This window comes from Paenibacillus sp. cl6col (assembly GCF_900102125.1).
Lineage (GTDB): Bacteria > Bacillota > Bacilli > Paenibacillales > Paenibacillaceae > Paenibacillus_B > Paenibacillus_B suaedae.
Genome location: NZ_FNAZ01000003.1, coordinates 233,773 through 291,443, shown reverse-complemented (window position 1 = coordinate 291,443; position 57,671 = coordinate 233,773). Strand labels below are relative to the sequence as shown.

59 protein-coding genes (2 of these 59 only partly in view) are annotated in these 57,671 nt (G+C 47.5%); all 59 read left to right on the top strand.

The window, feature by feature from the left end:
- A protein-coding gene (gene dprA, locus BLS15_RS09300) for a DNA-processing protein DprA (protein WP_090511574.1) crosses the window boundary here: on the top strand, positions 1-107 show its 3' end. The gene continues 1,009 nt to the left of window position 1, outside the view; only the last 107 of its 1,116 coding nucleotides appear in the window; the start codon falls outside the window, past its left edge; its stop codon occupies positions 105-107.
- A 32-nt stretch (positions 108-139) separates the two neighbouring features.
- Positions 140-2,233: a type I DNA topoisomerase gene (gene topA, locus BLS15_RS09295; protein ID WP_090511272.1), complete on the top strand. Its 2,094-nt coding sequence runs from the start codon at positions 140-142 to the stop codon at positions 2,231-2,233.
- 192 nt (positions 2,234-2,425) lie between these two features.
- Positions 2,426-3,751 (top strand): FADH(2)-oxidizing methylenetetrahydrofolate--tRNA-(uracil(54)-C(5))-methyltransferase TrmFO, encoded by a 1,326-nt coding sequence (gene trmFO / locus BLS15_RS09290; RefSeq protein WP_021256562.1) that lies wholly within the window; start codon positions 2,426-2,428, stop codon positions 3,749-3,751.
- Between the two features lie 81 nt (positions 3,752-3,832).
- The gene (gene hslV, locus BLS15_RS09285; RefSeq protein WP_021256561.1) at positions 3,833-4,375 is read left to right on the top strand and encodes an ATP-dependent protease subunit HslV; all 543 of its coding nucleotides are present in this window, start codon (positions 3,833-3,835) and stop codon (positions 4,373-4,375) included.
- Positions 4,376-4,408: 33 nt separating this feature from the next.
- On the top strand, positions 4,409-5,812 hold the full coding sequence (gene hslU, locus BLS15_RS09280) for an ATP-dependent protease ATPase subunit HslU (protein ID WP_090511267.1): 1,404 nt from the start codon (positions 4,409-4,411) through the stop codon (positions 5,810-5,812).
- A gap of 332 nt (positions 5,813-6,144) precedes the next feature.
- A complete protein-coding gene (gene flgB / locus BLS15_RS09275) occupies positions 6,145-6,549 on the top strand; it encodes a flagellar basal body rod protein FlgB (protein WP_021256559.1) in 405 nt (134 codons plus the stop codon).
- Between the two features lie 9 nt (positions 6,550-6,558).
- Positions 6,559-7,011, top strand: coding sequence for a flagellar basal body rod protein FlgC (gene flgC, locus BLS15_RS09270; RefSeq protein ID WP_021256558.1), 453 nt, complete (start codon positions 6,559-6,561; stop codon positions 7,009-7,011).
- A gap of 55 nt (positions 7,012-7,066) precedes the next feature.
- Positions 7,067-7,381, top strand: coding sequence for a flagellar hook-basal body complex protein FliE (gene fliE / locus BLS15_RS09265; protein ID WP_021256557.1), 315 nt, complete (start codon positions 7,067-7,069; stop codon positions 7,379-7,381).
- 40 nt (positions 7,382-7,421) lie between these two features.
- On the top strand, positions 7,422-9,008 hold the full coding sequence (fliF, locus tag BLS15_RS09260) for a flagellar basal-body MS-ring/collar protein FliF (RefSeq protein WP_021256556.1): 1,587 nt from the start codon (positions 7,422-7,424) through the stop codon (positions 9,006-9,008).
- A 5-nt stretch (positions 9,009-9,013) separates the two neighbouring features.
- Entirely contained in the window at positions 9,014-10,021 is a 1,008-nt protein-coding gene (fliG, locus tag BLS15_RS09255) for a flagellar motor switch protein FliG (protein WP_005550597.1), read from the top strand.
- A complete protein-coding gene (locus tag BLS15_RS09250; protein WP_021256555.1) occupies positions 10,014-10,859 on the top strand; it encodes a FliH/SctL family protein in 846 nt (281 codons plus the stop codon). The genes fliG and BLS15_RS09250 overlap by 8 nt, the downstream gene beginning before the upstream one ends.
- The gene (gene fliI, locus BLS15_RS09245; RefSeq protein ID WP_021256554.1) at positions 10,849-12,177 is read left to right on the top strand and encodes a flagellar protein export ATPase FliI; all 1,329 of its coding nucleotides are present in this window, start codon (positions 10,849-10,851) and stop codon (positions 12,175-12,177) included. The genes BLS15_RS09250 and fliI overlap by 11 nt, the downstream gene beginning before the upstream one ends.
- A gap of 7 nt (positions 12,178-12,184) precedes the next feature.
- The gene (fliJ, locus tag BLS15_RS09240) at positions 12,185-12,631 is read left to right on the top strand and encodes a flagellar export protein FliJ (protein ID WP_021256553.1); all 447 of its coding nucleotides are present in this window, start codon (positions 12,185-12,187) and stop codon (positions 12,629-12,631) included.
- 54 nt (positions 12,632-12,685) lie between these two features.
- On the top strand, positions 12,686-13,594 hold the full coding sequence (locus BLS15_RS09235) for a MotE family protein (RefSeq protein ID WP_065291910.1): 909 nt from the start codon (positions 12,686-12,688) through the stop codon (positions 13,592-13,594).
- Positions 13,595-13,621: 27 nt separating this feature from the next.
- Complete coding sequence (locus BLS15_RS09230) at positions 13,622-14,941, top strand: flagellar hook-length control protein FliK (RefSeq protein ID WP_021256551.1); 1,320 nt, start codon at positions 13,622-13,624, stop codon at positions 14,939-14,941.
- A gap of 47 nt (positions 14,942-14,988) precedes the next feature.
- A complete protein-coding gene (locus tag BLS15_RS09225) occupies positions 14,989-15,528 on the top strand; it encodes a flagellar hook capping FlgD N-terminal domain-containing protein (protein ID WP_021256550.1) in 540 nt (179 codons plus the stop codon).
- Complete coding sequence (locus BLS15_RS09220; protein ID WP_021256549.1) at positions 15,525-15,923, top strand: TIGR02530 family flagellar biosynthesis protein; 399 nt, start codon at positions 15,525-15,527, stop codon at positions 15,921-15,923. The genes BLS15_RS09225 and BLS15_RS09220 overlap by 4 nt, the downstream gene beginning before the upstream one ends.
- Before the next feature lie 141 nt (positions 15,924-16,064).
- Complete coding sequence (flgG, locus tag BLS15_RS09215) at positions 16,065-16,886, top strand: flagellar basal body rod protein FlgG (protein ID WP_021256548.1); 822 nt, start codon at positions 16,065-16,067, stop codon at positions 16,884-16,886.
- A 94-nt stretch (positions 16,887-16,980) separates the two neighbouring features.
- The gene (locus BLS15_RS09210) at positions 16,981-17,205 is read left to right on the top strand and encodes a flagellar FlbD family protein (protein ID WP_021256547.1); all 225 of its coding nucleotides are present in this window, start codon (positions 16,981-16,983) and stop codon (positions 17,203-17,205) included.
- Positions 17,202-17,657 (top strand): flagellar basal body-associated FliL family protein, encoded by a 456-nt coding sequence (locus BLS15_RS09205; RefSeq protein WP_021256546.1) that lies wholly within the window; start codon positions 17,202-17,204, stop codon positions 17,655-17,657. Before BLS15_RS09210 ends, BLS15_RS09205 begins: the two co-directional genes overlap by 4 nt.
- Positions 17,658-17,707: 50 nt before the next feature.
- A complete protein-coding gene (gene fliM, locus BLS15_RS09200) occupies positions 17,708-18,706 on the top strand; it encodes a flagellar motor switch protein FliM (RefSeq protein ID WP_021256545.1) in 999 nt (332 codons plus the stop codon).
- Positions 18,696-19,961, top strand: coding sequence for a flagellar motor switch phosphatase FliY (gene fliY, locus BLS15_RS09195; RefSeq protein ID WP_021256544.1), 1,266 nt, complete (start codon positions 18,696-18,698; stop codon positions 19,959-19,961). The genes fliM and fliY overlap by 11 nt, the downstream gene beginning before the upstream one ends.
- A 22-nt stretch (positions 19,962-19,983) precedes the next feature.
- A complete protein-coding gene (locus tag BLS15_RS09190) occupies positions 19,984-20,346 on the top strand; it encodes a response regulator (RefSeq protein WP_005550576.1) in 363 nt (120 codons plus the stop codon).
- Between the two features lie 4 nt (positions 20,347-20,350).
- Positions 20,351-20,890, top strand: a complete 540-nt coding sequence (locus BLS15_RS09185) for a flagellar biosynthetic protein FliO (protein WP_021256543.1) — start codon at positions 20,351-20,353, stop codon at positions 20,888-20,890.
- Positions 20,891-20,898: 8 nt separating this feature from the next.
- The gene (gene fliP / locus BLS15_RS09180) at positions 20,899-21,651 is read left to right on the top strand and encodes a flagellar type III secretion system pore protein FliP (RefSeq protein ID WP_021256542.1); all 753 of its coding nucleotides are present in this window, start codon (positions 20,899-20,901) and stop codon (positions 21,649-21,651) included.
- 34 nt (positions 21,652-21,685) lie between these two features.
- A complete protein-coding gene (gene fliQ / locus BLS15_RS09175) occupies positions 21,686-21,955 on the top strand; it encodes a flagellar biosynthesis protein FliQ (RefSeq protein WP_021256541.1) in 270 nt (89 codons plus the stop codon).
- Between the two features lie 11 nt (positions 21,956-21,966).
- Positions 21,967-22,755 (top strand): flagellar biosynthetic protein FliR, encoded by a 789-nt coding sequence (gene fliR, locus BLS15_RS09170; RefSeq protein WP_021256540.1) that lies wholly within the window; start codon positions 21,967-21,969, stop codon positions 22,753-22,755.
- Entirely contained in the window at positions 22,755-23,891 is a 1,137-nt protein-coding gene (flhB, locus tag BLS15_RS09165; protein WP_021256539.1) for a flagellar biosynthesis protein FlhB, read from the top strand. Before fliR ends, flhB begins: the two co-directional genes overlap by 1 nt.
- 32 nt (positions 23,892-23,923) lie before the next feature.
- On the top strand, positions 23,924-25,957 hold the full coding sequence (flhA, locus tag BLS15_RS09160; RefSeq protein WP_021256538.1) for a flagellar biosynthesis protein FlhA: 2,034 nt from the start codon (positions 23,924-23,926) through the stop codon (positions 25,955-25,957).
- Positions 25,954-27,339 carry a flagellar biosynthesis GTPase FlhF gene (gene flhF / locus BLS15_RS09155; RefSeq protein WP_021256537.1) on the top strand — a complete coding sequence of 462 codons (1,386 nt, stop codon included), beginning with the start codon at positions 25,954-25,956 and terminating at the stop codon, positions 27,337-27,339. The genes flhA and flhF overlap by 4 nt, the downstream gene beginning before the upstream one ends.
- A 4-nt stretch (positions 27,340-27,343) precedes the next feature.
- Positions 27,344-28,258, top strand: a complete 915-nt coding sequence (locus BLS15_RS09150) for a MinD/ParA family protein (protein ID WP_021256536.1) — start codon at positions 27,344-27,346, stop codon at positions 28,256-28,258.
- Positions 28,259-28,325: 67 nt separating this feature from the next.
- Entirely contained in the window at positions 28,326-29,684 is a 1,359-nt protein-coding gene (locus BLS15_RS09145) for a protein-glutamate methylesterase/protein-glutamine glutaminase (protein WP_090511263.1), read from the top strand.
- A 41-nt stretch (positions 29,685-29,725) separates the two neighbouring features.
- Entirely contained in the window at positions 29,726-31,810 is a 2,085-nt protein-coding gene (locus tag BLS15_RS09140; RefSeq protein WP_028531194.1) for a chemotaxis protein CheA, read from the top strand.
- Between the two features lie 58 nt (positions 31,811-31,868).
- Positions 31,869-32,330, top strand: a complete 462-nt coding sequence (locus BLS15_RS09135; RefSeq protein WP_090511260.1) for a chemotaxis protein CheW — start codon at positions 31,869-31,871, stop codon at positions 32,328-32,330.
- A gap of 4 nt (positions 32,331-32,334) precedes the next feature.
- The gene (locus BLS15_RS09130) at positions 32,335-32,955 is read left to right on the top strand and encodes a chemotaxis protein CheC (RefSeq protein WP_021256533.1); all 621 of its coding nucleotides are present in this window, start codon (positions 32,335-32,337) and stop codon (positions 32,953-32,955) included.
- Complete coding sequence (locus BLS15_RS09125; protein WP_021256532.1) at positions 32,952-33,446, top strand: chemotaxis protein CheD; 495 nt, start codon at positions 32,952-32,954, stop codon at positions 33,444-33,446. The genes BLS15_RS09130 and BLS15_RS09125 overlap by 4 nt, the downstream gene beginning before the upstream one ends.
- A 1-nt stretch (position 33,447) precedes the next feature.
- Positions 33,448-33,879, top strand: coding sequence for a hypothetical protein (locus BLS15_RS09120; protein ID WP_021256531.1), 432 nt, complete (start codon positions 33,448-33,450; stop codon positions 33,877-33,879).
- Positions 33,880-33,894: 15 nt separating this feature from the next.
- On the top strand, positions 33,895-34,680 hold the full coding sequence (locus BLS15_RS09115; protein ID WP_021256530.1) for a FliA/WhiG family RNA polymerase sigma factor: 786 nt from the start codon (positions 33,895-33,897) through the stop codon (positions 34,678-34,680).
- Between the two features lie 64 nt (positions 34,681-34,744).
- A complete protein-coding gene (locus BLS15_RS09110) occupies positions 34,745-36,151 on the top strand; it encodes a DUF342 domain-containing protein (protein ID WP_028531193.1) in 1,407 nt (468 codons plus the stop codon).
- Positions 36,152-36,184: 33 nt separating this feature from the next.
- A complete protein-coding gene (locus BLS15_RS09105; RefSeq protein WP_036592417.1) occupies positions 36,185-36,517 on the top strand; it encodes a hypothetical protein in 333 nt (110 codons plus the stop codon).
- 81 nt (positions 36,518-36,598) lie between these two features.
- Positions 36,599-37,270 carry a DUF6115 domain-containing protein gene (locus BLS15_RS09100; protein ID WP_021256527.1) on the top strand — a complete coding sequence of 224 codons (672 nt, stop codon included), beginning with the start codon at positions 36,599-36,601 and terminating at the stop codon, positions 37,268-37,270.
- Positions 37,263-37,451 carry a hypothetical protein gene (locus BLS15_RS09095; RefSeq protein WP_021256526.1) on the top strand — a complete coding sequence of 63 codons (189 nt, stop codon included), beginning with the start codon at positions 37,263-37,265 and terminating at the stop codon, positions 37,449-37,451. Before BLS15_RS09100 ends, BLS15_RS09095 begins: the two co-directional genes overlap by 8 nt.
- A 191-nt stretch (positions 37,452-37,642) precedes the next feature.
- Entirely contained in the window at positions 37,643-38,341 is a 699-nt protein-coding gene (gene rpsB / locus BLS15_RS09090) for a 30S ribosomal protein S2 (RefSeq protein WP_021256525.1), read from the top strand.
- A 143-nt stretch (positions 38,342-38,484) separates the two neighbouring features.
- Positions 38,485-39,138 carry a translation elongation factor Ts gene (tsf, locus tag BLS15_RS09085; protein WP_021256524.1) on the top strand — a complete coding sequence of 218 codons (654 nt, stop codon included), beginning with the start codon at positions 38,485-38,487 and terminating at the stop codon, positions 39,136-39,138.
- Between the two features lie 126 nt (positions 39,139-39,264).
- Positions 39,265-39,993 (top strand): UMP kinase, encoded by a 729-nt coding sequence (gene pyrH / locus BLS15_RS09080; protein ID WP_021256523.1) that lies wholly within the window; start codon positions 39,265-39,267, stop codon positions 39,991-39,993.
- The gene (frr, locus tag BLS15_RS09075) at positions 39,993-40,547 is read left to right on the top strand and encodes a ribosome recycling factor (protein ID WP_021256522.1); all 555 of its coding nucleotides are present in this window, start codon (positions 39,993-39,995) and stop codon (positions 40,545-40,547) included. The genes pyrH and frr overlap by 1 nt, the downstream gene beginning before the upstream one ends.
- A gap of 98 nt (positions 40,548-40,645) precedes the next feature.
- Positions 40,646-41,413 carry an isoprenyl transferase gene (locus BLS15_RS09070; RefSeq protein ID WP_021256521.1) on the top strand — a complete coding sequence of 256 codons (768 nt, stop codon included), beginning with the start codon at positions 40,646-40,648 and terminating at the stop codon, positions 41,411-41,413.
- Between the two features lie 18 nt (positions 41,414-41,431).
- A complete protein-coding gene (locus BLS15_RS09065) occupies positions 41,432-42,232 on the top strand; it encodes a phosphatidate cytidylyltransferase (RefSeq protein ID WP_021256520.1) in 801 nt (266 codons plus the stop codon).
- Between the two features lie 78 nt (positions 42,233-42,310).
- On the top strand, positions 42,311-43,453 hold the full coding sequence (locus BLS15_RS09060) for a 1-deoxy-D-xylulose-5-phosphate reductoisomerase (RefSeq protein WP_021256519.1): 1,143 nt from the start codon (positions 42,311-42,313) through the stop codon (positions 43,451-43,453).
- Positions 43,454-43,607: 154 nt separating this feature from the next.
- Entirely contained in the window at positions 43,608-44,885 is a 1,278-nt protein-coding gene (gene rseP, locus BLS15_RS09055) for an RIP metalloprotease RseP (protein ID WP_021256518.1), read from the top strand.
- 74 nt (positions 44,886-44,959) lie between these two features.
- Positions 44,960-46,408, top strand: a complete 1,449-nt coding sequence (proS, locus tag BLS15_RS09050) for a proline--tRNA ligase (protein ID WP_028531191.1) — start codon at positions 44,960-44,962, stop codon at positions 46,406-46,408.
- Between the two features lie 174 nt (positions 46,409-46,582).
- Positions 46,583-50,887 (top strand): PolC-type DNA polymerase III, encoded by a 4,305-nt coding sequence (locus tag BLS15_RS09045; protein WP_021256516.1) that lies wholly within the window; start codon positions 46,583-46,585, stop codon positions 50,885-50,887.
- Between the two features lie 174 nt (positions 50,888-51,061).
- Positions 51,062-51,523, top strand: coding sequence for a ribosome maturation factor RimP (rimP, locus tag BLS15_RS09040; protein WP_021256515.1), 462 nt, complete (start codon positions 51,062-51,064; stop codon positions 51,521-51,523).
- A 90-nt stretch (positions 51,524-51,613) separates the two neighbouring features.
- On the top strand, positions 51,614-52,711 hold the full coding sequence (gene nusA, locus BLS15_RS09035) for a transcription termination factor NusA (RefSeq protein ID WP_021256514.1): 1,098 nt from the start codon (positions 51,614-51,616) through the stop codon (positions 52,709-52,711).
- Positions 52,712-52,799: 88 nt separating this feature from the next.
- The gene (locus BLS15_RS09030; protein WP_021256513.1) at positions 52,800-53,111 is read left to right on the top strand and encodes an RNase P modulator RnpM; all 312 of its coding nucleotides are present in this window, start codon (positions 52,800-52,802) and stop codon (positions 53,109-53,111) included.
- A complete protein-coding gene (locus BLS15_RS09025) occupies positions 53,104-53,442 on the top strand; it encodes a L7Ae/L30e/S12e/Gadd45 family ribosomal protein (RefSeq protein WP_021256512.1) in 339 nt (112 codons plus the stop codon). The genes BLS15_RS09030 and BLS15_RS09025 overlap by 8 nt, the downstream gene beginning before the upstream one ends.
- Entirely contained in the window at positions 53,420-56,290 is a 2,871-nt protein-coding gene (gene infB / locus BLS15_RS09020) for a translation initiation factor IF-2 (RefSeq protein ID WP_090511256.1), read from the top strand. Before BLS15_RS09025 ends, infB begins: the two co-directional genes overlap by 23 nt.
- A 54-nt stretch (positions 56,291-56,344) precedes the next feature.
- Entirely contained in the window at positions 56,345-56,698 is a 354-nt protein-coding gene (gene rbfA / locus BLS15_RS09015) for a 30S ribosome-binding factor RbfA (RefSeq protein WP_090511253.1), read from the top strand.
- 70 nt (positions 56,699-56,768) lie between these two features.
- Positions 56,769-57,671 carry the 5' portion of a DHH family phosphoesterase gene (locus tag BLS15_RS09010; protein ID WP_021256509.1) on the top strand. The gene runs 96 nt beyond the window's last position, so only the first 903 of its 999 coding nucleotides appear in the window; it begins with the start codon at positions 56,769-56,771; the stop codon falls past the right edge of the window.

Genomic DNA, 57,671 nt, shown 5'->3' with positions numbered 1-57,671 from the left:
TGCAGCGCAGCAGTTCGACATTTGCGCAACTCCATGAAGTTTTGTTATCCTTACAATTAAAAAAACGAATCCGAGAAGGCCCGGGGGCCGTATATAGCTCGGAATGATAGTGCAGTATGCTGGAGAGGAGGATGCGCCTGTGGCGGATTCACTAGTAATTGTCGAGTCACCTGCGAAGGCCAAGACAATTGGAAAGTATTTAGGAAGCAAGTATATAGTGAAAGCATCAATGGGGCATGTTCGCGATTTGCCGAAGAGTCAAATTGGCGTTGAGATCGAGGACAATTTTGCACCCAAGTATATAACGATTCGCGGTAAAGGCAGCGTCCTGAAAGAATTGAAGGATGCTCGGAAAAAAGTAAAAAAAGTGTATCTCGCAGCTGACCCCGATCGTGAAGGAGAAGCGATTGCTTGGCATTTAGCACACGCTCTCGAATTGGATCAGTCAGAAGCTTGCCGAGTCGTATTTAATGAAATTACGAAGCAAGCGGTGAAGGATGCGTTCAAAACCCCGCGTCAAATCAATATGGACCTCGTTCATGCACAGCAAGCGAGACGTATCCTTGACCGTTTGGTCGGTTATAAGATAAGTCCGCTTTTGTGGAAGAAGGTGAAGAAAGGATTGTCGGCCGGACGCGTACAGTCCGTGTCCGTCAAACTGATCATCGACCGGGAAAATGAAATCAGCGCGTTCATTCCGGAAGAGTACTGGACCATTACAGCACGTTTGAATATGGGCAAGTCTTCATTCGATGCGAAGTTCTACAGTATCAATGGAGAGAAGAGAGAGCTTACGAGCGAAGCTGATGTGAATGAAATTCTTCATGCGATTAAGGGCAATTCATTTGTCGTCAGCGAAGTGAAAGAGAGAGAGCGTCTACGTCATCCTTCGCCACCGTTTACGACAAGCTCCTTGCAGCAGGAGGCTGCCCGCAAATTGAATTTCCGCGCAGCGAAGACGATGTCTGTTGCACAGCAACTATATGAAGGGGTCGACCTTGGCAAAGAGGGAACGGTAGGTCTCATTACGTATATGCGTACGGACTCTACGCGTATTTCCCAGACAGCTCAGGAAGAAGCGGGAGAGTTCATTAAGGGTCATTACGGCGATGAGTATATGCCTGAGACTCCGCGTCAATATGTGAAGAAAAATGCGAATGCGCAGGATGCACATGAAGCGATCAGACCTACATCCATAATGCGAACTCCTGACGAGATGAAGTCCTTCTTGAGTCGGGATCAGTTCCGCTTATACAAGCTGGTATGGGAACGGTTCGTGGCAAGCCAGATGACATCTGCCATTATGGATACGATGACCGTAGATATTAAGGTTGGAGAAACGATGTTCCGTGCGAACGGATCTAAAATCCGCTTCCCTGGCTTTATGAAGGTGTATGTGGAGGGCAACGACGATGGCACGGTTGAGGATGACAAGTTTCTGCCTCCGCTCACTGTTGGAGACAGCATGCAGACCGAACAGATTGAGCCGAAGCAGCATTTTACACAGCCGCCACCGCGTTATACAGAAGCTCGACTGGTCAAGACGCTAGAGGAGCTTGGAATCGGACGGCCGAGTACATACGCGCCAACACTGGAGACAATTCAGAAGCGCGGATATGTAGCGATTGAAGAGAAGAAGTTCGTCCCAACAGAATTGGGAGAGCTGATCATTCAACTCATGGAAGAGTTCTTCCCAGAAATTTTGGATGTCGAATTTACCGCTCACATGGAAGAGGATTTAGACCATGTCGGTGAAGGACAGCAGGATTGGGTCAAGGTACTTGCGGATTTCTATGAATCCTTCGAGAAACGACTGCTTGTAGCGGAAGAGGAAATGAAGGAAATCGAAATCGAGGATGAAGTGTCCGATGAGATTTGTGAGAAATGCGGACGTCATTTTGTATACAAGATGGGTCGGTTCGGTAAATTCCTGGCATGCTCAGGCTTCCCGGATTGCCGCAATACACGCCCGATTGTAAAAGATACCGGTGTTACTTGTCCGAAGTGCCACGAAGGCAAGCTCGTTGAGCGCCGCAGTAAGAAGGGACGTGTCTTCTATGGATGCGACCGCTACCCAGAATGCGATAATGTGATGTGGGATCGCCCTTCTGCTAAGCCTTGTCCTTCGTGCGGAAGCTTGATGATTGAGAAACGGAGCAAGCAAGGAACGAAGCTAATCTGCACAAGCTGTGATCATAATGAGCAGGTGCAAGAAGATTCAGATGATGAATAAGGAGCTGCTGGCATACACATAAATGAACGTGACCATGCTGTGGGATGTCAGGCTTCGCTGCTGTAATTCTTGTGCTATCTTCACAAGTTTACAGTCTGAATTACGATAATAAAGGTTAGCTCTGCATCGCGGCTGCTTATTCAAGGAGCCGCGATCAGTGCTTTTGCATACAACTGAGGGGGATATCAACAAATGAATCAGCCTAGAGTAACCGTCATTGGTGCAGGATTGGCGGGGAGCGAGGCGGCATGGCAAATTGCACAGCAAGGCGTGCCTGTCACACTATATGAAATGAGACCTGTCAAACAGACTCCAGCTCACCATAGCGGACGGTTTGCTGAACTGGTGTGCAGCAACTCGCTGCGAGCAAATGGATTGAGCAATGCAGTAGGTGTATTGAAGGAAGAAATGCGCTACATGAACTCATTGATTATGAGCGCAGCTGATAAACATGCTGTACCAGCAGGTGGAGCATTGGCGGTTGACCGTGAAGGCTTCTCGGATGAGATTACGAACACGCTGAAGGAGCATCCACTAGTTGAGGTGCGCAACGAGGAAGTTGCGGATATTCCTGAAGATGGTATTACTGTCATTGCGACAGGTCCTTTGACATCCGAATCGTTATCCGCACGTATTAAAGAATTGATGGGTGAGGAGTACTTCTACTTCTACGATGCGGCAGCGCCTATCATTGATAAAGATACAATCGATATGAACAAGGTATATTTGGCTTCTCGTTATGATAAGGGTGAAGCTGCATATTTGAATTGCCCAATGAATGAAGAAGAGTTCAATGCGTTCTACGAGGCGATTATTACAGCAGAGAAAGCTGAACTGAAGACATTCGAGAAGGAAGTTTACTTTGAGGGCTGCATGCCGATTGAGGTCATGATGAGCCGCGGCAAACAGACAGCTCTGTTCGGGCCAATGAAGCCAGTAGGTTTAGTTGATCCGAATACAGGCAAGACGCCGTTTGCTGTTATTCAGCTTCGTCAGGATAATGCAGCAGGCACACTGTACAATATGGTTGGCTTCCAGACTCACTTGAAATGGGGAGAACAGAAGCGGGTGTTCCGCATGATTCCTGGTTTGGAACAAGCCGAATTTGTACGTTATGGCGTTATGCACCGCAATACGTTCGTTAACTCACCGAAGCTGCTCGAACCAACTTATCAATTCAAGGGCCGACCATCCTTGTTCTTTGCTGGTCAGATGACAGGGGTAGAAGGTTATGTGGAATCTGCAGCATCGGGATTGATTGCAGGATTGAATGCAGCACGGTATGCGGCGGGCAATTCATGTCTTGTATTGCCGCAGCAAACGACATTAGGAAGCATGGCGAATTACATTACCACTGCGGACTTTAAACATTTCCAACCTATGAATGCGAACTTTGGCTTGTTCCCGCCGCTGGAGACTCGTATTCGCAACAAAAAAGAAAAGAACGAAGCCATCGCACATCGTGCGCTTGATACGCTGCGTGCATTTCAGGAAGAGCATGGCATCCACATCAAATAATTGGTGAAGCGTAAGGAAGCAGCGGCCGTTTTGTGCATGTCTGGTTCCTTTGCGCGTTCATAAGGCAGGAGGCTTGGTAGAGTGGAATATTCATTTCATGCAACAACGATTTGTGCGGTAAGACATAATGGTGCAGCTGCGATTGCAGGCGACGGTCAGGTGACCTTTGGCAACAACATGGTGATGAAGCAGCACGCACGCAAGGTTCGCCGCTTATATCGCGGTCAGGTAGTCGCTGGATTTGCAGGCTCGGTAGCGGATGCGATTACATTGTTCGAGAAGTTCGAAGGCAAGCTGGAGGAGCATCACGGCAATCTGCAGCGCGCAGCAGTCGAGCTTGCGAAGGACTGGCGTCAAGATCGTGTGCTTCGCAAATTAGAAGCATTGATGATTGTAATGGATGCGACCCATATGCTGCTTATTTCGGGTGGAGGAGAGATTATTGAGCCTGATGACGATGTCATCGCAATCGGATCTGGTGGATCATTTGCACTTGCTGCTGGACGCGCTTTGAAACGACATTCTCCGAATATGACAGCCAAAGAAATGGCGGAAGCTTCACTTCAGATTGCAAGTGAAATCTGTGTATATACGAATGACAATATTGTGGTTGAACAAATTTAATAGCCGTATGGCAGCCGGAGCGGAGGGATAGTAATGAATCAGCAAGCGTGGACACCGCGACAAATCGTTACTGAATTGGATAAGTATATTGTTGGTCAGAAGAATGCGAAGCGTGCCGTTGCGATTGCACTGCGCAACCGATATCGCCGTGGACTGCTTGATGAGAGCATCCAAGATGAGATCGTTCCGAAAAATATCTTAATGATCGGGCCTACAGGTGTGGGGAAGACGGAAATTGCCCGTCGCCTGGCTAAGCTTGTTCATGCGCCATTTGTTAAAGTGGAGGCGACGAAATTCACCGAAGTGGGTTATGTCGGTCGAGATGTCGAATCCATGGTTCGAGATCTGGTAGAAACATCGATTCGAATGGTGAAGCTGGAGCGTACAGAGAAGGTGAAGGACAAAGCAGAGGAAATGGCAAACGAGCGTATTGTCGAATTGCTAGTCCCTACACCTCAATCGAATAAGAATGGCCGTAACCCGTTTGAGATGTTGTTCGGCCAGAGCAACAACCAGGAACAGGCATCTCCTGAGAAAGAGCCAGACCCAGGCATTCAAGAGAAACGCCGCAAAGTACGTTTCGAATTGTTGTCCGGACAGCTCGAGAACGATATGATTGAAATCGACGTGGAAGAGAATACACCGAGCATGCTTGATTTCCTGTCTGGCCAAGGTAATGAGCAGATGGGCATGAACATGCAGGAGATGTTCGGTAATCTGCTGCCTAAGCGCATGAAGAAGCGCAAGCTGACGATTAAGGAAGCACGCAAAGTTTTAACACAAGAAGAAGCGGGTAAGTTAATTGATATGGACGATGTTACTCAGGAGTCCATTCGACGTGCAGAGCAATCCGGCATCATCTTCATTGATGAGATCGACAAGATTGCTTCCAGCGGACGGGGAGGTTCTGGCCCGGATGTATCCAGAGAAGGGGTACAGCGAGACATTCTGCCGATCGTAGAAGGCTCAACCATTATGACCAAGTATGGGCCTGTAAAAACAGACTATGTGTTGTTTATTTCAGCAGGTGCCTTCCATATCGCCAAGCCGTCTGATCTTATTCCCGAATTGCAGGGACGATTCCCGATTCGTGTCGAATTGAACAATCTGTCGCTGGATGACTTCGTGTCCATCTTGACGGAGCCGAAAAACGCATTGACGAAGCAATATGTCGAATTATTGAAGACAGAGAATATTGAAATACAATTTTCGGATGAAGCAATCCGGGAGATTGCCAATATTGCTGCAACGGTGAATCAGAACATGGAGAATATCGGGGCAAGGCGCCTTCATACGATCATGGAGAAGCTGCTCGAAGACTTGTCTTTCGAGGCGCCAGAGCTGACATTGGAGACATTTCAGATTACACCGGAATATGTACGTGAAAAACTAGCAGATATTTCTCAGAACCGGGACTTGAGCCAATATATATTGTAGTATAATCCGACAAAGTGTGACAATTGTTATTGAGATATAGACCAGTCAAAATGTTCGACAAACTATTTAGAAAAAGCCCTGACTTTCGGACGAAAGATAGGGCTTTTTTCTTATTGTGTTATAACCCAAAGTTTAAGATGATAGGTATGGCGTTAATTATCTTCTTCTGTCATAAAATTAACAAATTGAATGAATAATCGCGAATCATGCACATGCGTCCTTCGACTTATGCACAAAAACAAATATTTTGTCGAAAAAAAGAAGGAGAAACGTCAAAGTAAATGGTATAGTAATATAGTCAAAATTTTAAACAACGAAAAGGAGGGGTTATTGTGGATTTATTGAATGGCGTTCATATGTCGCGCCTGGAAGGTGCCATTCAAACTTCTGTAGCGAGGCAGAATGCGATTTCAAATAATATTGCGAATGTCGATACGCCATATTTTAAGCGTTCGGAAGTGCAATTTGAATCTCTCCTGAGAGATCAGATGGAGGGCGGGTCTCTGGTAGGTCGCCGAACGAATGAAAAGCACTTTTATATTGGGCCTTCTCAATCAACGCCGTCCATGCAGGTGATTCGCGACCAAGCTACCGTGATGGGCAATAATCGCAACAACGTCGACATGGATCGGGAAATGACGATGCAGGCGGAAAACCAGTTGCGCTACAACACCTTTATACAGCAGCTTAACCATCATATTAATATGATGCGAACATCAATGGATGTTAGGAGGTAATCGATAGTTATGAAGATTAGCAACAGTTTTCAAATTAGCTCGTCCGGTTTAACCGCTCAAAGATTGCGCATGGATGTCATCTCCTCCAATATCGCGAATGCGGAGACGACGCGTGCACAGTATGTGAACGGGAAGTTCGTACCTTACACTCGCAAGGTTGTCGTCATGTCACCGACAGAGCCGACTTTTCAACAATCCTTTGAAGCTGCGATGAAGGGTGAGCCGACATCAAGAGGGGTTAAGGTATCCCAAATTAAAGCGGATAATTCGGCCTTCAAGATCGCATACAATCCGACACATCCGGATGCAGATGAGAATGGTTATGTAACGATGCCTAACGTCGACATAGCGAAGGAAATGGTCGATATGATCTCAGCAACTCGATCATATGAGGCGAATGTGACAGCACTCAATGCTTCCAAATCGATGGTTATGAAGGCGCTCGAGATCGGCAAGGGATAATTTCGCTATTTTTCGACAAAAATCTGCCGAACCATTCGGATAAGGAGGGAAAAGAGTGATTCAGAATACAATGCTCCCAATACATATGGCTCAGCCGGCCACGTCTTCTACGGCCGCAGCAGGGCTGAAGCAGAATTCACCAGCAGAAGTGACAAAGTCTTTCGGCACTTTCTTTGCAGATGCACTCCAGCAACTTGAAGGACAAGAGCAGCAAGTCCAGACGATGAATGACAAGTTTATACTGGGTGAAGTTGATGTCGATCAACTCATGATCGCCTCAGAGCGTGCGCTACTCGGCATGCAGCTGACTACTCAAGTGCGCAATAAGGTCGTTGAAGCGTATCAGGATATTATGCGCATGCAGTTATAACAGCGTGATGTCTTACATAGTTTGGGTGGGGTGACGTGAAGTGAATGAAAAAGTGACCCAATATCGTGATAAAGCGTCTCGATATTGGAATCAATTCAGCAAGAAACAAAAGGCATTGCTGTTGTCGACAATTGGCCTTGTACTCGTAGCTGCAGTTATCATGACGTATTTATTTTCGAAAACCGAGTATGAACTCGCATTTCGCGATTTGAACGCAAATGATGCGGCTGGCATCATTGAGTATCTAAATTCAAACAACATTCCGTATCAATTAAGTTCCAATGGAAGCCAAATATCTGTCCCAAGCACCTCAGCTGCAAAAGTTAAGGTGGATGTTGGTGCGCAAGGGATTGTGAAGAATGGCTCGATCGGCTTCGAATCATTCGGCGCTGACGGGCTAATGAGCGGAATGACCGACAATGTATTTGACGTGCGTTATAAGAACGCATTGAACGGAGAAGTCGAACGGTTACTGCGTCAAATGCAAGGCGTTCAGGATGCAAAAGTAATCGTCAATTTGCCTAAAGAGACGGTATTTGCTACACCGGATCAAGAACAAGCATCGGCATCCATCGTGCTTAGCTTTAAAGGCGGCTATCAGCCGAACCAGGCAGAAGTTGATGGATATTTCAATTTGGTGAAGACAGCTGTGCCGCATTTGCCGATTGAAAATATTACGATTTCTAGCAATGAAAGTATGTTCTTCGCTTCGGGTTCAGTCGGCGGTAATGGCAAAAACGCGCTCGGTGAAGTCGATGAGCAACTCAAAATTCAGCGTAAGTATGAAAACGATATTCGCATGACCGTTCAGCAGTTCCTTAATGGCCAATTTCCGGCTGACAAGGTTCATATCCTTGTCTCTGCCAAATTGAATTTCGACAAAATTCACAAGAAAGAAGATCTTGTCGAGCCTGTAAATAAGGAAGAGATGAAAGGAATTGAAATTAGCGTACAGGAAATGCAGGAATCCCATACAGGTAAAGGTTCACCTGAAAGTGGTGTTGCTGGCGTTGGCGATGGAGAAGTAACGAATTATCCTTCTGCATCTAACGGCGGAGAGACGAACTCCGAGAAATCCCAACGCACGACCAATTACGATGTGAATCGGATATCGAACACGATTGAAGCAAGTCCATATGCTGTTAAAGATTTAACCATTCATGCAGCAATCGACTCAGATCAAATGCAACAAGATCGAGTGCAGCAAGTCGAAAAGGTGCTGCGCAGTATTGTTGCCACTCAATTGAGAGATTCAGGTGTTACATATACAGACGTTGATCTGACGCAAAAAGTTTCTGTTATGACTCAAAATGGTTCTAAAGATGGAGTCGTGTCGGACAATCAGTCGATTCCGAACTGGGTATGGTATGGCGCGGGTGCGCTTGGATTACTAGCTGTGGCAGGAGGAATTACCTACGCGGTCGTCCGCAAACGCAGACAAGAAGAGGAAGAAGAATATTACGAGACCGAAATGTCTGGTCCGTCTCAACTCGAACTTCCTTCTATTGACTTAGAGAATTTGACTGGCGAGCATCAGGTACGCAAACAGCTGGAATCGCTAGCGAAGAAGAAACCGGATGAATTTGTTAAATTGCTGCGCACATGGCTAGTAGAGGAATCGAGGTGAGCGGAATGGTCAAAGGCGGATTAACAGGCAGACAGAAGGCGGCGATTTTGCTCATAACGCTCGGGCCGGAAGTGTCAGCTCAAATATTCAAGCATCTTAGGGATGAAGAAATTGAGCAGCTTACGCTCGAAATTGCAAATGTCCGCAAAGTAGATGCAGCGGAAAAAGAAGCGGTAATGAGCGAATTTCACCAAATTTGCCTAGCACAGGAATATATATCGCAAGGCGGTATTACATACGCAAAAGAAATTTTGGAGAAGGCACTCGGACAGCAGAAGGCGCTGGATATTATTAATCGCCTGACAGCAACGCTGCAGGTGAGACCGTTTGACTTCGCACGCAAGGCTGACGCACAGCAGATCTTCAACTTTATACAGAACGAGAATGTTCAAACGATTGCGCTGGTTCTCTCTTACTTGCAGACCGAACAAGCTTCGGTCATCCTATCCTCGCTTCCTCCTGAGAAGCAGGCAGAGGTGGCGAGAAGAGTTGCGTTGATGGACAGCACTTCGCCGGAAGTTATTAGTCAGGTGGAGCAGGTGCTTGAACAGAAGCTTTCGTCGACGGTTACCCAAGATTACACAAGCGCAGGCGGCATCGAATCGATCGTCAATATCTTGAATGGTGTCGATCGAGGAACAGAGCGGACGATTCTGGACTCTCTCGAAATTCAGGATCCGGAATTGGCCGAAGAAATCAAAAAGAGAATGTTCGTATTCGAGGATATCGTCAATATCGACAACCGTTCGATTCAACGCATTATCCGCGACATCGACAACAGCGATTTGCAGCTCGCACTCAAAGTTGCAAGCGAAGAGGTACGCGAGTCGATATTCCGGAATATGTCCAAGCGTATGGCGGATACATTCAAGGAAGAAATGGAATTTATGGGGCCTGTACGGCTTCGTGATGTGGAAGAAGCACAGACTCGAATCGTGTCGACTATCCGTCGCTTAGAAGAAGCGGGTGAAGTGATCATCGCTCGCGGCGGAGGAGATGATATCGTTGTCTAATGTCATCAAATCAACCGAGTATGTTCCTGTCGAGCAGCTGAGAATGCTGGAGGCGGTGCGCCGCCATCTCAGACAGGACGCAGCACCGGTAGAAGATCAAGCTGAGCCGTTGACTGCGGAACATGTCTTGAATAAGGATGAGCAGCTTGCAAGCTTGCGGCAGTCCATTCTCGATGATGCAGAATCGTTCGCTGAAGAGCATGTACGCAATGCAGCAGACGAGGCTGAGACGATGTTAAGCGAAACTCGTGAACAGATCGATGCCTGGTGGACAGAGCGAAGAGAACAAGATGAGCAGCTTGTCGAGTCATTGAAGCAGCAAGGATATGACGAAGGCTATCAGCAAGGGATGGCACAAGCGGAGCAGGAAATACAGCAGGCATATGAGCGCAAGATTGCTGAAGCTCAAGCCGTTTTGCAGCAAGCGTATCAGGCCAAAGAGCAAATCCTCCAGGAGGCGGAGCCTTTCGTCGTTACGCTTAGCTGTGCCGTTGCTGAGAAGGTCATTCAGCAGCAGCTCACGGTTGACCCAGACATTATACTCGAAATCGCTCGAAGAACACTTGCCCGCAAGCGTGAGAGCGGCACAATTACACTGTGTGTGTCGCCTGAGCAGTTCTCCTTCGTCCATGCAGCACGTGAGGAGCTTGGATTTGCAATAGACTCTCAAGCAGAACTGGAGATTATTCCAGATACAAGCGTGAACGATGGAGGTTGTGTTGTACGGTCATCCCTTGGAAGCATCGACGCCCGCATAGACACACAGTTGTCTGAAATCAAGAAGGCACTTCTGCAGGTGGCGATTCAGCAAGAGGAGCGTATAGACGATGGCGCTTAATTACAAATGGAATGCGAATAAATATATGGATCATTTACGGCAAATAGATCCAGTTCGTGTTAATGGTAAGGTAACGCAAGTAATCGGGCTGATGGTTGAATCTGAGGGGCCGGATGCAAGTGTTGGGGAAGTATGTTATATCTACCCGACGAAGGGCTGCGAGCCGTTGATGGCGGAAGTGGTAGGCTTCCGTGACAATAAGGTGCTTCTTATGCCGCTTGGCGAGCTGCAATCCATTGGCCCTGGCTGTGATGTTGTAGGCACAGGAAAGCCATTGAGTGTATCGGTTGGCTCAGAACTGCTTGGCAAGGTGTTAGACGGGCTAGGAAGACCGCTCGACGGATCTTTCTTGCCGACACGAATGTCGCAGTATTCGACAAATAATATTCCGTCCAACCCGCTTAAGCGTCAGCGTGTAAGCGAACCGATTGGAGTAGGAGTAAGGGCAATTGATGGTTTGCTAACGATTGGGAACGGGCAGCGGGTTGGTATTTTTGCCGGATCTGGTGTCGGGAAGAGTACACTTCTTGGCATGATTGCACGCAATACAGATGCCGATGTAAACGTCATCGCCCTGATTGGGGAACGCGGACGCGAGGTGCTTGAATTTATCGAACGGGATTTAGGACCTGAAGGGCTTGCTCGTTCGGTTGTTATTGTTGCAACCTCGGATCAGCCTGCGCTCGTTCGGATTAAGGGCGCGCTTATTGCGACAACGATAGCAGAGTATTTCCGAGATCGTGGGATGAATGTGATGCTGATGATGGATTCAGTAACTCGTTATGCAATGGCAATGCGTGAGGTTGGACTTGCCGTTGGGGAGCCTCCGGCGACACGCGGTTATACACCGTCCGTGTTTGCAAGCTTACCGAAGCTGCTAGAGCGTTCAGGAACGGGAACAAGCGGTTCAATTACTGCGTTCTATACGGTTTTAGTAGATGGTGACGATATGAACGAACCAATTGCCGATGCGGTTCGGGGGATACTGGATGGACACATTGTATTGAACCGGAACATCGCCAATAAGGGACATTTTCCTGCAATTGATATATTGGCCAGCGTCAGTCGGGTTATGAAGGATATTGTGCCGAAGGATCACCAATTGTCAGCAGAGCAGTTGAAGCGGCTGCTGGCAGTCTACCGTGAATCGGAAGATTTGATTAACATCGGCGCTTATCAGCAAGGCAGCAATCCTGCTATCGATGAAGCGATTGCCTATATCGAGCAGATCGAAACCTTTACGAAGCAGCGTATTGAAGAGGAAGCTTCCTATGAGGATACGGTGGAACAATTAATGATGCAATTTCCAGGGAGTTGAATGAGCAGTGCGAGCTTTTCATTATTCATTCCAGAAGGTTCTGGATCTGAGGACGAATGAGAAGAAACAAGCGGAATGGATGCTGTCAGAGGCTGTTGGACATCTGCATGCGGAAGAGAACAGCCTGCAAGAATGTCTTCGAGAATTCGAGACAGCAAGGCAGCAGTTGCAGAGTAGTGTGGACAGCTGTGCGCCAGCAGCTGAAGTTCAAGCTTGGCAGCAGTACATCTCCCATGTGGAACAGCAAATCCAACATGCGAGGACACGGGTACGGTCAGCAGAAATCCATGTTCAGGACAAGCAGGGTGAGCTTGCAGAACGAATGACGGATGAAAAGGTATGGACCAAAGCCCGTGAAAAAGCAGAAGAGGAGTTCAAGCGGCAGATGGCATTGTGGGAGCAAAGTGAGATGGACGAGCTCGCAACGGTCCGCTATCACATGGCCGCCCGCTAACATGGATACCGGTTCGAACCCGCCGCACAAGCAGGAGGGATAGCAGTGTCAGAGATGATGACAGAAGAAAAAGAAAGCAATTATTCAGGTTTTGAGCGTTTTTTGTTCTTTGTGACACCAATCATTTTTGCGATTATTTTAATCGGTGTGTTGTTGACACTCTTTAATGCGAATTGGCGCAGCCAGCTCGTGTCGATTGCCAGTGAGATTCCTATCGTGAACAAGTGGGTGACTCCAGAGGAAGCTCCGAAGGATAAAGCGAAGGAAGAAAAGAAGGCACAGAAGGAAGAAACCAAGGCGCAATCTGAACAAATTACAGAATTAAAGGCGCTGCTTGCTTCTAAAGATCAGGATTTGCGAGTCTTGGCCGACAAACGGAAAAGTCTTGAGGGGGAAGTTTCTGAGTTGAAGCACCAGCTTCAAAGTCTGAAAAGCAATCATCAGGAGCAGCAAGCGAATCAAGAGCAATATGATCGTCAAATTAAGGATTTGGCGAACGTGTATGCCAAGATGATGCCGAGTAAAGCAGCTCCGATCTTAGAGAATATGGCAACGGAAGAGATTGTGCTCGTACTGAATGCAATGAAACAAGACAACCGGGTCAAAGTTCTCGAGAAGATGAATCCCAAGGTGGCAGCTGAAGCATCCATGATGTTGAAGGATATTAAGCCGTCCGACAATTTGGAAATTCGCGCGCTGCAAGCGAGACTCAAGAAAAACGAGAACAGCAAAGAGGCGCAAACAGGGCTGGATCGTTCGCAGCTCAGTAAAACGTTCTCGAGCATGACACCGAAGAGCGGAGCAAGCTTCCTGCTTGAAACAGCAAAAATAAATCCGGACAAAGCACTGACAGTACTGAGTTCGGTTGACGATGCGACACGCTCGAAATTGATTAATGCCATGACAGACATAGACAAGACGAAGACAGCTAAGTTAGTTGCCAAATTATTGCCGAACCAATAACCGTATGTAACGGAAGGAGGTGAAAACATGTCAGGAACGATTACGAACGTATCTGCTGGTAATGCGGCATCGTTTTTCGGTGGAGTTCAATCGAAAGGCGATACAGGAGCTTCTGGTTTCTGGGCTACACTTGCTCAGTGCATGAGCGGTGCCGGAGCAGAAGGAGACGCAATGATGTCCTCAACACTCGGTTCAATGATGTCAGCAAATGAAATATTGGCATCACTGGGTTCGGAAGGAGAGGAATCATTGACTGAGGCGATTGGGCAATGGTTCGATGACCCGCTAAAGCAGCTGGATGAGCAGCTTGCAGCAGATCCAGACCCTGCTCTTATGGCTGCGCTGCAGCAATGGCTAATGCAAGCTCATCAGTGGCTGCAAGAACAGCAGCCAGGGCAGCAAGGTGATTCCGTACAATTTCAAAATCTGATTGCACAGCCTGAGACAATCACCATTGCAGTGCGCGATATTATGGCTCAGTTAGCGTCATACTTGGATGCGCCAAAAGGCACGGGGGAATCGGATAACTTCGCACATATGCTGCGTGCTGCCCTTCAATCGAAGGGGGATGGGCTTGAGACTGATGCAGATGGGTCTCAAGAACTAATGCGTCTTCTTAACGGCAGTGGAGCGAATCAGGCGGCATTGACAAGTGGTGATGATCAAGAGGCGGGACAAGTGCTTGGTGCTATGAAGAAGCTTACCGAATTAAACACACTGCTTCGTCCGGCAGCTACTTCCGCTGCGGCAAGAGCGGTTGTAGAATCGACTACGATTGATAGTACAGAAGCTCAGCCAACGCAGCAGGTCATGCTGGCAGGTCAATGGGCGATGAGACAGGAAGGATTGAATACAACGAAATCTACACCTGTTGTTCATGCGGATCGATTTGCGGATGAAATGTCCGGCTTCATCGTGAAGCAGCTTCGCTTTAGCAAGCTGGGTCCAGTATCAGAAGCGAAAATATCGTTGTACCCTGAGCATTTGGGGCAGGTCGATATTCGCTTGACAATACATAACGGACAATTGACAGCTCGCTTTATGACGGAGCATGGAATAGCGAAAGAGATGCTGGAACAGCAGATGTCAATGCTTCGAGGAGCATTACAGACGCAGGGCATTCAAGTTGAGAAGATTGAAGTTGCCCAGCAGCCATCTTCGTCAATGGCTTCATCGATGTTTCAGGAACAGCGGCAATCCAATGCCAATCGTCAACAATCATCGGAGCGTCAATCGAAGCAGCGTTCAGTAGCTATTGAAGATACAGCAGCGCTGAAGCAGGACGAAGAGCAGGTGAAGGAAGCACTGCGTGCTCATGGTCAATCCACCTTCTCAGCATCTGTATAATTGATGCGCATTTGGTAGCAGCAAGCAAGGAGAAGGGAGGGGCGGAAGTGCCAGGAGAAGTTAACAATGTAAAGAGCAATAACTTCCAAAAGGTCGTGACTTTCCCGAACTATCACAAGGACAATATGGCGTTGGCCGGTCGTGTGGAAGAGAAGAAGCTCGGGAAGGATGAATTTCTTAAAATTCTGATCACGCAATTGCAAAATCAGGATCCAATGCAGCCAATGCAAGATCGTGATTTTATCGCACAAATGGCGCAATTCAGCTCTGTCGAACAATTAATGAACATTTCGACGCAGATGAACACGATGCAGCAGACACTCGGAATGTCCTCCAATATGATCGGCAAGGAGATTACATGGATTGCGCAGAAAGATGCGGCAAGTACGGACGGTAAGGAAAGCACAACCCAAATCAAGACGGGCATCGTGGATTCCATTCTAGTTCGTGACAATCAGATGTACGCCAAAGTAGGCAAGGACGAAGTCGAAATGAAGTACATTTCTGAAATTCGCATGCCTTCAAGCGGACAAGTGGATGGGAATGCGACAAGCAAGCCGGAACAAGCCGTGGACGGCAATTCATGAATATCCAAGGCTCACTAGGGCATTTGCCGCCAATTCGTCCTGTACAGACAAATTCTTTGTCGAGGGCGACATCAAGCGGAAAGACAAGCGCTGCCCTCCAGTTTCAGCAGCTGCTGAATCAAGAGCTGCATAAGCAGGAAGACGTACGGTTCAGTCACCATGCGCAACTTCGGATGAAGGAGCGCGGGATGTCCATGACACCGGATTTGATGCAAAAGATGAAGCAGGCTATTTCACAAGCGGAATCCAAAGGAGCTAAGCAATCACTGGTTGTTGTTAACAAGCAGGCGTTCATTGTGAATGTTCACTCTCGAACGGTAATCACGGCTCTCGATGAAGCTTCTCAGCAGGATCACATCTTTACGCAAATAGACAGTGCCGTCCTTATGAATTAATGTTCATTGGCAGTTACATTGATGAGGTTGAGAAATGTGTAAATGGCAGGGCACGGTATGAAATGGCTGGACCGTTAAGGAGGCCATCGCTCATGGAACGACAGAAGTGAGCGGAATAACGAATAGTCGGAGGTAAAAAGAATGATTCGATCCATGTACTCTGGTGTATCCGGAATGCGCGGCTTTCAGACGAAGCTGGATGTAATCGGCAATAACATCGCGAACGTAAATACAGCAGGCTTCAAGGCTGGACGCGTAACCTTTAAGGATATTATGAGCCAAACGGTATCAGGAACGACTGCACCAGGCGATGGTGGTATGGGGGGCGTCAATGCTAAGCAGATCGGACTTGGTGCTGTTGTTGCTTCCATAGACAATGTGCATACAGGCGGCAGTGCGATGACGACGAACCGTCCGCTCGATTTGCGCATTGATGGAGATGGATTCTTTGCAGTAAAAATGGGTGATGATGGTGCGACCTTCTATACTCGCGCTGGTGATTTCCATCTCGATGCAATGCGTCAATTGGTAACTTCCGATGGTTTGCGAGTGCTGGACGCTGGCGGTGGCGGAATTCAATTGGATGAAGAGATCGTTGCCTTCACTATTGCACAAAATGGCGAAATTATCGCGAAGAGAGATGATGGTACGACTGAAGCAACAGGCGTCAAAATTGGTGTTGCGAAGATCCCGAATCCAGAAGGCTTGGAGAAGGTGGGAGGCAACTTGTACCGATTGACTCCGAATGCGATTGAGGGCGGCGCTCTTGATGAATTGTCGGAAGCAAACAGTCCAGAAGCTGGTACAGGCGCGATCATTTCCGGACAGCTGGAAATGTCGAACGTTGATTTGACTTCTGAATTTACCGAAATGATCGTTGCGCAACGCGGCTTCCAAGCGAACTCTCGCATCATCACAACTTCCGATGAAGTGCTGCAAGAGGTTGTTAACTTGAAGCGATAAGCTGTAGGTAATCCTGCTTCCTTAATCCCGCAGGCTGTGGGGGCATAATCCCCCGTCTGCGGGATGACGGACGGCGCTCGAAAGGAGGAATAGAATGATATCTGTTACGAGATTGAATGGATCGCCTGTATGGGTGAACGCCCTTCTTATCGAGTCTGTAGAGGAGACACCCGACACGTATATTACCCTGACGACAGGCAAGAAGTTTATTGTGCTGGAGAAAGGGCAGGAAGTCATTAGTTGCATTGAACAATACATACGTTCTGTAGGCATTATTGCCGGAACGAAGAAGACAGAATTATCGGAGGGACAACCATGAAACGAATGCTGCCGTGGATGATTACGGTGCTGCTAGCGCTCACGTTAATTGCACTGGTAGTTATTATGATGTCGAACTCAACACCAGGGAAACAAGCTAACCCGACTGGGAACATTGCTGTGCCTAGACTGTCTGCCGATGAAATTGTAGAAATGACGTCCAGTATGAATGAAATCAAGACGAACCTGGCAGATCACGACTATATTGTACTGACAGGATTCGCATTTCAATTGGACAGCAAGAAGACCAAGGAGCAGTTTGACAAGATCAAAGACATGCGTATTAAACCATTGATCTTACGCACGCTCGCAGACATGAAGCCGGAGGAACTGCAAGGCATGAAGGGACAAGATCAGTTATGTTCCAAGCTGCTCGAATTGATTAACAAGCAGTTGCCGGAGGGCAAGGTCATTCAAATCGACTTGACCGATTTCATTATGCAACGCCTCTAACAAGGGCGGTTACATCTGTTGTAGTTGATTCCTGTAAGGGGGTGAAACGATTGGTTGACGTGCTGTCACAGAACGAGATTGACGCCTTGCTGGCGGCGTTGTCCTCAGGTGAGATGGATGCAGAAGAGCTTAAGAAAGAGGAGACGCAGCGTAAAATTCGCTCCTATGATTTTAAGCGGGCTGTTCGATTTTCTAAGGATCATATCCGCAGCTTAACACGCATCCATGAGAATTTTGCCAGATATTTAACGACATATTTTTCTGCGCAACTCAGGACATTTGTACAAATCAATGTCGTACAGGTAGAACAGCTGCCGTATGACGAATTTATTCGGTCTATTCCGAAGATGACGATTCTGAATATTTTCGAGGCTGAGCCGTTCAAGGGGCGAATGGTACTCGAAGTAAATCCTAACGTAGCCTTTGCGATGCTGGATCGCATGTTGGGCGGTACGGGTATGGCTCCATCGAAAATCAATGCGTTAACAGAGATTGAGACGACGGTTATGGAGCGAATATTCAGCCGTGCGTTCGACAGTTTGCAAGAAGCTTGGAAAAATGTCCTTGATATTGAACCAAGACTTGAAGCATTGGAGACGAATCCACAGTTCATGCAGATCGTATCGCCGAATGAAACGATAGCGCTCATCTCCTTGAGCACGAAAATCGGGGATACGACGGGGATGATCAACTTGTGTATCCCGCATGTCGTCATTGAGCCGATCATGCCGAAGCTCTCTGTGCACCATTGGTTCGTATCAGAGAAGAAGACAAGAGAGCCGATTGAAGTTGAAAAATTACGCCAGCGCGTAACAAAGGCGAAGCTGCCGATATCGGTGGAGCTGGGGACATCCAATATTACGGTGCATGAGCTAATGCAGCTCGCGGTTGGCGATGTGATCGCGTTGAATAAGCCGGTTGACAGTGGATTGTCAATTCGGGTCGGCGAACGCGAGAAATATATAGGAACACCTGGTGTGTATAAGGATCGAGTCTCAGTACAAATCGATCACGTTGTAGATGAAGGAGTGGAAGAGCATGACGAGTAAGGACTACTTGTCACAGGAGGAAATTGACGCGTTGTTGAAGAGATCATCAGATGAACCGTCTGCCGAAGAAGCCGGTACTCCTTCCATTGAAAAGTTTTTGGACCCGATTCAAATTGATGCATTGGGCGAAATTGGCAACATCACATTCGGCAGTGCAGCAACAGCACTGTCCACGCTGCTTGGCAAGAAAGTAGAGATTACAACGCCTCGTATTTCGCTGCTTCAGCGTGAGAACTTGGAGAATGAGTTTCCGAAGCCGCACGTGGCCGTACACGTTCGCTATGTAGAAGGCTTTGAGGGTGTAAACTCACTCGTTATCAAAACATCGGATGCTCAGGTAATTGCAGACTTGATGCTTGGCGGAGATGGCACGAACACGAGTCATGATTTGACTGAAATTCATATTAGTGCCGTTCAAGAAGCTATGAACCAAATGATGGGATCTTCAGCGACTTCGATGTCTACCATCTTCAATCGCTTAGTCAATATCTCTCCTCCTGGAATTGGCATCTTGGATATGTCTAATGGAACAGGCGTAGATACATTGCCTGAAGATAATGTACTCGTTAAGGTATCGTTCCGATTGACGATTAGTGATCTGATCGATTCAACGATCATGCAAATATTAACAGTTCCGTTTGCGCGGAATATGGTCTCACTGCTGCTTGGCTCAGCTTCAGATGAACCTGCGGCTGCTGCAGAAACTCCGGTTGCAGAAATGCAGCCTGAAGCCAAATCAGCTTATGAAGCATCAATGACAGCACCAGTTCAACCGGCAATGGAATCCCATATGCCGCCGATGCAGGGCTATCATGATCCAATGGGAGGAGGGCATGCTATGCAGCAACCTTATACAAATGCTCCAATGCATACACCTGGTATGGATATGCGTGGAGATCACGCTGCAGCATTTGGGACTGCACCGAATCGGAATGTGAACGTGCAGCCTGTGCAATTCGCAAGTTTCCAATCGGCTCCATACCAACAAACGGATGAATCTAATCTAAATTTATTGTTGGACATCCCACTCAAAGTCACAGTAGAATTAGGTAGGACACACAAACAGATCAAGGACATCTTGGAGCTTTCCCAGGGCTCCATTATCGAGCTGGACAAGCTGGCAGGCGAGCCTGTCGATATTCTTGTCAACAACAAGCTTATCGCGAAGGGCGAGGTTGTTGTAATCGACGAGAACTTCGGCGTGCGTGTCACAGATATTATCAATCAGTGGGATCGAATTCAAAAACTACAATAAGATTTGGGGAGGATTCTCAACGATGGCAAACCGTATTTTGATCGTAGATGACGCAGCGTTTATGCGAATGATGATTCGCGACATTTTAACTAAAAATGGTTATGATGTTGTCGCGGAAGCATCGGACGGTGCACAGGCGATCGAAAAGTACAAAGAACATAAACCAGACCTGATTACAATGGATATTACAATGCCGGAAATGGATGGAATTACAGCGCTTAAAGAAATTCGCAAATCCGATCCGAATGCCAAAGTCATTATGTGTTCCGCGATGGGACAGCAGGCAATGGTTATTGATGCGATTCAAGCAGGAGCGAAGGACTTCATCGTGAAGCCGTTCCAAGCGGATCGCGTAATCGAAGCAATCAAGAAGACATTAGGTTAATTGTATGAAAACTGACAGCGGTCAACTGATGCAATCATCTGGTGTCGATGGATATTTATCGAGCTTATTGACCGTGTTGTTGTCACTTGCCGTCATCATCGTACTTATCGTGCTGTTCATCAAGCTGTTAAGCCGCAAAAACCGAATGTGGCAAATGAACCAAAGTATCCGAACGTTGGGCGGCACCGGCCTTGGACCAAACAAGTCGATGCAAATCGTAGAAGTTGGCGATGTCGTCTATGTATTGGGCATTGGGGAAGATATTACGCTTATCGATAAAATATCCGATCCGGCCCAAGCGGCACGCTTTACCGCGGCGCTTGAACGCGAGCAGCCGACAGCGGCATGGCCAACATCCTGGTCGGAGTGGAAACAACGTCTGCGAGTTGGACGCAATGGACGAACTATTGACAGTAACACGAAGCCAGAAGAGACGGAGTCTGTCTCATTCCATGAAATGTTTCATGAGAAGCTTGAGCGCATGCCGAAGCGCAGCGAGCAAGTGGAGCAGTTATTGAAGGAAGATAATAAAGAAGATCGGTAGATGGATTCATGAACAAAAAATTGTTACTATCTGTAACCGTCGCACTGTTTGTATCCAGCATGTCAGCTCATTGGGCTATGGCATCTCCCATTATTCCGGACATCGACATTAAGGTCGGGGGCGGAGGACAACCGGGAGCATCATCAATTTCGATATTGCTGCTTATTACGATATTGAGCATAGCTCCAGCAATTCTGGTGCTGATGACCTCCTTCACACGAATTGTGGTTGTCCTTGGGTTCGTGCGGACGTCCCTAGGGACGCAGCAGATGCCGCCCAATCAGGTGTTGATTGGTCTGGCGCTCTTTCTAACTTTGTTTGTGATGTCCCCGACAATTGGCGAAGTGAATCAATCAGCCCTACAGCCGTATTTAAAGGGTGAGTTGAACCAGACCCAAGCGCTCGAGAAGGCATCTGTTCCGATGAAGAAGTTTATGTTCTCACATACACGTGAGAAAGATTTGCTCTTATTTATGAAATACACCAAAACGGATAAACCGAAAACATACGAAGATATTCCGTTAACCGTACTCGTGCCTGCTTTCGCGATCAGTGAGTTGAAGACGGCGTTCCAAATGGGATTTATGATCTTTATTCCATTCTTGGTCATTGATATGGTTGTGGCCAGTACGCTTATGGCCATGGGGATGATGATGCTGCCTCCGGTTATGATATCGCTGCCGTTCAAGATTTTATTGTTCGTGCTCGTAGATGGCTGGTATCTCGTAGTGAAATCGCTGCTCATGAGCTTCAATACATGACGCGAGTCAGACATGGCGAACGGGAGGAATGAACATGAGTGCAGAATTTATTATGGGTCTGGCAGGACAGGCTGTGTTCACTGTTCTTAAAGTGAGCGCACCGATGTTGGTAGTTGCCTTGGTCGTCGGATTGTTAATAAGCGTTTTTCAAGCGACGACACAAATTCAGGAGCAGACGCTTGCGTTCGTACCGAAAATTGTGGCAGTTATGATCGTTGTGCTGTTGTTCGGACCCTGGATTTTAACGACACTCGTGGATTTTACGCACAATATTTTAAATAATTTGCATCATTATATCGGTTAGGCAGTGAAGCCATGGAAATGCTCGTACAAGCTTTCCCTGTTTTTTTGCTCTCGATGTGTCGAATCACGGCGTTCTTTGTCGCTGTTCCTGTCTTTTCTTCCCGAGGCGTGCCGATTAGGTTCAAGATCGGACTTGCATTCTTTGTCAGCTTAATCGCTTATTTATTGTTTGGGCTTGGTAAGAGTGTACCGACAGATGGAACTTATATCATTTATATTGTCCGGGAAATAATGATAGGCCTGCTCATCGGATATTTAGCACAGCTGTTCTTCTCTATCGTGCAGACAGCAGGTTCGTTCATCGATATGCAGATTGGGTTCGGCATGGCCAATGTCATTGACCCGTTGACCGGGGCAAGTTCGCCTGTGATGGGCAACTTTAAATACATATTTGTTGTTCTATTGTTTCTTGGAATGAATGGCCACCATTACTTTATCGACGGAATTATGCAAAGTTTTAAGTGGCTGCCGTTAGATGAGAATGCTTTTTTTGCTCAAATCGCAAATGGGAATATTACAGATTTCATTGTTAAGTCATTCACTGAAGCATTCATCATTGCTTTCCAAGTGTCTGCACCGCTTATCGTCGCTCTATTTTTAACGGACGTAGCACTTGGATTTCTAGCGCGAACGGCGCCGCAATTCAATATTTTCGTCGTTGGGATTCCGCTTAAGCTAATTGTTGGTCTTCTTATGCTGCTGCTAGTCGTACCAGGTCTTGTTTACGTACTGCAGCAATTGTTCTCTACGCTGTTCGAAGCGCTCGATCAGCTGCTACGCATGATGCAGGGGGCGAGATGATGAAGCAGCTTCACGATGTACACAGAGATGAGTCGAATCGCCACGCATATGTACTGCGTTATCCTCTTGATTTGCAGCTGTTCTCGCAAGAGAAGACAGAGAAAGCAACGCCGAAAAAGAGGCAAGAAACCCGCAAGAAAGGGCAAGTTGCCAAAAGTATGGATCTCTCAGGAGCGTTCATTCTCTTGGCTGGGTTCTCTTGCTTGTTCGTGCTCGGCGGTTTTATGAAGGATCGGATCGTCGAGCTGTTCCAAGATGTGCTGCAGAATCGGCTTACAATGGATGTGACGGCGAACAATGTGCTGGACTACTTCAGTTCCATATTTCTTAAACTGATGGTTATACTGGCACCGTTGTTTATTTCAGCAATCGTTATTGCGCTCGTCGTCAACTACATGCAGGTGGGCTTCTTATTTACTGGTGAGCCGCTGAAGATGAAGCTGGAGAAGATTGATCCGGTAAAAGGTTTCAAAAATATTTTTTCCATGCGTTCTGTAGTTGAATTTCTAAAATCCATTATGAAGCTCACGACGATCGGTGTAATCGTCTACACCTCATTGTGGGGGGAGCGAGATACGATCGTCATGCTGTCCCATGTTCCTTTGAATGACATCATGTCATTTACAGGGCATTTGACACTTATGCTTGGCATGAAGATTGGAGTGGCGTTATGTGTGCTTGCCGCTCTGGATTACATGTATCAACGATATGAATACGAGAAAAGCTTACGGATGTCAAAACAGGACATTAAGGACGAATTCAAGAAGACCGAAGGTGACCCACTCATTAAGGGTAAAATTCGTGAACGACAGCGACGTATGGCACTCATGCGTATGATGCAGGAGGTTCCGAAAGCAGACGTCGTCATTACAAACCCGACGCACTTCGCAATTGCACTGAAATATGATGGTGGTGCGATGGAAGCACCGGAGATTGTAGCCAAGGGACAGGATTACGTCGCGCTCCGAATTAAACAGATTGCCAAGGAACACGGCGTCATAACGATGGAAAACAAGCCGCTCGCCCGTGCTTTGTATCAGAGGGCCGATATTGGCGATACCGTTCCGGCCGATTTGTTCCAAGCCGTGGCTGAGGTACTGGCATACGTATACAAAGTAAAAGGCAAAGGCAATTGATTAATCTTGATCAAGGATGGAGGGTGCATTCCGTGAAAACGAGAGATTTATTCGTCTTGGTCGGTATTATCGGTATCGTACTCATGATGGTTTTACCTATACCGACCTGGTTGCTTGACATTTTACTCGTAATCAATATATCGATCGCGCTCATGATTTTGCTCATTGCCATGAATACGAGGGAAGCGTTGAACTTCTCGATTTTCCCGGCTATGCTGCTCATTACGACATTGTTCCGACTCGCATTGAACATATCCACTACGAAGCAAATCCTTACGAATGGCGAAGCTGGTGACGTTGTTGCCACATTCGGTGAGTGGATAACCCAGGGAAATATTGCGGTTGGTCTTGTCGTCTTCCTCATTCTTGTCATTGTACAGTTTATTGTTATTACGAAAGGCTCTGAGCGGGTCGCTGAAGTATCAGCACGCTTTACGCTCGATGCGATGCCGGGTAAGCAAATGGCAATTGACGCAGACTTGAATGCAGGACTTATCAACGAACAGCAGGCCCGTGATCGCCGCGATAAGATTAGCCGAGAAGCGGATTTCTATGGCGCCATGGACGGTGCCAGTAAATTCGTAAAAGGGGATGCGATTGCAAGTATCATCATCCTGCTTATTAACTTGATCGGCGGCTTCATTATCGGAATGGCGATGCATGGAAAATCATTTGGCGATGCAGCATCTACTTATTCGATATTGTCGATCGGTGATGGACTTGTCAGCCAGATTCCAGCGCTTCTTATTTCGACCGCAGCAGGTCTTATCGTAACAAGGGCGGCATCTGATGGAAACTTGGCAGAAGATTTGCGAGCGCAGATGTTTGCTTATCCGAAGCTGCTCTATATCGTATCAGGCACGATCGCGTTACTCGGATTACTTACGCCAATTGGAATTGGATCTACGATTCCATTTGCTGTCATTCTTGGGATTGCTGGATATCGGATGCAGAAGAACATCGATGAGCGGCAAATCGAAGAAGAGCAGCTTGAGGAAGAACTGCAGATTGAAGAAGTGCGCAGTCCAGAGAGTGTAATCAATTTGCTGCAGGTTGATCCGATTGAATTTGAGTTCGGTTATGGACTCATTCCGCTTGCAGATACACAGCAAGGCGGGGATTTGCTCGACCGTATTATTATGATTCGACGCCAATGCGCGTTAGAGCTCGGCTTGGTCGTTCCTGTCATCCGCATTCGAGACAATATCCAATTGAAGCCGAATGAATATGTCATCAAGATTAAGGGCAATGCGGTAGCCCGTGGGGAGCTTCTGCTCAATCATTATCTGGCGATGAATCCCGGTTATGATGATGAATCGGTATCAGGAATTGAAACGGTAGAGCCGGCATTCGGACTACCAGCATTATGGGTGGATGATGCGATGAAGGAGCGTGCCGAATTGGCAGGATACACGGTAGTAGATCCGCCTTCTGTTGTGGCTACGCATCTGACTGAAATCGTTAAAAAGCATGCACACGAGCTTATTGGACGTCAGGAGACGAAATCGCTTGTTGAAACGGTTAAGGAACAATATTCTGCTCTTGTGGATGAACTGATTCCAAATGTATTGACGATCGGGGATGTTCAGAAAGTTCTGGCGAAGCTTCTGCGAGAGAAGATCTCGATTCGCGATCTGGTAACCATATTCGAAACACTGGCAGATTACGGTACATATACGAAGGATCCGGATGTATTAACTGAATATGTGCGTCAAGCGCTTGCTCGCCAGATTACACAGCAATATTCAACTCCAGGCGAGACGCTGCGTGTGATCACAATTGGACCAAGCTTGGAAAAGAAAATTTCGGACAATGTGCAGCAGAACGAGCATGGTTCTTACCTTGTACTAGATCCGAATACGACACAGCAGGTATATCAGCGCATGAGTGAACAGATTCAGAAGCTGCTACAGACCGGACATTCGCCGATCATGCTGGCATCTCCGAACATTCGCATGTACTTGCGGCAGCTTATGGAGCGTGCGATGCAGGATGTTCCGGTTCTGTCCTACAATGAGCTTGAACCAAATGTTGAAATTCAAAGCGTCGGAGTGGTGAATGTATGAGGGTGAAAAAATACCTCGTCGAAACGATGCCGGAGGCCATGAGTCAAATCAGGCAAGAACTTGGAAAAGATGCGGTCATTGTCAGTACCAAAGAAGTTAAGACAGGCGGTATTCTTGGCATGTTCCGTAAGCGAGCTATTGAAGTAGTGGCGGCGGTCGACGAACAAGCTAAGCCTACAGCCAAGTCTTCCACAGAACCCAATATTCCTCCTGTCAATGGGGCGATGCAATCGTATGTTCCTTCATCGGTTGCTCGCTCCATGTATGGGGGAGGCGGCAGCAATGGTCAGTCTGCAATAAATGTGGAACGTGGAACCGCGCAACCGCAGGCAGATGCAGCTGGTCGCATGCCGCAGTCAATGATCTCTAATAGGGCGGTTCAGCCTCCAAATTCCATGCAGACGATGTCTGCTGATTTAGAAGAAGAGAGTACTGCTGTGCCTTGGACGCAGCTTCCATTTGCACGGTCTGAACGGGCCGTTATGCCGATGACATCGATTGAACAAGATCCGACTGACCCGCATTTACAGAAAGAATTGGCTGAAATGAAACGGATGATGCGTAAAGTAATGGAGCGCGTCAACTATGATTCATGGTCAGAGAGCGCACAGGAGGTAGAGCGTCATCTCAGGCTTCAAGGACTGTCGCAAGAGGCTGCATATGGATACGTGCAGCAGGCTTGGGAGCAATGCAAGTTGAACCGTGAGGAAGAGCCTGATTCTGATGTGCTGAGGGGCTATGTGAAAGATATCGTAGAAGAGAAGCTTCAGTCGCATGTTGTCCATGGATTGACACCTGCTACCCGCATTTTGTATGTCGTTGGGCCGACTGGAGTGGGTAAGACGACGACGATTGCGAAGCTGGCTGCAGATCAAATGTTCCATCATCAACGCAAGGTAGGTCTAATTGCTTCTGACACCTATCGAATTGCAGCTGTTGAACAACTCAGAACATATGCATCGATATTGAACGTTCCGATGGAGGTTGTGACCTCGCCCAATGACACGGAACGGGCATTGCGGGCGCTTCAAGGCTGTGATCTGATCATTATGGATACAGCAGGGCGCAATTTCCGCAACGATATGTATGTGAATGAGTTGAATACGATGCTTAAGCCGTTCCCAGACAGTGAGACATTCCTCGTATTGAGCTTAACTTCCAAGACGGAAGATATGATCGCTATACTGGAGCGTTTCTCAAGACAGCGCATCGATCGGATCATATTCACGAAGGCGGATGAGACAGATACATTCGGTTCAGTGCTTGAACTTGCAGATCGAACGACGATTCCGTTCAGTTATATAACTACAGGACAGAATGTCCCGGACGATATCGAGCCGTTCCAGGTGGATGAAGCGGTAAGACGAATAGTAGGTGCATGACGAAATGAGCTACGATCAAGCAGAAGGACTAAGACAGTTGGTAGAATCCCGTCATGAAAGAGTTGGTTCCACGGTGTCATCTCGGATGGCGCAGGGAAGCTCTGAAGTTCGATCTGCACGTATTATTGCCGTTACGAGCGGTAAGGGCGGCGTGGGAAAATCCAATTTTACGTTGAACTTCGCGCTCTCCCTCCAAGATGCGGGGTATCGAACACTTGTATTCGATGCGGATATCGGCATGGGGAACATTGATGTTCTGCTCGGTGCGACATCAGGTGTGAGCCTCATGCACGTCTTGCGAGACGGGCACTCCCTGCAGGATATTATTCAGGTAGGTCCTCGAGGAATGCACTACATCCCAGGAGGCTCCGGGTTCCAAGAATTATTGGATATGCCTTCCGTTCATATTGAACACTTCATCCAAGAAATGGAGAAATGGTCATCACAGTATGATGTCATCTTGTTTGATACGGGAGCGGGCCTGAGTAAGGAGACGATGCAATTTCTCTCAGCAGCGGATGAGACGCTTGTTGTAACCACACCTGAGCCAACGTCCATTGCGGATGCCTATGCACTGATTAAGGTCGTTTCCGCTGCGAGACCTGATCATTCGTTCCGTCTTGTCATCAACCGAGCTTCAGATTGGAAAGAGGGAAGCCAGACGGCTGAGCGATTATCAACGGTAGCGGAACGATTCTTGAATCATCCGATTCCGACGCTGGGGATTTTATATGATGATCCCCATGTGATGCAGGCCGTAAAGAGGCAAATTCCATTCGCTATTTTGTATCCACAATGTATAGTTGCCAAGCAGCTTCGTGAACTAGCCAATGCTTACATTCACGGAATCGGGCAGACTGGACAAGCTGGAGGGGTTAAGCAATTTTTGCGGAAATGGCTGGGCAGATGGTCCTCCTAAATGTAAGGCATGAAGAAATGGAGGACGCAGCATTCACAAATGGCTGCTTAGGGAGCGTGATGAGAAATTGACAACCAAGAAAGTGCTTGTCGTGGACGACTCGGCCTTCATGCGAACGATTATATCTGATTTAATTATCCAGGATCATTCCTTTGAGATTATCGGTACTGCCTCTAATGGCGTAGATGCTGTACACAAAGTGATGGAACTGAAGCCAGATGCAGTGACGCTGGATGTTGAGATGCCGATTCAGAATGGCCTCGTAGCACTTCAGAGCATAATGACAGATTGCCCTACCCCGGTCATTATGCTGTCAAGTTTAACAGAAGAAGGGCGCTCGGAGACATTATCCGCACTTGAATATGGAGCTTTTGACTTCGTATGTAAACCAAGCCCTGCGGGTGGGACGAAAGATATACATAAGGTTGGAGAAATGCTGCGGGAGAAGCTGCATACTGCAATTGCTTCTCAAGAAAGAAAGCGTCAGCTGGAACGACTGCGGGAACAAGGGGAGCGGCTAAAGCGGGAGTACGCAGCTGCTTTACCGACAGAAGAGCTCGTCCCAAGGCCTCCGCATCAATCCGGTTTAAAGTCTCGTACAGATGATGGGAATAAGCTGAGAGCGAAGAGCCCGATTACTTCTAGAGCGGCTGCAAAATTGGCAGCGAAGGAAATGCAGACACAGCGCAGCATGGAGGATACGCCGATTATTGGCCGTACTCGTGCCGGGAAGCCAGTTGCTCCGAATGCGAACGAGGAATTGCATCCTAATCACGAAGAGCGCCTAGATGTCACGCATCTGAATGGCTCAGAATTCGTTGGAACAGCGAATGCAGCCAACTCAACGAGATTTGAGCAAATAGTTGCCATTGGGACATCGACGGGCGGTCCGCGTGCATTGAAAGAGCTGTTGTCAGCATTACCTAAACATATTCCCGCACCGATATTGGTGGTTCAGCATATGCCGCCTAATTTCACAAAATCATTAGCTGAACGTTTGAACAATTACAGTGATATTGAAGTAAGGGAAGCGCAGCATGGCGATGTGCTGCAGACTGGGGTAGCTTACATTGCACCAGGTGGCATGCATATGATGGCCGTGCGCAATGCAGAGGGGAAATATTCGATTGCTTTATCCAAAGGTGAGCCCCGCAACGGACATCGTCCATCAGTAGATTCCCTGTTCGAATCACTACTGCCGTTGAAGGGACTGAAACGGCATATCGTGCTGTTGACGGGAATGGGTAGTGACGGTGCGAAAATGATGAAACGGTTGGCCGACGAGGGCGTAACTTCAACCTTTGTCGAAAGTGAAGAAAGCTGCGTCGTCTTCGGCATGCCGCGCGCGGCAATCGAGTTGGGATGCGTATCGCAAGTCATTCCACTACATCAGATGGCAAAGTCCATTACACATGCAATGAAATGATCAGATACTGTTGTGCAAATCGTTAAAGGAGGTGTTCGAGCATGGATTTGAATCAATATTTGTCCATGTTTATTGACGAAGCGAACGACCATTTGCAAGCGTTGAACGAGCACATGCTAGAGTTGGAGAACCAGCCAGACGATGTTGGGATCGTGCAAGTCATTTTCAGGTCGGCCCACACCTTAAAAGGGATGTCGGCGACAATGGGGTTTGAGGATTTGGCCTCATTAACACACCAGATGGAAAACGTATTGGATCTTGTAAGAAACCAACAGCTCGCGATGGACTCCTTCATTTTTGATACGTTATTCCGAAGCTTGGATGCTTTGGAAGCTATGGTCTCCGATATTACTAACGGTGGAGAAGGCAAGGCAGATGTGACGGCAATTGTTGCAGCTCTCCAATCGATTGTCAAAGGCGATTACAAGAAGGAAGCTTCTTCCGCAGACGGAAGCTCCGCAGATGATGCTGAAGAGCAAAATGAGCGGCTTGATGAATTCCAGAGAAGTATCTTGGAACAATCGGTGGAAGCAGGCATGCATGTGTACTACATCCACATCCAATTGCGTGAAGATTGCGTACTAAAGGCAGCTAGAGCCTATATGGTATTTCAGGTGCTTGGGCAGTACGGTGAAGTAGTGAAGTCGAATCCTCCTGCACAGGACATAGAGCAGGATAAGTTCGACAATGGCTTTACCGTATTCTTTGTCAGCGGTGAAGATGCCGAGCGATTGCAGCAAGAGATCGGACAAGTCTCAGAGCTGGACAGCGTACAAGTACAGCCATTCACGCTTGAAGACATCCGCAATTGGAATAGTCAAATCGAAGAAGTACAAGCAGGCAGACAAGAAGCAGCAGCAACCGCAGCGCCAGCCAAGCCAGAAGTGAAGACAGAGCAGCCAGCGGCATCCGAAGCTTCGGATGCGCCTGCACGCAAACCAAGCAGCACGCCAGCAACTGGAAAAGCAGTTGGAAACCGGACGATTCGCGTAGATATTGAACGGCTCGATGTACTGATGAATCTACTAAGCGAAATGCTCATTGATCGCGTACGGCTCGAGCAATTGTCAGGTGATCTCAAGCATCATGATTTGACAGATACGGTGGAGCATTTGTCACGAGTAAGCTCTGATTTGCAAAATATTGTGCTTAAGCTGCGCATGGTTCCTGTTGATACGGTATTCAGCAGATTCCCGCGGATGATGCGTGACTTAGCCAAATCACTTGATAAGAAGATAGACTTTATTATAACCGGTGCTGAGACAGAGCTTGACCGCACCGTAATTGATGAGATCGGAGATCCACTTGTTCACTTGCTGCGCAATGCAGTTGACCACGGTATTGAATCTATTGAGGATCGTATCGCAGCCGGCAAGCCAGAAACAGGGACTGTTCATTTGCGGGCTTTCCACAGCGGCAATCATGTCTTCATCGAAATTGAAGAAGATGGTCACGGAATCGACCGTGCGATGGTGTTGAAGAAAGCCATCAAGAATGGCGTTGTCACTGCGGAGAGAGCAGCTCAAATGAGTGATGAGCAGGTGTATATGCTGCTATTCGCATCTGGATTCAGTACGGCGGAGAAGGTCTCGGATATATCTGGCAGGGGTGTTGGACTGGATGTAGTAAGATCCAAGATTACATCTTTAGGTGGACACGTCATTGTTGAGTCTAAGCTGGGACAAGGAACGAAGTTTATCGTACAGCTCCCGCTTACATTGTCCATATTATCGGCCATGCTCTTCCGTTTGGGAAGTGAGAAATATGCGATTCCGCTTAGCTCTATAGTGGAGACAAGCATGGTCAAAAAAGAAAAAATCCGCCGGGTTCATGGTGGTATCCGGATGGTTGATTACCGAGACAGTGTAATCCCTCTTCTATCACTCAGCACACTTTTCGATTGCCCGAATTACTCGGATATGGAGGAAGAAGAGGTTGAGATCATCATCGTACGCAAAGGTGAACGTATAGCAGCATTGGCTATCGATGACTTTATCGGTCAAAGCGAAATTGTTTTGAAGCCATTAGGAAGCTATTTAAAAAATGCGCCAGGCTTCTCAGGAGCAACGATTCTCGGTGATGGACAAGTTGCATTGATCATTGATCCGAATGCGTTGCTGAAGTAATCCTCAATGTCTATTTATGATTGCAAAATAGTCATATTCAAATGAAGGAGGACGTGACATGGCAGAAGAGTTAAAGGTCGTTGTCTTTACGTTAGGGGAAGAAGAATACGGAATCGAAGTTGAAAAGGTAAAAACGATAGAGCGTATGCTCCCTATCACACGGGTTCCGAAAACATACGACTTCATTAAAGGTGTTATTAACTTGCGCGGGGTTGTTGTTCCGGTCATCGAGCTTCGTGGTCGATTCGGATTGTCGTCTGCGGAAGTGACGGAACAATCTCGTATTATTATCGTAGCTTATGAAGATTTGGAAGTTGGCTTTATCGTGGATAGTGCCAATGATGTTATTGATATTATGGACGAAGATATCGAACCGGCCCCAGAGGTTGTGGGCGGCATTCAAGCCAAATACTTGCGCGGCGTAGCTAAGATTGGGGATGAGCGTTTACTTATTATGCTCCATTTGGCCGAGGTGCTGAATAAGAGTGAAATTATTCGATTAGAACAGCTTGAGGCATAACAGCGTGCACTTATTCGAACGACTCGGAGAGTTCAAGCTGGATGTTCTGAAGGAAGTCGGGAATATTGGTGCTGGCAACGCCGCAACGGCACTATCCCGGCTGCTCAACCGACCGATTGACATGGCTGTACCGAAGGTGCGGCTTCTGCCGTTCGAGGAAATTGCGGACGAGGTTGGTGGCGCAGAGCATGTTGTGATTGCAATATATTTTCGTGTCGAAGGAGATGCGCCAAGTCATTTGTTCTTTATGTTCGATACGGATGCCGCTAAGCGTCTTTTGTCGCACTTGGAAGCATTGCCTTCAGATACGAGTCAATGTTTCAATGACATGGAATTGTCCGCCTTGTCGGAGATCGGCAACATTTTAGCAGGTTCTTACTTGTCTTCCTTGGCAGATTTCACTCATATGGCGATGTCGCCAACGGTTCCTCAGCTTGCTATCGATATGGCGGGCGCAGTGCTCAACTACGGAATACTGCAATACGGGGAAATGGGAGACAGTGCGTTGCTAATCGATACGAAGTTTTTGCAAGACTGTGATGAAGTGCAAGGAACCTTTTTCTTAATACCTGACCCGGACTCTTTTGACAAAATATTTGCTGCATTGGGAGTGCCATTCGAATGATAGAAGAGTCGACGGTTGTAAAAGTCGGAATGGCTGATTTGCAGGTATGCCGTTTCGGTTCCTTACGAACGACCGGTCTCGGATCGTGCGTTGGATTGACGTTATATGACCCGGTTGCCAAAATTGCCGGAATGGCGCATGTTATGCTGCCGTCTTCGGATATTGCTAGAGAGGGGAATCGCAACATCGCCAAGTATGCGGATACTGCCATTCCAGAATTGATACGCCGTATGACAGAAGCGGGTGCTTCTCTGTCCCGGGTTCATGCGAAGATGGCAGGAGGCGCCCAGATGTTTGCTTTTGCTTCGAATAACGATATGATGCGTATCGGACCACGGAATGTAGATTCCTGCAAATCGATGTTGGAGCAATACAGTATCCCGCTTCATGCCGAAGACACAGGCGCCAATTATGGGAGAACGATAGAACTGTTCTGTGATGACGGGAGACTTCACATTCGCAGCGTGCAGATGGGTGAAAAGGATATATAGCATGAGAGGAACAATACGTTGGAATTACATATTCGGTGCTGTTGGATCTATCTTTGCCTTAATGGTGTCATGGAGCAATAATGTATGGACGACGAGTTTGCTCCGAGCAATTATTGCGTTTGTAATATGGTTCGGACTCGCATATGGGGTCAGATTTGCCTTGGGCGTGCTGCTATCTGACGATGAAGGCAAGCAGCCTGAGGCCGGCGCATCTAAGAATCCAAACGCAGGGACGATGTTGGACATGACAACTCCGGATGAAGAGGATGTTCTTCGAGATTTACTGCGGCCGAACGGTGCAGATTCGAAGTCAAATCCGGTAGAAGATGAAGGCGGCTCGTTCCAACCGCTGCAACCACCCAAGCTCGTGACCAAAGCGCAACCAGATGCGGAGGAATTGGCACAGGCTGTTCGTCACTTCGTACAAAAGTAAGGAGGTTGACTGTCGGTGAGCGTACAGAAATTACAACCTGGCTCGCAAGAGGGACTGTGGGAACGCTGGAAGGATCATGGTGATCAGGATGCGAAGCGGCAATTGATAGAAAATCATCTATCGATCGTCGACTTCGTATCGAATCGACTTGCTGCAGGTCTGCCTCGCAATGTAAGTAAGGACGATCTGGCAAGCCATGGTGTGATTGGCCTGATAGATGCTGTTGAGAAATTCGATTACCACAGAGGGCTGCAATTTGAAACCTATGCCTCATGGCGGGTTCGTGGAGCCATCCTAGACGGACTGCGTTCTGGAGATTGGGTACCTCGCTCGGTAAGAGAGAAGGCGAAGAAAATTGAAGAGGCTTATCAGCAATTGGAGCAGCAATACTTGCGTACAGTTACGGATGAAGAGATGAGCTCCTATTTGCAAGTCAGTGAGAAGGACTTCCAAGGGATGCTTCAAGACGTATCGATCATGTCGATTTGTTCATTGGAAGATCCGATTCGTGAGGACGACTCTGAGACGCGAATATCGCTTCTTATCGATGAGACGGCGAAGAATCCGGAGTATAAGGTAAATGAGTACTATTTAAAGGAAGCACTTGTTCAGGGAATTGATAAATTAACCGATAAAGAGAGAACAGTGATCTCCTTGTTCTATTATGAGGATTTGTCACTAAGTGAGATAGCGGAAGTGATGTCACTATCACCATCTCGAATTTCGCAGCTGCACTCTAAGGCGATACTGAGACTTCGAACCGTATTGGAGAAGCAGAAGCCAATGCTGATGGAAAATTGATGGGATACGGAATAGTTGAGAAGAAACTACGCTGAATAAAGAGAAAAAGAAAGGGGGGTTTTTCGTGAGTATGACATTGGCATTGGAAGAGTATTTGGAAGTAACCGTATCTGAAGATAAATTGCAGGCGCATCTCCATTTTAAGAAGGCTGTTGAAGGGCTCACGTGCACGATTGAAGAGCTGGACGAATTGCTGCGTTCCTACGGCATTCGATATGGAGTACAGTCTCAGGTATTGAAGGATATCGCTGCGAATCCGAACAATTTTGCTCGAGGTGCGACGATGGTCGCTCATGGAAAAGCACCCGTACACGGTGTAGATGGTCGAATAGAGCTTCTGCTTCCGCAGAACGGGAAGGAGTCCAAGCCGGCTGAACGGGAAGACGGAACGGTTAATTTCCGTGAAGTGAAGCAGTTGGACAATGTGAAGAAGGGTCAAATGATAGCCAAGCGAATTCCGAGCCAAGAAGGGATACCCGGCATGTCCGTTCTTGGTGAGGAGATGAAGGCCATCACTGGGCGTGAGGCACGATTCAAGCAAGGGAAGAATGTTGTTTTAGATGAGGCGGAAAATGCGCTTTATTCGGCGATTGACGGACTCATATCCCGTATTGAGCCGGAACGAATCAGTGTGTTCCCTGTGTATGAAGTAAACGGAGATGTGGACTATCGCACTGGTAATATTGATTTTGTCGGTACGATTGTCATTCGCGGCAATGTGCTGACAGGCTTTACTGTGAAAGCTTCAGGAGATATTCGCGTATATGGTGGTGTAGAAGGTGCAACGCTTACTGCGGAAGGCTGCATTGAGGTAAGCGGAGGCATTATTGCCGGCAATAAAGGGATGGTCAAGGCCGGAACCCATGTGAAATGTTCGTTCATTCAGGAGGCGACCGTCGTTGCGGGCACTGAGGTCAATGTATCGCAGAGTATTATGCACTCCAATATTCGAGCAGGCAAGCGGGTTGTATGCCAAGGCACCAAGGGACTTATTGTGGGCGGGATTGTACAAGCAGGTGAGCGAGTGATTGCACGTACAATTGGCAATACGATGTCCACGGCCACCGTAATTGAAGTAGGGGTGCTGCCGGATTTGCGCAATGAATTGACGGATTTACGGACTAAGCTTAAATATAATATTGAGAACGTAGAAAAAACCGAAAAGGCACTTCGCATACTCGATCAGCTTGCCGCTACTGGGCAGTTGACAGGGGAGAAGCTAGGCATGCGCATTAAGCTGAATTCTACGAAAAAGCAGCTTGTTGGAGAGCAGACTGAAATGCGAGAGCGTATGCTGGAGATTGAGAAGTTGCTTGAGGACACAGCTGTGTCTTCCATAGATGTGTCTCATACGATATACGGTGGAGCTAAGCTGGTTATTGGCCGCAATGTTCGTTTCATCAAAGACATGGCACAGCGTATTTCCTTCCGGATCGTTGACGGCGATATCATGATGACAACTTACCGTTAAGGTGAAGGACAATAGCCTAACCGGGGTGATTCGATGAATTGGAAGCCCGTAGAAATGCAAATCGCGATACCACGAACGCAAGAGTCATCGACATTGCAGCATCAACAGCAACAGCGTCCTGTAACAGAACAAGCGATGCTGAACGACCAAGCCCAAAGGTTGATGGAAAAGTCGCGGGAACGAAATGCACAGGTGGAGTCATCACAGGATGCTCTCATTCGCAATCAACATCATGAAGGTGGGAACCATGCAGAACGAGATGGAAGCGATAACAGCCATTCGGAGCAAAAACAAGATGAAACTGAGCAAGTCATGGTTCCGGCTCAACATCCTTTCAAAGGAAAGCATATCGATTTCATGTGTTAAATGGTGGCGCCGGGTTCCCGCATAACGTGAGGATCGCGGCGCTTGCATTTAGGAAGCGTGACAACATAAGGAGGTGCATACATGGAACCTTGGATCTACATTGTGCTGTTAGGTGGTGTCATCGCTGTCATTGGATGGCTTCGTCCTCGCGCTCAGGCAACAATGGACACCACAGAAATACGACGTAATATGGAAGAGACACTTGAGCATTATATGACAGAACTTGAAGAAGAAAATGAGAAGCTCTTAAAAGTCATTGAGCGGATGAAGCAAGAGGGAGAGTACCGGGATGAAGCGCTGCGCAAGCGAATGGACAAGCTTGAACAAGCATGGGAGAGCAAATGGAGCAGCTTAGAGCAGACAACTGCACAACCTGTACATACGGAATTAGAAGCAGGTCATCCCTCCGCACTGTCTGAATGCGAGCAGGAGCTTCAGCAGCGCACGGCCAATACGCAAGACTCAGAATTACAAGAGACGATTCCCTCGCAGATGGGATCGTTATCCGTTCCGAGCGGACATAGATCTGCCTCGTCTCGTAAGGAAGAACTTCATGCTGCAGATGAAGCTGATTCTCATGAAGAACTTCATGAAGAACAGTCTAGCGCTCCCATTCAAACACGATACGCGGAGATCTTCAGACTCTTTCAGAACGGATGGACAGAGCAGGCTATTGCAGACCATCTGGGAATGCCAATTGGTGAGCTCCAGTTAATTATCCGGTTGGGGCAGCAGGAGGGATCACATGATTAAGGATCGCCGCTTTCTTATCGGGTTAGGCGCCGGAATTGTGCTAGGGAGTCTCCTTCTTCAGCTATGTCTTATCGGTCAGCGTTCGATAGAACCGATGTCGGATACGGAGCTTCATCGAGCTGCCGAGCAGGCTGGATATAAGCTTGTACCGCAGCAGCCTGCAAGTTCGAATAACAAGTAGTATAACTTGACCCGAACAGTGGATAAAGTGGTTGCAACCGGGTAGGCGTTATGGTATATTAAATGACGGTGTTAAGAACACACGTCAGTGTATTTCAGTGAGGGTGCTTTCTGTCGGGTTGACTGCGGGAAGTCTCAACGAAAGAGGATACTGGCGGAGGATAAATAACCATATTAGGAGGTGTAGTGAAGATGGCAGTTATCTCCATGAAACAGCTTTTGGAAGCTGGGGTACACTTCGGTCACCAAACACGTCGTTGGAATCCGAAGATGGACAGATATATCTTCACAGAACGTAACGGTATTTACATCATTGACTTGCAAAAGACAGTGAAAAAGGTCGAGGAAGCTTACAACTTTGTAAAATCCGTCGGCGAAGAAAATGGAACAATCTTGTTCGTAGGTACGAAAAAGCAAGCTCAAGATTCCGTTAAGGAAGAAGCTGAGCGTTGCGGTATGTACTTTATCAACCAACGTTGGTTGGGTGGTACATTGACTAACTTCGAAACAATCCAAAAACGTATCGATCGCTTGAAGCTACTCGAATCGATGGAAGAAGACGGAACATTCGAAGTTCTTCCGAAGAAAGAAGTTATCATTCTTCGCAAAGAAAAAGATCGCCTCGAGAAGTTCTTGGGCGGTATCAAAAATATGAAAGGTTTGCCTAGCGCGTTGTTCGTTATCGATCCACGCAAAGAGCGCATCGCTGTTGCGGAAGCTCGTAAACTGGGTATCCCAATCGTAGGTATTGTTGATACAAACTGTGATCCGGACGAAATCGACTACGTTATCCCTGGTAACGACGATGCAATCCGTGCAGTTAAATTGTTGACTGCTAAGATGGCTGACGCAATTGTTGAAGCTCATCAAGGCGAAGAAACAACAGCGTAATTTTGGAATACTAATTGGATGAACAAAAGGGTGGTTGGCAGGTGGTTCACCTCTCGCCGCCCTTTTTTTAAGCTGTATAACGTTCGGTGCCGTTAATCGTACATATACGTGGGTACCAATTTATTGATGGAGGGAAATACGACATGGCAGTAAATGCGAGTGCAGTAAAAGAATTGCGCGAAAAAACAGGCGCAGGTATGCTGGATTGCAAAAAAGCATTGGAAGAGGCTAACGGCGATTTGACGAAAGCAGCTGAATTGCTTCGTGAGAAAGGCCTTGCAGCAGCAGCAAAGAAATCCGACCGTATCGCAACGGAAGGTGTGGTTGAGTCTTACATCCACGCTGGCGGACGTATCGGCGTATTGGTTGAAATCAACTGCGAAACAGACTTCGTAGCAAAAACGGACAACTTTAAGGATTTCGCTCGTGATGTAGCTATGCAAATCGCAGCGACTGCTCCAAAATATGTTCGCCGCGAAGAAGTTTCTCAAGAGGAAATCGAGAAAGAAAAAGAAATCTTGAAAGCACAAGCATTGAACGAAGGCAAGCCTGAAAAAATCGTTGAAAAAATGGTTGAAGGCCGCATCGGTAAATACTATGAAGAGTATTGCTTGATGGAGCAATCCTTCATTAAAGACCCAGACAAAACAATCGAAACGTTGCTGAAAGAAAAAATCGCAACAATCGGTGAAAACATTTCTATCCGTCGCTTCGCTCGCTTCGAGCTTGGTGAAGGCTTGGAGAAAAAAGAAGATAATTTTGTTGAAGAAGTTATGGCTCAAGCGAACCTGAAGTAATCTTTTCTTTTTGAAAAGAGAGCATTCGAACGCGGCTACTACGTAATCAACAGACGCGCTTAAAAGTTGGAACACATCGTGTTCCTTCTTTTTTAGCGGCCGTTATGGAAAAGTGGAGGGTATACATTGAAACAACCGGTTTATAAACGTATCGTACTTAAAGTAAGCGGAGAGTCGTTGTCCGGGCAAGCTGGATACGGCATCGAATCCGAAATGATCAACTCCATTGCCGAGCAAGTGAAAGAAGTTGTAGAGCTTGGCGTAGAGGTCGCAATCGTCTGCGGAGGCGGCAACATTTGGCGCGGTATTGCGGGAAGTGAAAAAGGAATCGACCGCGGAACAGCAGACTACATGGGGATGCTTGCAACGGTTATGAACTCGCTTGCCTTACAGGATGCCCTCGAACAAATTGGCGTGCCGACTCGTGTACAAACTTCGATTGCGATGCAACAAATCGCAGAACCATATATTCGCCGTCGTGCAATACGTCATTTGGAAAAGGGACGTGTTGTTATTTTTGCAGCAGGGACCGGGAATCCATTCTTCTCGACGGATACGACAGCTGCGCTTCGTGCCGCTGAAATCGAAGCTGATGTGATCTTGATGGCGAAGAATAAAGTCGATGGTGTATACTCGGCTGACCCATTCAAGGATGAGACAGCTGAGAAGTTTGAGCAATTGACATATATGGAAGTATTGAACCGCAACTTGGGTGTAATGGATTCAACGGCATCCTCGCTGTGCATGGACAATAACATTCCGCTTATTGTATTTGCAATTACGGAGTCTGGCAATATCAAGCGCGTCGTGCTCGGCGAGAAGATTGGAACGATTGTAAAAGGGAGTGTAGAATAGTGCCACAAGCAGTGAAGAAAAACGCAGAAGAACGCATGGAAAAGGCGATTGCCGCTCTAAAACGGGAACTGGCAACATTGCGCGCTGGACGCGCAACACCTGCATTGCTTGATCGTGTTCAAGTAGAATACTATGGCGCGATGACGCCGGTTAACCAATTGGCGAACATCAGCACGCCAGATCCGCGCACGCTTATGATCCAGCCTTGGGACAAATCCTCATTGTCTGATATTGAGCGCGCAATTATGAAGTCGGATCTTGGACTGACTCCAGCTAACGATGGATCAATGATTCGTCTTGCGATTCCAGCGTTGACAGAAGAACGTCGTGCAGAGCTCGTGAAGCACACGAAGAAGTTCGGTGAAGAAGCAAAAGTTGCTGTCCGCAACATTCGTCGTGATGCGAATGATGACATCAAGAAGCTTGAGAAAACGGATATTTCAGAAGATGAGTCCCGTCGTCATCAAGAAGATATCCAGAAGACGACTGACAAATACATCGCTGAAGTTGATAAAGTATTAGTTGCTAAAGAAAAAGAAATTATGGAAGTATAAAAGTTAGACACGATAGAACCTATTCTTTTTGTTCTTCATGCCCCTCCGAACGGTGGGGTTTATTGTCTTTTTTTCATCACCGGGTTGGAGGAGACCGAATGATTAAGCGATTCCAAACATGGTTACAGCAGCGTGGAGGCCACAAGCAGCTGGAACTGATGCCGGATAATATCCCACAACATGTGGCGATCATTATGGACGGTAACGGTCGCTGGGCTAAAAAAAGGGGCTTGCCGCGCGTTGCCGGCCACCATTCAGGAATGAAAGCCGTTAAGCGCGTAACCATCGCAGCGAATGATATGGGCGTAAAAGTGCTTACGATGTACGCTTTTTCGACCGAAAACTGGAAACGCCCAAAGGACGAAGTCGATTTTCTCATGAAATTGCCACAGGAATTTTTGGCGATCGAACTCGAAGAATTGATTGAGAAAAATGTTCAAGTGCGTATGATGGGCTATCGTGACCGATTGCCTAAACATACGATTCTGGCACTTGAGGAAGCCATTGAAAAGACGAAGCACAATACAGGACTTATTTTGAATTTTGCTTTGAATTATGGTAGTCAGCGTGAAATCGTAGAAGGTGTTCGTGATATTGTACGTAAAGTGAAAACAGGTGAGATTGAAGTTGGTTCGATTGATGAGAGCATGATCCATGATCATCTCTTATCCAGCAGCTTGCCTGATCCTGATCTGCTCATTCGTACAAGCGGAGAAATGAGATTAAGTAACTTCATGCTCTGGCAAATCGCGTACAGCGAATTGTGGTTCACCAATGATTACTGGCCAGAGTTCACTGAGCGACATCTAATGGAGGCCGTTATGGAGTATCAGCGCAGAACGCGAAGATACGGTGGATTACAATAAGTTGGAGGAACAGTCTATATGAAACAGCGCATCGTTACAGGGCTTATAGCAGGACTATTGTTCGGCGCATTATGCATAATTGGCGGTCTGCCATATGAACTGCTGCTCCTCGCACTTGCCTTTGTAGGCTATTATGAATTTGCTCGAATGCATCATGTATCACCGTTCGATCTGGCATCGTTGATTGGCTACGCAACGATGTCCTTGATTGTGATTCCGTGGACAAGCTTATCAATTGGATGGAATCTGTCATTGGAGGCTATTGTATGGATCAGCCTGCTGCTGATGCTGGGTGTGACCGTATTATCCAAAAACAAAGTGTCAATTGAAGCAGTGTCACAATTGTGGCTAGGAGCATTCTATATTGGTATTGGCTTCAAATATATGATGCTAACGCGTACTTCAATGGGTGAGGACGGCTTATTCTGGACGCTTATGCTGTTTGCAGCCATTTGGTCATCGGACATTGGTGCTTACTTCATTGGGCGTGCGATCGGCAAGAACAAGCTCTGGCCGTCGATTAGTCCTAATAAGACGATTGAAGGAGCAATTGGCGGTGTACTGACATCAATTATTGTGGCGCTATTATTTGCTGTCGGACGACCGGATATTGTCAGCTTGCCGCTTGCATTTGGCATTGGGATATCTGCTGCTGTTGTCGGTCAGTTCGGTGATTTGATTCAATCGGCATATAAGCGAGTTCGTGGTGTGAAGGACTCAGGTACGTTGCTGCCTGGGCATGGCGGTGTTCTGGATCGATGCGACAGCTGGCTTGTCGTATTTCCATTTGTGCATTTGATCGGATTATTAACGTTGTAAATTGAACGTCATCGAGAGAACAGCGATGATGTTATCATGTAATAGATATAGCTATGAATAGGATGAAGAGGTGAGGTCATGAAGCGGATATCCATACTTGGATCGACCGGCTCCATCGGGACACAGACACTCGACATCGTCAGACAGCATCCTGAGCAGTTTAAGGTAGAAGCGTTAGCAGCTGGGAACAATACAACATTGCTGCTTGAGCAGATACGAGAGTTCAAGCCCAGCATTGTATCGGTTCACGATAAGGCTGCAGCAGATCGCCTGCGGGAACAACTGCCCCAGGGTGTTGAACTGTATTATGGTGAAGATGGATTGGTCGAAGTGGCAGCGGGTACTGACGCCGATACGGTCGTTACAGCGGTTGTAGGAAGTGTCGGTCTGAAGTCAACGCTCGCGGCTATCGATGAAGGCAAGACGATTGCCATTGCTAACAAAGAAACGCTGGTAACAGCTGGTCATCTGGTAACAGAACGTGCACAAGCGAAAGGCGTCAAGCTGATGCCAGTTGACAGTGAGCACTCCGCTATCTTCCAATGCTTGAACGGAGAGCCGATGCGCGGAGTTCGTGGCATTACATTGACAGCATCAGGCGGCAGCTTCCGCGATCGTACAAGGGACGAGCTGGCGAATGTTACCGTTGAGGATGCACTTAAGCATCCGAATTGGTCTATGGGCGCGAAGGTGACGATCGATTCAGCAACAATGGCTAATAAAGGGCTTGAAGTGATTGAAGCTCGCTGGCTGTTCGATTTGCCTTATGATCAAATTCATGTACTTATCCATCCTGAAAGTATTATTCATTCTTTTGTCGAATATTTGGATGGAAGCATTATTGCGCAATTGGGGGTTCCTGATATGCGCGTACCTATCCAGTATGCATTGGCGTATCCGGAAAGACTTCCGAATACATCGGCTTCGCTTAATTTAGCTGAGGTGGCGAAGCTTCATTTCCGTGAGATGGATACAGAGAGATTCCCTATGGTTCGTTATGCTTATGAATGCGGCAGAACAGGGGGTACAGCTACTACCGTGTTTAATGCTGCGAACGAAGTGGCTGTAGCAAGATTCCTGCGCGGTGAAATTTCCTTCTTGGATATTGAACGTATCGTGAGTACCTTAATATCGAAACATACTGCGATTCCGCATCCGTCCTTGGAAGCTATTCAGGAGACAGATATGCGAACGCGTTCGGAGGCTCTGTCCATTTTATAATCGCCATTCACTAGATATGGATTCTCTTGTGCGGGATTGGAGAATAATGATAATCTATATAGACAAACCGCTGTCCGATTGTTATTGGGCCGTTCTTGAAGCCTAGTGTTGTGCTAGGACGATTGAACACGCACACAAAGGAGGATTCTACGCAGTGCAGATGGTGCAAATCGTATTTTTAACCGTGCTCGTCTTTTTCGTTATCGTAACGATTCATGAATGGGGACATTTTATTTTCGCGAAACGGGCGGGGATTCTCGTTAGAGAGTTCGCTATCGGATTCGGGCCGAAAGTATTCTCCTATACTCGTGGGGAAACCAAATATACACTCCGGTTATTGCCAGTGGGCGGCTTTGTACGGATGGCAGGCGAAGATCCTGAAATTGTAGAGGTCAGTCCAGGGCAGACGATAGCGATACGTGTGTCCAGTGATAACAGGGTGACGAAGCTGTATCTGGATCAATTAGACATGCGCAAGCAGGTTGTGCGTGGCGAAGTGAAGACGATTGATCTGGAGCATACGTTGAAGCTGACGCTGGATGTTGAGGATGAAGAAGTTACGTACGATATTCATCCGCAAGCTAAAATGATTGTGAAGGGCGACGAAATTCAGATCGCGCCTCATGATCGCCAGTTTGGCAGCAAGACAGTGGGCCAACGGGCGCTTGCTATTTTTGCAGGCCCATTTATGAACTTTGTGCTCGCATTTATTTTGTTTGGCGTTTCGGTAGCCATTTCGGGCGTTCCAGTCGAGAACCCGACGTCTGTGAAGATTGGGGACGTATCGCCAGGACTTCCTGCTGCACAGGCACAACTGCAAAAGGGAGATATTATCGAGGAAGTGAATGGCAAGCAGATTGGCGGCGATCGTGACAAATTAATTAAGCTGATTGCTGAATCCGAAGGCAAGCCGATGACATTCCTTATTGTGCGCGGTGAAGAACGCTTCACTACGACACTGACTCCGCAGAAGGTAGAAGGTCAAGAAGGCGGCAAGGTTGGTATCGTACCGGTACTGCCGACACGAACGGCCTCATTCGGAGAGACGCTATCGTTCGCCTCAACATCAATGGTGAATACGACGGAGAAGATTTTTGAAGGATTCCGCATGCTTATCTTTGGTCAATTTAAACTGGACGACTTGGGCGGTCCGGTTCGGACGTTCGAAGTAACAGGACAGATTGCGAAGAAAGGGATCGAACAGCTTACATTATGGACGGCGATTTTGAGCTTGTATTTGGGAATCTTCAATTTGCTTCCAATCCCGGCGTTGGATGGAAGCCGTCTCGTATTCCTTGGGCTGGAGGCTGTCAGAGGTAAGCCTGTTGATCCGAGCAGGGAGAGCATGGTTCATTTTGTAGGTTTTGCAATGCTCATGCTATTGATGCTTGCTGTAACCTACAATGATATATTACGATTGGTTAAAGGTTAACATTTATATCACGGTTCATTTCATTTATACTAGAATACGAATAACCGTGTTTATCGGGAGGAACGTATACCGTTATGTCGAAAGAGAAGCAGTTTGTTACGGAGATTACCCCACAGCAGGAGGACTTCTCCCGTTGGTATATTGATGTGATTAAGAAGGCGGATTTGATGGATTATTCTCCAGTCCGGGGATGTATCGTATTCCGCCCAGATGGATACGAAATCTGGGAACATATTCGTGACGAGCTGGATCGCCGCTTCAAGGCTACTGGCCATCGTAACGCTTACTTCCCTATGTTTATACCAGAGAGCTTTTTCCAGAAGGAAAAAGAACACGTCGAAGGCTTCAATCCTGAGCTGCCTTGGGTAACCGAAGCAGGCGGCGAACAATTAGAGGAGAAGCTGGCGATTCGTCCGACATCCGAGACAATGATTGGCCATATGTACTCCAAATGGATTCAATCGTACCGTGACCTGCCTGTGTTGATTAACCAATGGGCGAACGTAGTTCGTTGGGAGAAGCGCACATTGCCGTTCTTGCGTACAAGTGAGTTCTTGTGGCAGGAAGGCCATACTGCGCACGAGACTGAGCAGGAAGCACGCGAAGAAACGATGCTCATGTTGAAAACATATCGTGAATTCGTAGAGGATTATCTCGCAATTCCGGTCATTGAAGGTCAGAAGACTCCTTCTGAAAAATTTGCCGGCGCAGTAGATACGTTCTCCATTGAAGCGATGATGAAAGACGGCAGAGCCGTTCAAGCCGGAACATCGCATTACTTGGGAACGAATTTTGCGGTTGCTTTTGATATTAAATTCTTGGGGCGTGAAAATGAACAGGAATTTGTTCATACTACTTCTTGGGGGGTCAGCACCCGCCTAATCGGTTCCATGATTATGGTGCATGGCGATGACAGAGGTCTTGTATTGCCTCCGAAGGTAGCTCCTACACAGGTTATTATGATTCCAATTGGGCCAGCGAAGATGCGCGAGCAAGTTGTGGGACGAGCTAACGAGTTGTTCAGCGAATTGAAGCAAGCAGGCGTACGTGTTCGCATGGATGATCGCTCTGATATTAGCCCAGGTTGGAAATTCAATGAGTATGAAATGCGCGGCGTGCCTGTTCGCCTTGAAATTGGCCCGCGTGATATGGAGAATGGTGTTTGCGTATTGGTATCCCGCGTAACAGGCGAGAAGCGCATTGTACAGCAGGCGGATTTGGTTGAAGAAGTGAACCGCATGCTTGCTGACGTCCATCAAGAAATGTTCGAGCGTGCACGTTCCTTCCGTGATGAGCACTTCTACTCGGTAGAGACAATTGACGAGATGAAGGCACAAATGGAAGAAAAACGTGGATTTACACTTGCTGGCTGGTGTGGATCGGAAGCGTGCGAGAAGCATGTTAAGGATGAGACTGGTGCAACAAGCCGCAACATTCCATTCGAACCGCAAACGACAAAGACCAAGTGCCTTGTCTGCGGAGAAGATGCCAAGCATACGGTCGTATTTGCACGAGCGTATTAATTAGATACATGCTCCTCGAAGCAGGGGCGCAATGAAGGGAAGCTTCCATCATTGGAACATCCAACGGAACACCGGACGATGGCTCGATTGAGGGGGGCTTCTCTTTGTTCACACACTGCCACTTTGCCATTAGGTACGGCAGCAGTATGGGGTTGGGAGGTGCTTCAGTTCTATATGACAGATAAACGGAAGCGATTTGAATTGTTGATGAGACAGGCGGAGGTTCCTGTTGAACTGTTAGATAGCTTTTTCCATGATGGATGGATTGATAGAGTGGAGTGCAGCCGCTCCAATAAGGAGTGGACGATTTATATAGGCAAGTCAACTGTCGTTCCGGCAGAAGCTTACCGTACGTTTTGCCTGCGTGTACAGGACAAGTTGTCCCACATTGCCAAGATTAAGATCATATTCCACTATGAAGAGCAGCTTCCAAATAAGGAGATCGTAGATGCCTATTGGAGTTTGTTCATGGAATGGGTCAAGCGAGAGGTTGCTTCAGTTAACGGTTGGCTGCACAAAGGACAGTATGAAGTTGAGAAAGATTTGATCAAGCTTTTTTTGCCGGATGCGACATCATTAGAGCTGGCGAAGAAGAAGCAGATTGATAAATATTGCACGACGTTCTTTGAGACGTATTTCACACGCACACTTCGTGTAACGATGCAGCAGGGCAGCCATGATACGGAAGCCTATGAAGCATTCCAGCAGAAGCTGATGGAAGAAGAGCGCCAAGTTATTCAGCAAATGATGGAAGAATCAGCACGTGAAATCGAGGAAGAAGAAGGAGAAGCGCCAGAGCGTCTGCATGTCGGATACGACATTAAGGATGAGCCGACTCCAATCATGAATGTACAGGATGAAGAGAAGCGTGTCACGATTCAAGGTGCGGTATTTGGCGTTGAGATGAAGGAACTTCGCAATGGCAGTACCTTATTCACATTCAACCTAACTGATTTTTCTGACTCTATGGCGATGAAAATGTTCGCGAAGACGAAGGAAGACGTTAAAATGCTGAGCCTCATCTCGAATGGTCAATGGCTCAAAGCTCGTGGACGTGTTGAGTACGATCGCTTCATGCAAGTCCCTGAGCTTGTCATGATGCCAAATGATCTGAATGAAGTAAAGGCACCGGCAGAACGCAAGGATACTGCTGAGGAGAAGCGCGTGGAATTCCATCTTCATTCCACGATGAGTGCAATGGATGCAGTTACGTCTATCAGCGATTATGTGAAGCAGGCGGCGAAGTGGGGCCATAAGGCGATCGCGGTAACGGATCACGGCAACGTTCAGTGTTATCCAGAGGCAGCGAAGGCAGCCAAGAAAAATGGCATTAAAATGCTTTATGGCTTAGAAGCGAATGTCGTGAATGACAATATGGAAGTTGTTCTAAATGCGGACAATCGTCCGGTGAAAGATGCCATCTATACCGTATTCGATATCGAGACAACCGGTTTGTCTGTAACAAACAATAAAATCATCGAGATTGCAGCTGTCAAAATGCAAGAAGGCAAAGAAATTGATCGGTACAGCACTTTCGTCAATCCGCATGTACGGATTCCTTATAACATTCAACAGCTTACTAATATTACGGATGAAATGGTAGCTGATGCACCAGATATCGAAGAAGTGCTTCCGAAGTTTGTGGAATTTGCCCAGGATACCATTCTTGTTGCGCATAACGCGAGGTTCGATATTGGCTTTATCCAGCATAACTTGAAGCTAATGAATCTGCCAGATATGATGAATCCGGTGCTCGATACCTTGGAGCTAGCGCGTTTGCTGCATCCGACACTCAAAAATCACCGACTCAATACGTTGGCAGCTAAATATAAAGTATCACTTGAGAACCATCACCGTGCGATTGACGATACGATTGCACTAGGCGGCATTCTTACGGGACTACTTCAGGACGCTCAGCAGCTTATCGGAATCGAGACGCTGGAACGCATGAATGATTATGTAGGTCAGAACCTACAAAATGCCCGTCCATTTCACTGCGGCATTTATGCGCTTAATGCAGTAGGTAAGAAAAATCTGTATAAGCTTGTGTCCATGTCTCATACAGAATATTTCAAGCGGGTAGCCTGCATTCCGAAGAGTAAACTGGTGGGGATGCGCGAAGGCTTGCTCATTATGTCCGGCTGTGAGAAAGGCGAATTCTTCGAGACCGTTCTTAACAAGTCGGTGGAGGAAGCCGAGCAAGTAGCAGAGTTTTATGACGTCCTTGAAATCCAGCCTTTGACGATGTATATGCATTTGGTAGAGAAGGGTTTGGTTGGATCGACGGCCGAGATCGAAGACGCTATTCGCAAAATTGTTCAGATTGGCGAAAAGCAGAATAAGCTCGTCGTCGCAACAGGCAATGTGCATTACCTGCATCCACGAGACAAGATGTTCCGTGATATTACCATTCATGGAATTACGGGCTTCAGTCCACTGAAGGATATTCGCAAACCGGATGCGCATTTCCGCACGACGAATGAAATGCTTCAAGAATTTGAATTTTTGGGTAAGGAACAAGCTTACAAGTTTGTTGTAGAGAATACGAACACGCTGTTGGAACGATTTGAAGATTTCGACCTGTTCCCGAAGGAATTATTCACACCGAACATCGAGGGTGCAGATCAGGAAATTCGTGATAAGTGCTACAATAAGGCAATGAGCATTTACGGGGAACCGTTGAACGATATTATTGTGCAGCGTCTGGAGAAGGAACTGGTACCAATCATTAAATTCGGATTCTCCGCGAACTATCTGATCTCAGAGCGTCTTGTGAAGAAGTCCAATGAAGATGGTTACCTGGTTGGTTCACGGGGATCCGTAGGCTCTTCCGTCGTTGCGATGTTCCTTGGTATCTCAGAAGTTAATCCGCTGCCACCGCATTATTCGTGTCGCAATTCGGAATGCAAGCACAGCGAATGGTTCACGGACGGCAGTGTGCCGAGTGGATTTGACCTGCCGAACAAGGATTGTCCGGAGTGTGGTCAGCCAATGAAGGGCGATGGACAAGATATTCCGTTCGAGACGTTCCTTGGATTTAAGGGGGATAAGGTTCCCGATATCGACTTGAACTTCTCGGGGGACTATCAGCCTGTCGCACACAACTACACGAAGGTGCTGTTCGGTGAAAAGAGTGTATTTCGTGCGGGAACGATTGGTACGGTAGCGGAGAAGACGGCTTATGGATTCGCGAAGAAATATGAAGAAGACCACGGCAAGCGATGGCGCGGAGCAGAGCTTAACCGTCTAGCAGCAGGATGTACCGGCGTAAAACGCAGCACAGGTCAGCATCCGGGCGGTATCGTCGTTGTGCCAGACTATATTGAAGTGGAAGACGTAACACCCGTTCAATATCCGGCGGATGATACAACGGCTGAATGGAAGACGACGCACTTCGATTATCATGCCTTCGAAGATAACCTGTTGAAGCTTGATATTCTGGGTCACGATGATCCGACGATGATGCGGATGCTGCAGGATTTGACAGGCGTTGATCCGACGACGATTCCGATGAATGATCCGAAGGTCATGAGTATGTTCAACTCCGTTGACGCACTGGGCGTAACGCCGCAGCAGATCCGGACACCGGTTGCGACCTTTGGCGTACCGGAGATGGGAACACGTTTCGTGCGCCAGATGCTTGTGGAAGCACAGCCAAGCACGTTCGCCGATTTGCTGCAGATCTCTGGATTGTCCCATGGCACGGGCGTATGGCTCGGTAATGCACAGGAACTGATTAAGAATGGGATCTGTACGATTAAGACCGTAATCGGTTGTCGTGACGAGATCATGTTGTACTTAATCTACAAAGCCGGTATGGACGCTGGGCTTGCATTTAAAATTACGGAGAGCGTTCGTAAGGGCCGAGGTCTTAGTGATGAATGGATTCAAGAGATGAAAAACTGCAATGTGCCGCAATGGTACATTGATTCCTGCTTGAAGATTCAATACATGTTCCCGAAAGCCCATGCTGCTGCTTATGTTATTTCCGCGGTACGTACAGCTTACTTCAAGCTGTACCATCCAATTGAGTTCTATGCAACTTACTTTACTGTTCGTGCGGAGGACTTCGATATCGAACTATGCTGCCAAGGTTATGATGCGATCAATAAGAAGATCGATGAGATCGAGGCGAAGGGCTTCCAAGCAACAACGAAAGAGAAGGCCATGATCTCGATCTTAGAGATGGCGGTTGAAATGACAGCCCGTGGATTCTCATTCAAGCCAATCGATCTATATCGATCAGATGCAACGAAATTCCTTGTCGATGGCAACTCGCTCATCCCGCCATTCTCTGCAGTACAAGGGATCGGGGATAATGCGGCACGCAATATTGCGGCTTCTCGCGATGGGGTGGAGTACTTGTCCATCGAGGATTTCCAGATGCGTTCCAAGGCAACGAAGACGATTGTCGAGCTCCTGAATCAGATGGGATGCTTCCGGGGACTGCCGGAGACAAACCAATTATCTCTGTTCTAGTGCATGATCGGAGACACCCTTGCCATATTGTAGATGGCTATGATATAATTTTTTTGGTAATCATGTGGATAAATCCGTTACGTAAAGAGTGGGGAAACCCACTCTTTCATGTTTAGTATCGGGTTCTAACATAGAGGAACATCATTATTCCTAACATTCAGGAGGTTCTTGAATTTGAGCTCAGCCAATATCAAATCGACAGTTGAGAATATGATCACACCCTATTTGGAAGAGAACAACTTCGAACTTGTCGATGTGGAATATGTGAAGGAAGGCAGTAGTTGGTTTCTTCGCGTATTTGTGGACAAGGAAGGCGGCATTGACATTGAGGATTGCGGCCGTATTAGTGAAGTATTAAGCCAGAAGCTGGACGAAAACGATCCGATTACAGACGCGTACTTCTTGGAAGTATCGTCTCCAGGCGCGGAACGCCCGCTGAAGAAGACGAAGGACTTCGTTAAGGCAGTAGGCAAGCATGTGTATGTGACTACATACGAACCCATTGGCGCATTGAAGGAGTTCGAAGGGGTTCTCACTTCCTTCGATGAACAGACGGTTGTCGTTCAAGTCGGCAAGAAGGAACATGCAATTCCGTATGAGAAGGTAGCGAGCGCACGTCTTGCTATCGTTTTTTAGGACGATTGTAATCAACGATTGGATATCGTTCTGCTGAATGTAACATTATTGGAATGAAGCCGGATTCGGCTGAAAGGGGGAACTCACCAAATGAGTATGGATTTTATTGACGCGTTGTCGGAAATCGAAAGAGAAAAAGGAATTAGCAAGGAAGTACTCATTGATGCGATTGAAGCGGCTCTGATCTCGAGCTATAAGCGCAACTTCAATACTGCACAAAATGTACGTGTAGACATCAATCGGGCAACTGGAGTAATTAAAGTATATGCACGCAAGAACGTAGTGGACGAGGTGTTGGACCCACGTCTTGAAATTTCACTTCATGCTGCTCGCGAACATAATCCGAACTACCAAATGGATGATATTTGTGAGATTGAGGTTACACCACGTGATTTTGGCCGTATCGCTGCGCAAACAGCGAAACAAGTTGTGACACAGCGTATTCGGGAAGCTGAGCGTGGTCTTATCTATAACGCGTTCATCGACAAGTCGGATGATATCGTAACAGGTATTGTACAACGTCAGGACATGCGTAATGTGTATGTAGATTTGGGTAAAGTGGAAGCAGTTCTTCCATTGAATGAGTTGATGCCGAATGAAAAGTTCAAGCACGGCGATCGCACCAAAGCATACATTACGAAAGTGGAGAACACGACCAAGGGGCCGCAAATTATTTTGTCCCGCACGCATCCTGGACTGCTAAAGCGCTTGTTCGAGCTGGAAGTTCCTGAAATCTTCGACGGCGTCGTTGAAATCAAATCGGTAGCTCGTGAAGCGGGTCAACGTTCTAAAATTGCGGTATACTCCCGCAACGAGGAAGTTGATCCAGTTGGTTCATGCGTTGGCCCTAAAGGTATGCGTGTCCAGACAATTGTTAATGAGCTGCGCGGCGAGAAAATTGATATCGTGCGCTGGTCAGAAGATGTAAGTGAGTATGTAGCGAATGCACTGAGCCCATCCAAAGTTGTTGATGTGGAAGTTCGTGAAGCTGAGAAAATGGCTCGTGTCATCGTGCCTGATTATCAGTTGTCACTGGCAATTGGGATTAAGGGTCAGAACGCTCGACTTGCTGCAAAATTGACTGGCTGGAAAATTGATATTAAAAGCGAGACTCAAGCTGATGAAGAAGGGCTTCCAATGTCTTCTGATGAGCACACACCTGATGACAGCATGGAAGTAAGCGAATAAACACTGAAGGCGCGACCAACGCCATATGAAGCGGTCGTCTCCTTCAATCAAGGGATGTATGACCGAATCGTAAGGGGGGGATTGAGTCATGAGAACAAGGAAAGTTCCACTTCGTAAGTGTGTCGCATGTCAAGAAATGATGCCGAAGAAAGAGCTAATCCGTGTTGTGAAGACACCACAGGACGAAGTTCTAATCGATTTGACAGGGAAGAAGTCTGGACGCGGCGCATACCTATGTGGGAAGTTGTCCTGCTTCAGACTTGCACATAAGTCTCGTGCGCTTGATCGGGCTTTGAAGCATCAGGTGAACTCTGCCATCTATGAACAGCTTGCTCAAGACTTCATCAAGGTGGAGGATGAATTCCACGCCTTGAAGGAGCAGGAGGACGATCATGAGTAAGGTCAAGTCGCAGCTAGGTCTTGCCCAGCGGGCAGGGAAGCTTGCGACTGGTGATGAGATAGTCCTCAAGGCGATTCGCAATAAGCAAGCACGCTTGGTGATTGTTGCGGCGGACGCTTCTGACAACACGAAGAAGAAGTTTCGAGATAAATGTAAGTCGTACGGGGTGCCACTTGCTATCGGATTTACGCGAACCGAACTCGGTGAGAGCATCGGGAAATTGCAACGGGTAGTATTGGCGGTAACGGATGATGGATTTGCGACCATGATGACGAACGGGCTGAAAACGATGTCGGAGGTGGAGTATATTGAGCAAACAAGAGAACACTAAGGACAAAACAAGAGTTTACGAATATGCCAAATCGCTTAATATGAGCAGCAAAGAAATTATTACGATACTCAAACGTCTTAACATACCAGTTAACAATCATATGAGCGTAATGGAGAATGATGCCGTGGGGAAAGTCGAATCGTACATGCGCACGATTAAGGAGAATGCGCAGGCGAAGCGGGAAAGCAATAGCACCCCACACCCGAAAGTGAACATCAGCCAGTCAAAAACAACAGAAGTACCAGATAGAACAGCTGGCCAATCGGCAGGAAATTCAAGTCAGGGCCAGTCGGATCAGCGCGACTCACGTGCTGGACAGCAGCAAATGCAACGTGACGGTCGCGACCATCAGCGTGAAGATAACCGAGGCGGGCGTGATGAACGTCAGGATCGCAGTAATCGCGGTGAAGGTCGTGACGGTCAAAAAGACCATAATAGACAGGGCGAGATAAACATTAATATGGATAATAGACAAGGAAACCAACAGGGGAATATGAACGGACAAGAACAACGTCGATCAGGTGAACAACAGCAAAACCAAGGTAACAGATCTAACGGCCAGCAAAGATCAGGCCAAGGCGCACCGCGTCAAGGCAGCGGCCCGCGTCAAGGACAGGGCGGATCCCGTCCAGGTCAAGGTGGCGGCCCTCGCCAAGGTGGCCAAGGTGGCGGATCACGTCCAGGCCAAGGAGGACAACAACGTCCGGGTCAAGGTGGCGGCTCGCGCCCAGGCCAAGGCGGACAACAACGTCCAGGTCAAGGCGGCGGCTCGCGTCCAGGCCAAGGTGGCGGATCCCGTCCAGGTCAAGGCAGCCAACAAAGCAGTGGTCAAGCGCGCTTTGCACAAGGCGGCCAGCAGCGTCAAGGTGATCAAGCACGTACCGGTCAAGGCACTCAGCAGCGTCCGAACAGAAACTTCGGTGAACGCAGTGAGGATTTCTCCGGTGGAAGAAATCAATCAAGAAACAACAATAATAATAATAAGAGACGCTTCGATGACAACCGTAATGGCGGAGGCATGCGCGGCCGCGGCGGCAAGAACAGAGGCAGAAATAATCAACAGCAGGTACAGCGTGAGAAAATTGACAATACGCCGAAAAAGATTATTGTACGCGGTGCAATGACAGTAGGTGAATTGGCAAAATTGCTTCATAAAGACGCTTCCGAGGTTATTAAGAAGTTCTTGCTCATGGGCGTTATGGCAACAATCAACCAAGAAGTAGACTTGGATACAATCCAGTTGATTGCAGACGAATTCAAGGTTGAAGTTGATTTGAAGCTGCCTGTATCCGAAGATCCGTTCGAGGAAACAGAAGAAAAAGAAGAAGATGCAGCAGACTTGGTTGAACGTCCAGCAGTTGTTACGATTATGGGTCACGTTGACCATGGTAAAACGACATTGCTTGATTCAATCCGCAAGACGAACGTTACGGGTGGAGAAGCAGGCGGTATTACGCAGCATATTGGTGCATACCAAGTTGAGTTCAACTCGAAGAAGATTACGTTCCTGGATACACCGGGCCACGAAGCGTTTACGTTGATGCGTGCCCGCGGTGCACAAGTAACCGACATTACGATTATCGTTGTTGCTGCTGACGATGGTGTTATGCCGCAAACGGTAGAGGCAATCAGCCACGCAAAGGCAGCGAACTGCCCAATCATCGTAGCTGTTAACAAGGTCGATAAGCCAGAAGCCAATGTCGATCGTGTAAAGCAAGAATTGACTGAATATGAATTGGTTCCAGAAGAGTGGGGCGGAGACACTATTTTCGTTAACGTTTCTGCGAAGCAGCGTACGGGCTTAGAAGAATTGCTCGAAATGATCCTGCTCGTATCCGAAGTAAACGAGTTCAAGGCGAACCCGAATAAGGATGCTCGCGGTACGGTGCTTGAGGCAGAGCTGGACAAAGGCCGTGGACCAGTTGCTCGCATCCTCGTTCAACAAGGTACGCTGAAAGTAGGAGATGCATTCGTAGCAGGCACATGCTTTGGCCGTGTGCGTGCAATGGTGAATGACCGTGGTCGTCGCTTGAAAGAAGCAGGCCCATCTACACCGATCGAAATTACAGGTCTTACAGATGTTCCACAAGCTGGCGATATGTTCGTCGCGTTTGATGATGAGCGTAAGGCTCGCTCCATTGCTGAGAAGCGTTCGACAACATATAGAGAGAGCCAATTGGGTGCGAACACTCGTGTAACGTTGGATGACTTGTTCAAGCACATTAAAGACGGCGAGATGAAAGAATTGAACGTAATCATCAAGGGTGACGTTCAAGGTTCTGTTGAAGCACTTCGCGGCTCGCTCGAGAAGATTGAAGTTGAGGGAGTTCGCGTTAAGATTATTCACTCCGGCGCTGGTGCAATTACAGAGTCGGACATCATCTTGGCAACAGCGTCCAACGCTATCGTTATCGGCTTTAACGTCCGTCCAGACGCACAAGCGAAGATTACTGCTGATCAAGAGAAGGTTGATGTTCGCTTGCATCGTGTCATCTACTCGATTGTTGAAGAAATCGAGCAGGCGATGAAGGGTATGCTTGATCCAGAATATAAAGAAGTTGTGATCGGTCATGCTGAAGTACGCAATACATTCAAAATCAGCAAAGTCGGTACAATCGCAGGATGTATGGTTACAGAAGGTAAGATTTCCCGCTCTGCAGAAGTACGCCTTGTTCGAGACGGCATAGTTGTTCACGAAGGCAAAATCGACTCGCTCAAGCGCTTCAAGGATGATGCGAAGGAAGTTGCGCAAGGCTACGAGTGCGGTATTATGCTTGAGAAGTACAATGACATGAAGGAAGGCGACATCATCGAAGCCTTTGTCATGGAAACCATCGAACGCAAATAGAATGGTTTCAACTCAGATGATGTTGTAAGCTATATATGAAATGAGGTGTTTCCCATGGCGAACTTTCGCTCCGGACGTGTTGGCGAGCAGATGAAGAAGGAACTTAGCCAGTTGATCCAAACCGAGATTAAGGATCCTCGAATCGGCTTCATTACGGTGACAGGCGTTGATGTAACGAACGATTTGTCACAAGCCAAAGTGTACTTGAGTGTCATGGGCAATGAAGAACAAAAGGATCAATCCATGAAAGCATTGGAGAAGGCGAGCGGATTCCTTCGTTCCGAGATTGGCAAGCGAATTCGTCTTCGTCATACTCCAGAGCTGCTGTTCAAGATCGATTCTTCAATCGAATACGGTAGCCATATTGAAAAGCTGCTTGGTGAAATTCGCGGTCGCGACAATAACTAAGTCAGCAGCATAAGAACGCACAAGTGAATCGGGCCAAGGCTCGATTCACTTGTCTGTATGGAGGTTATTAATGACTGGACTAACGACGCTATCTTATGCACAGCAGATCGAGAGAGCTAGAAACTTTATTCAAGAGGGCAATCATTTTCTTGTGGTTGCACATGTTCAGCCTGACGGAGATGCGATAAGCTCAACGTTGGCGGTAGGCTGGCTGCTTCGTCAATGGAACAAATCCTATGTCATGGTGAATGAGAATGGAGTTCCTAATAAGCTAAATTATTTGCCGGGCTCTGATCAAATCAACGTTCATGCAGAACTTGAAAACATTGCTGTCAAGCCATTTGATACTGTTATTTGTGTGGATTGTGCGGACTATGCGCGCATCGGAAAAATAGCAGAATGGATCGATAAGGATGCTCGTATTTTAAATATTGATCATCATCCAACGAATGACCACTATGGGGAAGTTGCAGTCATCCGCGAGGATGCTGCGGCGACCGTTGAGATATTATTCGATATGATTGCTTCCTACGGGCTTGCACTCGATTTAGATGTAGCGACAGTACTGTATACTGGCTTGCTAACTGACACGGGGGGATTCCGGTACAGCAACACGACACCACATGTGATGACGATCGCATCTGAGCTGCTTAAGCAGGGTGTTAACGGCAATGACATTGCGGATCGATTGCTTGAGAAGATGTCGATGGCACAGATGCAGCTAATACAGCGCGGCCTATCGCGATTGGCATTTAGCGAGGATCATCGAATTGCCTGGTTGTACGTGACTCCTCAGGATATGCAAGAGACCGGGGCGCTTAATGAAGATCTGGAAGGCTTGGTCAATTATCCACGCAATATCGATGGTGTAGAAGTTGGTCTTTTATTTAAGCAAGTAGATGATACAGGAGTAAAAGTGAGTATGCGTTCCGCAGGGCTTGCTAATGTGGCTGAGATTGCTCAATCCTTTAGT

Excerpts from the sequence above, each read along its gene's own strand:
- trmFO (WP_021256562.1), top strand. The coding sequence starts at position 2,426 with ATGAATCAGCCTAGAGTAACCGTCATTGGTGCAGGATTGGCGGGGAGC.
- hslU (WP_090511267.1), top strand. The coding sequence starts at position 4,409 with ATGAATCAGCAAGCGTGGACACCGCGACAAATCGTTACTGAATTGGAT.
- flgC (WP_021256558.1), top strand. The coding sequence starts at position 6,559 with ATGAAGATTAGCAACAGTTTTCAAATTAGCTCGTCCGGTTTAACCGCT.
- fliG (WP_005550597.1), top strand. The coding sequence starts at position 9,014 with ATGGTCAAAGGCGGATTAACAGGCAGACAGAAGGCGGCGATTTTGCTC.
- fliI (WP_021256554.1), top strand. The coding sequence starts at position 10,849 with ATGGCGCTTAATTACAAATGGAATGCGAATAAATATATGGATCATTTA.
- BLS15_RS09235 (WP_065291910.1), top strand. The coding sequence starts at position 12,686 with ATGATGACAGAAGAAAAAGAAAGCAATTATTCAGGTTTTGAGCGTTTT.
- BLS15_RS09230 (WP_021256551.1), top strand. The coding sequence starts at position 13,622 with ATGTCAGGAACGATTACGAACGTATCTGCTGGTAATGCGGCATCGTTT.
- BLS15_RS09220 (WP_021256549.1), top strand. The coding sequence starts at position 15,525 with ATGAATATCCAAGGCTCACTAGGGCATTTGCCGCCAATTCGTCCTGTA.
- flgG (WP_021256548.1), top strand. The coding sequence starts at position 16,065 with ATGATTCGATCCATGTACTCTGGTGTATCCGGAATGCGCGGCTTTCAG.
- BLS15_RS09210 (WP_021256547.1), top strand. The coding sequence starts at position 16,981 with ATGATATCTGTTACGAGATTGAATGGATCGCCTGTATGGGTGAACGCC.
- BLS15_RS09205 (WP_021256546.1), top strand. The coding sequence starts at position 17,202 with ATGAAACGAATGCTGCCGTGGATGATTACGGTGCTGCTAGCGCTCACG.
- fliY (WP_021256544.1), top strand. The coding sequence starts at position 18,696 with ATGACGAGTAAGGACTACTTGTCACAGGAGGAAATTGACGCGTTGTTG.
- BLS15_RS09190 (WP_005550576.1), top strand. The coding sequence starts at position 19,984 with ATGGCAAACCGTATTTTGATCGTAGATGACGCAGCGTTTATGCGAATG.
- BLS15_RS09185 (WP_021256543.1), top strand. The coding sequence starts at position 20,351 with ATGAAAACTGACAGCGGTCAACTGATGCAATCATCTGGTGTCGATGGA.
- fliP (WP_021256542.1), top strand. The coding sequence starts at position 20,899 with ATGAACAAAAAATTGTTACTATCTGTAACCGTCGCACTGTTTGTATCC.
- fliQ (WP_021256541.1), top strand. The coding sequence starts at position 21,686 with ATGAGTGCAGAATTTATTATGGGTCTGGCAGGACAGGCTGTGTTCACT.
- fliR (WP_021256540.1), top strand. The coding sequence starts at position 21,967 with ATGGAAATGCTCGTACAAGCTTTCCCTGTTTTTTTGCTCTCGATGTGT.
- flhB (WP_021256539.1), top strand. The coding sequence starts at position 22,755 with ATGAAGCAGCTTCACGATGTACACAGAGATGAGTCGAATCGCCACGCA.
- flhF (WP_021256537.1), top strand. The coding sequence starts at position 25,954 with ATGAGGGTGAAAAAATACCTCGTCGAAACGATGCCGGAGGCCATGAGT.
- BLS15_RS09150 (WP_021256536.1), top strand. The coding sequence starts at position 27,344 with ATGAGCTACGATCAAGCAGAAGGACTAAGACAGTTGGTAGAATCCCGT.
- BLS15_RS09140 (WP_028531194.1), top strand. The coding sequence starts at position 29,726 with ATGGATTTGAATCAATATTTGTCCATGTTTATTGACGAAGCGAACGAC.
- BLS15_RS09135 (WP_090511260.1), top strand. The coding sequence starts at position 31,869 with ATGGCAGAAGAGTTAAAGGTCGTTGTCTTTACGTTAGGGGAAGAAGAA.
- BLS15_RS09125 (WP_021256532.1), top strand. The coding sequence starts at position 32,952 with ATGATAGAAGAGTCGACGGTTGTAAAAGTCGGAATGGCTGATTTGCAG.
- BLS15_RS09120 (WP_021256531.1), top strand. The coding sequence starts at position 33,448 with ATGAGAGGAACAATACGTTGGAATTACATATTCGGTGCTGTTGGATCT.
- BLS15_RS09105 (WP_036592417.1), top strand. The coding sequence starts at position 36,185 with ATGAATTGGAAGCCCGTAGAAATGCAAATCGCGATACCACGAACGCAA.
- BLS15_RS09100 (WP_021256527.1), top strand. The coding sequence starts at position 36,599 with ATGGAACCTTGGATCTACATTGTGCTGTTAGGTGGTGTCATCGCTGTC.
- BLS15_RS09095 (WP_021256526.1), top strand. The coding sequence starts at position 37,263 with ATGATTAAGGATCGCCGCTTTCTTATCGGGTTAGGCGCCGGAATTGTG.
- rpsB (WP_021256525.1), top strand. The coding sequence starts at position 37,643 with ATGGCAGTTATCTCCATGAAACAGCTTTTGGAAGCTGGGGTACACTTC.
- tsf (WP_021256524.1), top strand. The coding sequence starts at position 38,485 with ATGGCAGTAAATGCGAGTGCAGTAAAAGAATTGCGCGAAAAAACAGGC.
- BLS15_RS09070 (WP_021256521.1), top strand. The coding sequence starts at position 40,646 with ATGATTAAGCGATTCCAAACATGGTTACAGCAGCGTGGAGGCCACAAG.
- BLS15_RS09065 (WP_021256520.1), top strand. The coding sequence starts at position 41,432 with ATGAAACAGCGCATCGTTACAGGGCTTATAGCAGGACTATTGTTCGGC.
- BLS15_RS09060 (WP_021256519.1), top strand. The coding sequence starts at position 42,311 with ATGAAGCGGATATCCATACTTGGATCGACCGGCTCCATCGGGACACAG.
- proS (WP_028531191.1), top strand. The coding sequence starts at position 44,960 with ATGTCGAAAGAGAAGCAGTTTGTTACGGAGATTACCCCACAGCAGGAG.
- BLS15_RS09045 (WP_021256516.1), top strand. The coding sequence starts at position 46,583 with ATGACAGATAAACGGAAGCGATTTGAATTGTTGATGAGACAGGCGGAG.
- nusA (WP_021256514.1), top strand. The coding sequence starts at position 51,614 with ATGAGTATGGATTTTATTGACGCGTTGTCGGAAATCGAAAGAGAAAAA.
- BLS15_RS09030 (WP_021256513.1), top strand. The coding sequence starts at position 52,800 with ATGAGAACAAGGAAAGTTCCACTTCGTAAGTGTGTCGCATGTCAAGAA.
- BLS15_RS09025 (WP_021256512.1), top strand. The coding sequence starts at position 53,104 with ATGAGTAAGGTCAAGTCGCAGCTAGGTCTTGCCCAGCGGGCAGGGAAG.
- rbfA (WP_090511253.1), top strand. The coding sequence starts at position 56,345 with ATGGCGAACTTTCGCTCCGGACGTGTTGGCGAGCAGATGAAGAAGGAA.